44 protein-coding genes, 2 rRNA genes and 3 pseudogenes are annotated in these 49,063 nt (G+C 72.0%); 39 read left to right on the top strand and 10 right to left on the bottom strand.

Annotated features, from left to right (window positions below; all coding sequences use genetic code 11):
• The 4 genes and pseudogenes from ACFVH5_RS25100 to ACFVH5_RS25085 all read left to right on the top strand — a co-directional run.
• A 23S ribosomal RNA gene (locus ACFVH5_RS25100) occupies positions 1 to 74 on the top strand; the annotation flags it as partial.
• Between the two features lie 136 nt (positions 75 to 210).
• A 5S ribosomal RNA gene (gene rrf / locus ACFVH5_RS25095) occupies positions 211 to 327 on the top strand.
• Between the two features lie 124 nt (positions 328 to 451).
• A pseudogene (locus ACFVH5_RS25090) lies at positions 452 to 1,345 on the top strand (hypothetical protein); the annotation flags it as partial.
• Positions 1,346 to 1,594: 249 nt separating this feature from the next.
• Positions 1,595 to 2,437, top strand: a complete 843-nt coding sequence (locus ACFVH5_RS25085) for a hypothetical protein (protein WP_385835999.1) — start codon at positions 1,595 to 1,597, stop codon at positions 2,435 to 2,437.
• 76 nt (positions 2,438 to 2,513) lie between these two features.
• Here the strand turns inward: ACFVH5_RS25085 and ACFVH5_RS25080 are convergent, their stop codons facing one another.
• The gene (locus ACFVH5_RS25080; RefSeq protein ID WP_385835993.1) at positions 2,514 to 3,797 is read right to left on the bottom strand and encodes a DUF1015 domain-containing protein; all 1,284 of its coding nucleotides are present in this window, start codon (positions 3,795 to 3,797) and stop codon (positions 2,514 to 2,516) included.
• Between the two features lie 72 nt (positions 3,798 to 3,869).
• Between ACFVH5_RS25080 and ACFVH5_RS25075 the strand changes: the two genes are divergently transcribed.
• The 4 genes from ACFVH5_RS25075 (at position 3,870) to ACFVH5_RS25060 (ending at position 8,042) form a co-directional block, all read left to right on the top strand.
• Positions 3,870 to 4,898 carry an HAD hydrolase-like protein gene (locus ACFVH5_RS25075; protein ID WP_384811677.1) on the top strand — a complete coding sequence of 343 codons (1,029 nt, stop codon included), beginning with the start codon at positions 3,870 to 3,872 and terminating at the stop codon, positions 4,896 to 4,898.
• An 81-nt stretch (positions 4,899 to 4,979) separates the two neighbouring features.
• The gene (locus ACFVH5_RS25070) at positions 4,980 to 6,023 is read left to right on the top strand and encodes a FecCD family ABC transporter permease (RefSeq protein ID WP_384811675.1); all 1,044 of its coding nucleotides are present in this window, start codon (positions 4,980 to 4,982) and stop codon (positions 6,021 to 6,023) included.
• 98 nt (positions 6,024 to 6,121) lie between these two features.
• Positions 6,122 to 7,123 carry a FecCD family ABC transporter permease gene (locus ACFVH5_RS25065; protein ID WP_385835997.1) on the top strand — a complete coding sequence of 334 codons (1,002 nt, stop codon included), beginning with the start codon at positions 6,122 to 6,124 and terminating at the stop codon, positions 7,121 to 7,123.
• Between the two features lie 94 nt (positions 7,124 to 7,217).
• Positions 7,218 to 8,042, top strand: a complete 825-nt coding sequence (locus ACFVH5_RS25060; RefSeq protein ID WP_385835992.1) for an ABC transporter ATP-binding protein — start codon at positions 7,218 to 7,220, stop codon at positions 8,040 to 8,042.
• A 21-nt stretch (positions 8,043 to 8,063) separates the two neighbouring features.
• Here ACFVH5_RS25060 and ACFVH5_RS25055 read toward each other — a convergent pair whose 3' ends face one another.
• Complete coding sequence (locus ACFVH5_RS25055) at positions 8,064 to 8,411, bottom strand: sterol-binding protein (protein WP_385835990.1); 348 nt, start codon at positions 8,409 to 8,411, stop codon at positions 8,064 to 8,066.
• A gap of 207 nt (positions 8,412 to 8,618) precedes the next feature.
• Here ACFVH5_RS25055 and ACFVH5_RS25050 point away from each other — a divergent pair.
• The 5 genes and pseudogenes from ACFVH5_RS25050 to ACFVH5_RS25030 form a co-directional block, all read left to right on the top strand.
• A pseudogene (locus ACFVH5_RS25050) lies at positions 8,619 to 8,882 on the top strand (hypothetical protein); the annotation flags it as partial.
• A gap of 7 nt (positions 8,883 to 8,889) precedes the next feature.
• A complete protein-coding gene (locus ACFVH5_RS25045) occupies positions 8,890 to 9,705 on the top strand; it encodes a TlyA family RNA methyltransferase (protein WP_385835988.1) in 816 nt (271 codons plus the stop codon).
• Positions 9,702 to 10,607: an NAD kinase gene (locus tag ACFVH5_RS25040; protein ID WP_107021203.1), complete on the top strand. Its 906-nt coding sequence runs from the start codon at positions 9,702 to 9,704 to the stop codon at positions 10,605 to 10,607. The genes ACFVH5_RS25045 and ACFVH5_RS25040 overlap by 4 nt, the downstream gene beginning before the upstream one ends.
• A gap of 279 nt (positions 10,608 to 10,886) precedes the next feature.
• Positions 10,887 to 12,629, top strand: a complete 1,743-nt coding sequence (gene recN / locus ACFVH5_RS25035; protein ID WP_384811666.1) for a DNA repair protein RecN — start codon at positions 10,887 to 10,889, stop codon at positions 12,627 to 12,629.
• Between the two features lie 274 nt (positions 12,630 to 12,903).
• Complete coding sequence (locus ACFVH5_RS25030) at positions 12,904 to 14,049, top strand: glycosyltransferase family 4 protein (protein WP_385835985.1); 1,146 nt, start codon at positions 12,904 to 12,906, stop codon at positions 14,047 to 14,049.
• Positions 14,050 to 14,088: 39 nt separating this feature from the next.
• On the opposite strand, the gene ACFVH5_RS25025 is transcribed toward ACFVH5_RS25030, so the two are convergent.
• On the bottom strand, positions 14,089 to 15,765 hold the full coding sequence (locus ACFVH5_RS25025; protein WP_385835984.1) for a PucR family transcriptional regulator: 1,677 nt from the start codon (positions 15,763 to 15,765) through the stop codon (positions 14,089 to 14,091).
• Between the two features lie 62 nt (positions 15,766 to 15,827).
• On the bottom strand, positions 15,828 to 17,654 hold the full coding sequence (locus ACFVH5_RS25020; protein WP_385835983.1) for a glycoside hydrolase family 15 protein: 1,827 nt from the start codon (positions 17,652 to 17,654) through the stop codon (positions 15,828 to 15,830).
• 469 nt (positions 17,655 to 18,123) lie between these two features.
• On the opposite strand from ACFVH5_RS25020, the gene ACFVH5_RS25015 reads away from it, so the two are divergent.
• From ACFVH5_RS25015 to ACFVH5_RS24965, 11 genes are all read left to right on the top strand, one after another.
• Positions 18,124 to 19,791: a CTP synthase gene (locus tag ACFVH5_RS25015; RefSeq protein WP_384811659.1), complete on the top strand. Its 1,668-nt coding sequence runs from the start codon at positions 18,124 to 18,126 to the stop codon at positions 19,789 to 19,791.
• A gap of 117 nt (positions 19,792 to 19,908) precedes the next feature.
• Positions 19,909 to 20,535 carry an NUDIX hydrolase gene (locus tag ACFVH5_RS25010; RefSeq protein WP_107021199.1) on the top strand — a complete coding sequence of 209 codons (627 nt, stop codon included), beginning with the start codon at positions 19,909 to 19,911 and terminating at the stop codon, positions 20,533 to 20,535.
• Positions 20,536 to 20,707: 172 nt separating this feature from the next.
• The gene (locus ACFVH5_RS25005; protein WP_385835980.1) at positions 20,708 to 22,789 is read left to right on the top strand and encodes a tetratricopeptide repeat protein; all 2,082 of its coding nucleotides are present in this window, start codon (positions 20,708 to 20,710) and stop codon (positions 22,787 to 22,789) included.
• A gap of 166 nt (positions 22,790 to 22,955) precedes the next feature.
• Positions 22,956 to 24,080, top strand: a complete 1,125-nt coding sequence (gene ald, locus ACFVH5_RS25000; RefSeq protein WP_385835978.1) for an alanine dehydrogenase — start codon at positions 22,956 to 22,958, stop codon at positions 24,078 to 24,080.
• A gap of 446 nt (positions 24,081 to 24,526) precedes the next feature.
• Positions 24,527 to 25,654 carry a ParA family protein gene (locus tag ACFVH5_RS24995; protein ID WP_079053143.1) on the top strand — a complete coding sequence of 376 codons (1,128 nt, stop codon included), beginning with the start codon at positions 24,527 to 24,529 and terminating at the stop codon, positions 25,652 to 25,654.
• Entirely contained in the window at positions 25,639 to 26,211 is a 573-nt protein-coding gene (locus ACFVH5_RS24990; RefSeq protein ID WP_385835976.1) for a hypothetical protein, read from the top strand. Before ACFVH5_RS24995 ends, ACFVH5_RS24990 begins: the two co-directional genes overlap by 16 nt.
• Before the next feature lie 18 nt (positions 26,212 to 26,229).
• Positions 26,230 to 27,279: a segregation and condensation protein A gene (locus ACFVH5_RS24985; protein WP_385835975.1), complete on the top strand. Its 1,050-nt coding sequence runs from the start codon at positions 26,230 to 26,232 to the stop codon at positions 27,277 to 27,279.
• Between the two features lie 4 nt (positions 27,280 to 27,283).
• Positions 27,284 to 27,940 carry an SMC-Scp complex subunit ScpB gene (gene scpB / locus ACFVH5_RS24980; RefSeq protein WP_384811643.1) on the top strand — a complete coding sequence of 219 codons (657 nt, stop codon included), beginning with the start codon at positions 27,284 to 27,286 and terminating at the stop codon, positions 27,938 to 27,940.
• Positions 27,940 to 29,217 carry a pseudouridine synthase gene (locus ACFVH5_RS24975; RefSeq protein WP_385835974.1) on the top strand — a complete coding sequence of 426 codons (1,278 nt, stop codon included), beginning with the start codon at positions 27,940 to 27,942 and terminating at the stop codon, positions 29,215 to 29,217. Before scpB ends, ACFVH5_RS24975 begins: the two co-directional genes overlap by 1 nt.
• 275 nt (positions 29,218 to 29,492) lie before the next feature.
• Positions 29,493 to 30,323 (top strand): NUDIX domain-containing protein, encoded by an 831-nt coding sequence (locus ACFVH5_RS24970; protein WP_385835973.1) that lies wholly within the window; start codon positions 29,493 to 29,495, stop codon positions 30,321 to 30,323.
• The gene (locus ACFVH5_RS24965; RefSeq protein WP_385835972.1) at positions 30,320 to 31,339 is read left to right on the top strand and encodes an ADP-ribosylglycohydrolase family protein; all 1,020 of its coding nucleotides are present in this window, start codon (positions 30,320 to 30,322) and stop codon (positions 31,337 to 31,339) included. Before ACFVH5_RS24970 ends, ACFVH5_RS24965 begins: the two co-directional genes overlap by 4 nt.
• 72 nt (positions 31,340 to 31,411) lie before the next feature.
• Here ACFVH5_RS24965 and ACFVH5_RS24960 read toward each other — a convergent pair whose 3' ends face one another.
• The 3 genes from ACFVH5_RS24960 to ACFVH5_RS24950 all read right to left on the bottom strand — a co-directional run bounded on the left by ACFVH5_RS24960 (position 31,412) and on the right by ACFVH5_RS24950 (position 33,292).
• A complete protein-coding gene (locus ACFVH5_RS24960) occupies positions 31,412 to 31,897 on the bottom strand; it encodes a Rieske (2Fe-2S) protein (protein WP_385835970.1) in 486 nt (161 codons plus the stop codon).
• The gene (locus ACFVH5_RS24955; protein WP_385835996.1) at positions 31,894 to 32,478 is read right to left on the bottom strand and encodes a DUF6529 family protein; all 585 of its coding nucleotides are present in this window, start codon (positions 32,476 to 32,478) and stop codon (positions 31,894 to 31,896) included. Before ACFVH5_RS24955 ends, ACFVH5_RS24960 begins: the two co-directional genes overlap by 4 nt.
• Before the next feature lie 127 nt (positions 32,479 to 32,605).
• Complete coding sequence (locus ACFVH5_RS24950; protein WP_385835969.1) at positions 32,606 to 33,292, bottom strand: hypothetical protein; 687 nt, start codon at positions 33,290 to 33,292, stop codon at positions 32,606 to 32,608.
• A gap of 219 nt (positions 33,293 to 33,511) precedes the next feature.
• Here ACFVH5_RS24950 and aroH point away from each other — a divergent pair, with 219 nt between their 5' ends.
• From aroH to ACFVH5_RS24885, 13 genes and pseudogenes are all read left to right on the top strand, one after another.
• Positions 33,512 to 33,874 carry a chorismate mutase gene (gene aroH, locus ACFVH5_RS24945; RefSeq protein ID WP_107021188.1) on the top strand — a complete coding sequence of 121 codons (363 nt, stop codon included), beginning with the start codon at positions 33,512 to 33,514 and terminating at the stop codon, positions 33,872 to 33,874.
• A complete protein-coding gene (locus tag ACFVH5_RS24940; RefSeq protein ID WP_384811628.1) occupies positions 33,871 to 34,956 on the top strand; it encodes a prephenate dehydrogenase in 1,086 nt (361 codons plus the stop codon). Before aroH ends, ACFVH5_RS24940 begins: the two co-directional genes overlap by 4 nt.
• 103 nt (positions 34,957 to 35,059) lie before the next feature.
• Positions 35,060 to 35,179 (top strand): annotated as a pseudogene (locus tag ACFVH5_RS24935) (prephenate dehydrogenase); the annotation flags it as partial.
• A 167-nt stretch (positions 35,180 to 35,346) separates the two neighbouring features.
• Complete coding sequence (locus tag ACFVH5_RS24930) at positions 35,347 to 36,351, top strand: serine/threonine-protein kinase (RefSeq protein ID WP_385835968.1); 1,005 nt, start codon at positions 35,347 to 35,349, stop codon at positions 36,349 to 36,351.
• Positions 36,338 to 36,796, top strand: a complete 459-nt coding sequence (locus ACFVH5_RS24925; protein WP_385835967.1) for a hypothetical protein — start codon at positions 36,338 to 36,340, stop codon at positions 36,794 to 36,796. The genes ACFVH5_RS24930 and ACFVH5_RS24925 overlap by 14 nt, the downstream gene beginning before the upstream one ends.
• Positions 36,797 to 36,962: 166 nt before the next feature.
• Positions 36,963 to 37,466 carry a hypothetical protein gene (locus ACFVH5_RS24920; RefSeq protein WP_385835965.1) on the top strand — a complete coding sequence of 168 codons (504 nt, stop codon included), beginning with the start codon at positions 36,963 to 36,965 and terminating at the stop codon, positions 37,464 to 37,466.
• Between the two features lie 61 nt (positions 37,467 to 37,527).
• On the top strand, positions 37,528 to 38,292 hold the full coding sequence (locus ACFVH5_RS24915; RefSeq protein ID WP_385835964.1) for a VWA domain-containing protein: 765 nt from the start codon (positions 37,528 to 37,530) through the stop codon (positions 38,290 to 38,292).
• 44 nt (positions 38,293 to 38,336) lie between these two features.
• Complete coding sequence (locus tag ACFVH5_RS24910; RefSeq protein WP_385835963.1) at positions 38,337 to 39,140, top strand: PP2C family serine/threonine-protein phosphatase; 804 nt, start codon at positions 38,337 to 38,339, stop codon at positions 39,138 to 39,140.
• A 91-nt stretch (positions 39,141 to 39,231) separates the two neighbouring features.
• A complete protein-coding gene (locus tag ACFVH5_RS24905) occupies positions 39,232 to 40,572 on the top strand; it encodes a hypothetical protein (protein ID WP_385835960.1) in 1,341 nt (446 codons plus the stop codon).
• Between the two features lie 135 nt (positions 40,573 to 40,707).
• The gene (cmk, locus tag ACFVH5_RS24900) at positions 40,708 to 41,403 is read left to right on the top strand and encodes a (d)CMP kinase (RefSeq protein ID WP_385835959.1); all 696 of its coding nucleotides are present in this window, start codon (positions 40,708 to 40,710) and stop codon (positions 41,401 to 41,403) included.
• Positions 41,361 to 42,059 carry a lysophospholipid acyltransferase family protein gene (locus ACFVH5_RS24895; protein WP_384811608.1) on the top strand — a complete coding sequence of 233 codons (699 nt, stop codon included), beginning with the start codon at positions 41,361 to 41,363 and terminating at the stop codon, positions 42,057 to 42,059. The genes cmk and ACFVH5_RS24895 overlap by 43 nt, the downstream gene beginning before the upstream one ends.
• A gap of 81 nt (positions 42,060 to 42,140) precedes the next feature.
• Complete coding sequence (der, locus tag ACFVH5_RS24890) at positions 42,141 to 43,610, top strand: ribosome biogenesis GTPase Der (RefSeq protein ID WP_384811605.1); 1,470 nt, start codon at positions 42,141 to 42,143, stop codon at positions 43,608 to 43,610.
• A gap of 310 nt (positions 43,611 to 43,920) precedes the next feature.
• Complete coding sequence (locus ACFVH5_RS24885) at positions 43,921 to 44,025, top strand: pentapeptide repeat-containing protein (protein WP_385835994.1); 105 nt, start codon at positions 43,921 to 43,923, stop codon at positions 44,023 to 44,025.
• A 319-nt stretch (positions 44,026 to 44,344) separates the two neighbouring features.
• Here ACFVH5_RS24885 and ACFVH5_RS24880 read toward each other — a convergent pair whose 3' ends face one another.
• Positions 44,345 to 45,121, bottom strand: a complete 777-nt coding sequence (locus tag ACFVH5_RS24880) for a hypothetical protein (protein ID WP_384811599.1) — start codon at positions 45,119 to 45,121, stop codon at positions 44,345 to 44,347.
• A 534-nt stretch (positions 45,122 to 45,655) separates the two neighbouring features.
• Between ACFVH5_RS24880 and ACFVH5_RS24875 the strand changes: the two genes are divergently transcribed.
• Both ACFVH5_RS24875 and ACFVH5_RS24870 read left to right on the top strand, forming a co-directional pair.
• Positions 45,656 to 46,309, top strand: a complete 654-nt coding sequence (locus ACFVH5_RS24875; protein ID WP_385835958.1) for a transglycosylase family protein — start codon at positions 45,656 to 45,658, stop codon at positions 46,307 to 46,309.
• A gap of 212 nt (positions 46,310 to 46,521) precedes the next feature.
• The gene (locus ACFVH5_RS24870; protein WP_385835957.1) at positions 46,522 to 47,313 is read left to right on the top strand and encodes a transglycosylase family protein; all 792 of its coding nucleotides are present in this window, start codon (positions 46,522 to 46,524) and stop codon (positions 47,311 to 47,313) included.
• Here the strand turns inward: ACFVH5_RS24870 and ACFVH5_RS24865 are convergent.
• Together ACFVH5_RS24865 and ACFVH5_RS24860 are read right to left on the bottom strand one after the other, a co-directional pair.
• Positions 47,249 to 47,935, bottom strand: a complete 687-nt coding sequence (locus tag ACFVH5_RS24865; RefSeq protein WP_385835954.1) for an ATP-binding cassette domain-containing protein — start codon at positions 47,933 to 47,935, stop codon at positions 47,249 to 47,251. The two genes, ACFVH5_RS24870 and ACFVH5_RS24865, sit on opposite strands and share 65 nt — an antisense overlap.
• On the bottom strand, positions 47,932 to 49,063 hold a 1,132-nt coding region (locus ACFVH5_RS24860; RefSeq protein ID WP_385835953.1), incomplete at its 5' end, for an ATP-binding cassette domain-containing protein. The genes ACFVH5_RS24865 and ACFVH5_RS24860, both read right to left, overlap by 4 nt.

Below are 49,063 nucleotides of genomic sequence, written 5' to 3'. Positions count from 1 at the left end.
GGTTGATAGGCCGGATGTGGAAGCCCTGTAAGGGGTGAAGCTGACCGGTACTAATAGGCCGAGGGCTTGTCCTCAGTTGCTCGCGTCCACTGTGTAGTTCCCAGACAACGAACGGTTGTGCTGGCTGAACAGTTCCACTAGTCAATTAAATAGTGTGCTTGTTCGCTGCCCGTTCACAGCTCTGCCTCGTGGTGGAGTGTCTGAAAGGGTTTCGGTGGTCATAGCGTGAGGGAAACGCCCGGTTACATTCCGAACCCGGAAGCTAAGCCTTACAGCGCCGATGGTACTGCAGGGGGGACCCTGTGGGAGAGTAGGACGCCGCCGAACAATACTTGAGGACCTCTGGTCCCAGCGACTCGCTGGGACCAGAGGTCCTTTTTTGTTTTCCCGAAGCGCGCCGGGTACCCGGCTGCGCGAGAATGACTTGCGGTACCGATGACAGGAGTCACCCATGTCCACCAACTCTCCCGACGAGCGACCGGAGCGCGATCAGCGACGCCGGGACAGTGGTGACCGCGGCGGCTACCGCGGAGGCCCGAGCCGCGACAACGATCGTGGTGGGGCCGGCAGGCGTGACGACAACCGTGGGGGTGGCGCGCGTCCGCCGTTCCGTCGTGATGACGAGCGTGGTGCTCCGCGCCGTGACAACGACCGCCCGCCGTTCCGTCGCGACGACCGCCGTGACGACAACCGCGGTGGCGGTGAGCGTGGTGGCTTCCGTCGCGACGACAACCGTGGCGGAAGCAGCGGTGGCGGTGACCGCGGCGGTTTCCGTGGCCGTGACGACCGCAGCGGCGGCGGTGACCGCGGCGGTTTCCGTCGTGACAACAACCGTGGCGGAGAGCGTCCCGCGTTCCGTCGTGACGATGACCGTGGTGCTCCGCGCCGTGACAACGACCGTCCGGCCTTCCGTCGCGACGACCGCCGTGACGACAACCGCGGTGGCGGCGACCGCCCGGCTTTCCGGCGCGACGACGACCGGGGCGGCTACCGCGGGCGCGATGACCGCCGCGACGACCGTGACCGCGGTGCTCCGCGCCGTGACAACGACCGCCCGCCGTTCCGCCGCGACGACCGCCGTGACGACAACCGCGGCGGTGGCGACCGCGGTGGCTTCCGTCGTGACGACAACCGTGGCGGCGAGCGTCCCGCGTTCCGTCGTGATGACGACCGTGGTGCTCCGCGCCGTGACAACGACCGCCCGGCCTTCCGCCGCGACGATCGTCGCGATGACAACCGCGGTGGCGGCGACCGGCCCCCCTTCCGTCGTGACGACAACCGTGGCGGCGGCGACCGTGGCGGCTTCAACCGCGACGACAACCGTGGTGGCGGCGATCGCGGCGGATTCCGTGGGCGGGACGACCGCGGCGGGCGCGACGACCGTGGCCGTGGCGGACCCCGCCGTGACGACAGCCGTGGTGGCCGCCCCAGTGGTGGCGGCTTCCGTGGCCGCGACGACCGTGGCGGCGACCGCAGCGGCGGCGGTGGCCGCTTCCGCGACGAGCGGGACCGCGACCGCGAGCCCATCAAGCGGCTGCCGATCCCGGACGACGTCACGGGCGAGGAGATCGACAAGGACGTACGCCAGGAGCTCATGAGCCTGCCGAAGGGTCTCGCTGACGACGTCTCCAGGAACCTGGTCATGGTGGCCCGGCTCATCGACGAGGACCCCGAGGGCGCGTACGGCTACTCCAGGGTCGCGCTGCGGCTCGCCTCGCGCGTCGCCGCCGTGCGGGAGGCGGCCGGCTTCGCCGCGTACGCGAACCAGAAGTACAGCGAGGCGCTGGCCGAGTTCAGGGCCGCGCGGCGCATGACCGGCAGCGTCGACCTGTGGCCCGTCATGGCGGACTGCGAGCGCGGCCTGGGACGCCCCGAGAAGGCGCTCGACATGGCCGGCGCCCCCGAGGTGCAGAAGCTCGACAAGGCCGGACAGGTCGAGATGCGGCTCGTGGCGGCCGGTGCACGACGGGACATGGACCAGCTCGAAGCGGCCATCGTCACGCTCCAGAGCCCCGAGCTGGCCTCCAACTCCGTCCAGCCCTGGACCGCGCGGCTGCGTTACGCGTACGCCGACGCGCTTCTGGCCGCCGGGCGTGAGGGCGAGGCCCGTGAGTGGTTCGCCAAGGCCGTCGAGTCCGACAAGGACGGCAGCACGGACGCCTCGGACCGTCTCGCGGAGCTCGACGGCGTCGAGTTCGTGGACGCGCTCGTCGACGACCAGAACGACGAGAACGACGCGGAGGCCGCAGTCGAGGACGTAGAGGCGCAGGAGCTCGACAGCGACATCGACGATGACGTTGACGTCGACGACGACAGCGACCTCGATGACGACCTCAATGACGAGGTCGAGGTCGAGGGTGACGACGACAGCGCTCCCGCGGCCGTGACCTCCGAGGCGCCGGCGGCAGACAAGGCCAAGACCGACCAGACGGACTGAGGTCGACGCGTAACAACACGAACGGGCGGGATTCCCTCAGGGGAGTCCCGCCCGTTCGTGTATCCGGAGAGTCGTGTCAGAGAAGTGCGCGCAGGACCAGCCCCGACGCCGGCTTCGGGCCGAAGGACGTCGACTTGCGGGGCATCGTGACGCCCTGGCTCGCCAGATCGCGTACGACCTCCTCGCGGACCGGGTGCATCAGGACGGCCGTGCCGCCGTCGCGCTCCGCCTTGTCGACCGTGGCGGCCGTGTCGTGGATGTACGCGATGTGCTCGGGAACGTCCGGGATCCGCCAGACATGGTCGAGGAGCGTGGCGTGCAGGACCGTCGCGTCGAGGGCGCGCCAGGCCTCCGGACGGTCGGCCGGAACCGTACGGGCGAGCAGGTCGGGGGAGGGGCGGTCGACGAGGTGGAAGGTGCCGTCGCCCGCAAGGAGGAAGGCATTTCCCTCGGCGGTCGCTACGGAGAGGGCCGACAGGGCCTCGGAGAGGGGGCCGTCGACCTGGCGTACGCGGAAGGAGCCGTCCAGGGCCGCGAGGGCTTCCGGCACCGGGAGGCGGTGCAGGAGACGGTGGATCGCGCGGACGCGCAGGGGATGCCGCGCGGTGTCCACCAGGAGGACCAGGCCGTAGTCCCAGGGGCTGGGGGAGGGGTGCTCCCCGCGGACCCGCAGATAGGTCGCCCAGCGATGGTGGCCGTCCGCGATGAGCGCCTGGCGGTGGGCCAGGTCCGTGTGGATCTCGGCGAGGTCGGACGGATCGGTGACCGCCCACAGACGATGGCTGAAGCCGTCCTCCGTGGTGGTGGACAGCAGGGGCGGGTGTTTCGCGGTGCGCTCGATGACGGCCGTCGTACCGGACATGCCGTCGCCCCGGTAGGTCAGCAGCAGGGGTTCGAGGTTCGCGGAGGTGGCCCGCATGAGGGCCGCGCGGTCCGCGACGACGTGCGGCATGACGTCCTCGTGCGGCAGCACCACGCCCTCCGACGGCTCCGACAGCCGCAGGGCGCCGATGACGCCCCGCTGGAACATGCCCTCGTCGTCCCGCTGCTCGTAGACGTACAGGCCAGGCCTGGAGTCGGTTCTCAGGACGCCCTCGGACACCCACCGGTGCAGGGTGTCCGCCGCCTGTTCGTTGCGGATGCCGGGCGTGGGGGCCTGCGGCAGGATCAGACGGACGATGTTGTGCGGGTCCGCCGACTCCAGATGGTGCAGGCCGTCGGGCCGTACGACCACGTCGTACGGCGGGGATGTGACGGCGGACAGGCTGCCGACCCGGTCGGGGTCGTAGCGCAGGCCCCGGAACGGGGTGAGGTCAAGGCCCATGCGTGCCGGTACGTCCGCGGTACCTGCCGTGTTCATTGATGCATCGTAAGTGTGTCAGTGCCATGAGCGATGATCGGGGGAAAGAGACCGAACGAGGAGCGATGCGTAATGAGCCAGACCGCGAGGACGCGGCCCGAGGGCAGCGACAGGGCCCTGAGCGAGGCGTACGACACGGCGCTGCTCGACCTGGACGGCGTGGTGTACGCGGGTGGCAACGCCATCGCGCACGCGGTCGAGTCGCTCGGCACGGCCCACACGGGCGGGATGCGCCTCGCGTACGTCACGAACAACGCGCTGCGCACGCCCGACTCCGTCGCGGAACACCTCACGGAACTGGGGATAGCGACCGAGGCGTCGGACGTCATCACCTCGGCGCAGGCCGTGGCCCGGCTGATCAGCGAGCAGCTGCCCCAGGGCGCGCGCGTGCTGGTGATCGGCGGGGAGGGACTGCGCGTCGCGCTGCGCGAGCGCGGTCTTGAGCCCGTCGAGTCGGCCGACGACGACCCGGCGGCCGTGGTGCAGGGCTTCGGCGGCCCCGACCTGGCGTGGGGGCGCTTCGCGGAGGCCTGCTACGCCATCGCGCGCGGGGTGCCGTGGTTCGCGTCCAACACCGACCTGACGATCCCCGGGGCGCGGGGCATCGCGCCGGGCAACGGGGCGGCCGTGGAGGTCGTACGGATCGCCACGGGTGCCGAGCCGCAGGTGGCGGGCAAGCCGCTGCCCCCGATGCACCGCGAGACGATCCTGCGGACCGGGGCGAAGCGGCCGCTGGTCGTCGGGGACCGGCTCGACACGGACATCGAGGGCGCGTTCAACGGCGAGGTGGACTCGTTGCTCGTACTCACCGGAGTGACCGACGGCGCGCAGCTCCTCGCCGCGCCTCCGCAGCACCGGCCGACCTATGTGGACGCAGATCTGAGGGGGATGCTGACCGGGCAGCCCGAGGTGGTCGAGGCGGGTGACGGCTTCCGGTGCGGGGGTTACACGGCGACGGCAGGCGGCGAGAGGCTGGAACTGGACGGTGACGGCGAGCCCATGGACGGGCTGAGGGCGCTGTGCGCCGCCGCCTGGACGGCGGGCGGCGACGCGGCCTGCGAGCTGGACGGAGGCAAGGCGCTGGCCCGGCTCGGGCTCTGAGGGCGGCTCAAGGCCCTCACGGGGCCCGGTCACCGCGACCGCCGATCGAAGCACAATGCAAGTTAGGCTAACCTAACTGCCGTGTTGGTCGACAGTCCCCCCGAACAGAGCGCGGAGACCGCCCCCGCGCCCCCCAGGCGCCGGGCGGTCCGAGCCGCAGGGCTCCTCCTCTCCCTCGCCGTGCTGGTGCTCGTCGCCCTGGCGAGCATCGCCGTCGGCGCGAAAGAGCTGTCCCTGGAACAGGTCTGGCACGGCCTGTTCCAGGACTCCGGTACGTACGGCGACGTCGTGGTGGGGGAGCGGCTGTCGCGTACGGTCCTCGGGCTGCTCGTCGGCGCCGCGCTCGGCCTCGCCGGGGCCGTGCTCCAGGCGCTCACCCGCAACCCGCTCGCCGACCCCGGGCTCCTCGGCATCAACGCGGGCGCGTCCGCCGCGGTCGTCACGGCGATCACCTTCTTCGGCGTCACCTCGCTGAACGGCTATGTGTGGTTCGCCTTCGCGGGCGCGGCCGTGGTCGGAGTGCTCGTGTTCTTCCTCGGCGGCAGCCGGGGCGCCACGCCGGTGCGGCTCGCCCTCGCCGGCACCGCGATCAGCGCCGCGCTCTACGGCTATCTCCAGGCCGTGATGATCACGGACGAGGCGGCGCTCGGCAAGATGCGCTTCTGGACGGTCGGTTCGCTGGCCTCGGCCACCAACGACATCATCTGGCAGGTGCTGCCGTTCCTCGCGGCCGGTACGGTCCTCGCGCTGGCCCTCGCCCGGCCGCTGAACGCCATGGCCATGGGCGACGACACCGCCCGTGCGCTGGGCGCGCATCTGAACCGCACCCGCGCCCTGTCCATGGCCGCCGCCACCGTGCTGTGCGGGGCCGCGACCGCCGCCTGCGGGCCGATCGTCTTCGTGGGGCTGATGGTCCCGCACGTCGTGCGGTCCTTCACCGGCCCCGACCTGCGCTGGATCCTGCCGTACGCCACCGTGCTGTCGCCGGTGCTGCTGCTCGGCGCCGACGTGATCGGCCGGATCGTGGCGCGGCCCGCGGAACTCCAGGTCGGCATCGTCACCGCGATCCTCGGCGGCCCGGTCTTCATCTTTCTCGTACGACGGCGGAGGACGGCACAGCTGTGAAGGCCCCACGCAACCAGGCCCCACGCAACCAGGCCGAGACCACGCAGGCGCCGCCCGCCCGGGTCTCCCGCGGCCGTACGGTCCGTACCGTCGGCGGGCTGTCGGTCCGGGTCGACGTCCGCGCGTTCACGGTCGTCGTCCTGCTGCTGGTGGCGGCGCTCACCGCGAGCGTCGTACTCATCGGCACCGGCGACTTCCCGATATCCCCAGGCGACGTCGTCCGCACGCTGCTCGGCGACGGGAACGCGGGCCAGGAGTTCATCGTCAACGACCTGCGGCTGCCGCGCGTCCTGGTGGGGCTCCTGGTCGGCGCCTCGCTCGGACTCGGCGGCGCGCTCTTCCAGGCCATCTCCCGCAATCCGCTGGGCAGTCCGGACGTGCTCGGCCTCGGGCAGGGCTCGACGGCCGGCGCGCTCGTGATGATCGTGCTGTTCTCCGGGACCGCCAGGCAGGTCACCGTCGGCGCGCTGATCGGCGGTCTGGTGACCGGGCTCGCCATCTATCTGCTCGCCTGGAAGAGGGGCGTGCACGGCTACCGGCTCGTCCTGGTCGGTATCGGTGTCTCCGCGATCGTCACGGCCGTCAACGGCTATCTGATCACCAAGGCCGACCTCGTCGACGCGACCCGCGCGGTCGTCTGGATGACCGGCTCCCTCAACGGCCGCGACTGGGAACAGGTCTGGCCCCTGCTCGGCCTGTGCGCCGTACTCGTCCCGCTGGTCCTCGGCAACGCGCGCGCCCTGCGGATGCTGGAGATGGGCGACGACGTGGCGTACGCGCTCGGTGTGCGTGTGGAGCGGACGCGGCTGCTGCTGTTGCTCGCCGCCGTGCTGCTCACCGCGTCGGCCACCGCCGCCGCGGGCCCGGTCGGCTTCGTCGCGCTCACCGCGCCACAGCTCGCACGGCGCCTGACCCGCTCACCTGGACCTAATCTGGTACCCGCGATGTGCATGGGCGCCACCCTCCTGGTGGTCGCGGACTGGGCCTCGCAGCGGATCTTCGGAGCCGACCAGCTGCCCGTCGGCGTGGTGACCGGAATCCTCGGCGGTATCTATCTGCTGTGGCTCCTGGTCACCGAGCGCAAAGCGGGCCGCATATGAACCGGCCGCATATGAACGAGCCGCACAGGAACCCCGGCCCCGTTTCCCACCCGACGGCCGTGCCCGTGCCGACGGCCACCCCCGAAGGAGCACTGTGAACCGCCTGTCCGCCGAGGACGTCACCCTCGCCTATGACCAGCGCGTCATCGCCGAGCAGTTGTCGGTCGAGATACCGGACAACTCGTTCACGGTGATCGTCGGCCCCAACGCCTGCGGCAAGTCCACCCTGCTGCGTGCCCTGTCCCGCATGCTGAAGCCGTGCCAGGGCCGGGTCCTCCTCGACGGGCAGGCCATCCAGTCGATGCCCGCGAAGAGGGTGGCGAGGACGCTCGGACTGCTCCCGCAGTCGTCCATCGCGCCGGACGGCATCACCGTCGGCGACCTCGTGGGGCGCGGTCGCTACCCGCACCAGGGGCTGCTGCGCCAGTGGTCCACCGACGACGAGCGGATCGTACGGGAGTCCATGACGTCCACCGGGGTCGCCGAACTGGCCGACCGGTATGTCGACGAGCTCTCCGGAGGGCAGCGGCAGCGCGTGTGGATCGCCATGGCGCTCGCCCAGCAGACCCCGCTGCTGCTGCTCGACGAGCCGACCACCTTCCTCGACATCCAGCACCAGATCGACGTACTCGACCTGTGTGCCGAGCTCCACGAGGAGCAGGGCCGCACCCTGGTGGCCGTACTGCACGACCTCAACCACGCCGCCCGCTACGCCACCCATCTCATCGCCCTGCGCGACGGCGCGGTGATCGCGGAGGGCGCCCCGGCGGACATCGTCACGGCCGAACTGGTCGAGGAGGTCTTCGGACTGCGCTGCCAGGTCATCGACGACCCGGAGACGGGCACACCACTGGTGGTGCCGGCGGCGCGCAAAGCCCGTACGGCCGCCGTCCCGTCGGTCGGCGTCGGCAAGGGCTGAGCAGGGCGGGCCGGGTGGCGGTCAGAGCAGCTTTCTGAGCCGGATCAGGTCGCGCAGGCCCGCTTCGAGCTTGACGCGGCCCGAGCCCCAGGCCTTCGCGAAATGCAGCTCGCCGTCGACCATCGCGACCAGGTCGTCGCCGGTCATCGCGAGCCGGATCTCGGCCTTTTCGGGCGGCGGGCCCTCGACCGTGTCGAGCACCACGATCCGGCTGTCCCGCAGACGGCCCACGAAGGTGATGTCCAGGTCGGTGACACGGCAGCTCAGGGAGCGGTCCAACGCGACCGCGCTCTGTACGTCACCGTTCGCGCCGGCCATGTTGTCCGAGAGTTTGTCGAGTGCGCTGCGGCACTCCTCGATCGTCGCCATCGTGATCGACGGTACCTCAGCGCTTCGCGGTAGCGTCGGGGCATGAGCGAGTCCATGACCGGCCCGGAGACCGAGAGCCCCGGTACGGATCCCTTCGGTACGGATCACCTCGGTACGCAGCCTTTCGGTACGGAGCCGGAGACTGAGCCGCACGCCGAGTCCGATTCCGAGTCCGAGTCCGATGCCGGGCACGGTCCCGACGCCCGGCCCGAGTACGACCCCGCCGCCCCCGCCCCGCTGTACGTGCCGCGCACACCGACCGGTGACGCCGAGGTAGACGCCCTGCTCGACCGGCTGGCCGACGCGGACCACCTCGGCACGGACGGCCACGTGGAGGTGTACGAGGATGTGCACCGGGGGCTGCGCGACGCGCTCACCGCGCTCGACACCCGCCCGGGACCTCCGGCGCCCCCCGCGCCGGACAGCAGCAGTAACCACAGCGCTGGCAACAGCTACAGCAACAGGAGCTGAACCGAACGTGGCAGGAGTGGCACGACGCCGCCTCGACGCCGAGCTGGTCCGACGCAAACTCGCCCGCTCGCGCGAGCACGCCGGACAGCTGATCGCCGCCGGACGCGTCACCGTCGGCAAGAACCTCGCGACCAAACCCGCCACCCAGGTGGAGACCGCGGCCCCCATCCTGGTCAGCCAGGACGACAACGACCCGGACTACGTCTCGCGCGGCGGCCACAAGCTCGCGGGGGCCCTGGAGGCCTTCGTACCGCTGGGTCTTGAGGTCCAGGGGCGGCGGGCTCTCGACGCCGGAGCCTCGACCGGCGGGTTCACCGATGTGCTGCTCCGCGCGGGCGTCTCGCACGTCCTCGCCGTGGACGTCGGCTACGGGCAGTTGGCGTGGTCTCTCCGAAGTGATGAACGCGTCACCGTCAAGGACCGTACGAACGTACGCGAGTTGACGTTGGAGGCGATCGATGGGGAGCCGGTGGATCTTGTAGTCGGTGACTTGTCCTTCATCCCGCTCGGCCTGGTGCTGCCCGCCCTTGTGCGGTGCGCGGCACCCGATGCCGACCTGGTGATGATGGTCAAGCCGCAGTTCGAGGTGGGCAGGGAACGGCTCGGGAGCGGCGGCGTCGTCCGCAGCCCCGAACTGCGGGCGGACGCCGTGCGCGGTGTGGCCCGCCAGGCGGGGGACCTGGGACTCGGGGTGAAGGGTGTGACGGCCAGTCCGCTGCCCGGACCCTCGGGGAATGTCGAGTACTTTCTGTGGCTGCGTGCCGGGGCACCCGCACTGGACCCGGCCGACGTTGACCGTGCAGTGGCGGAGGGGCCGCGTTGACCGACACCCGATCTCGTACCGTTTTCCTGCTCGCCCACACCGGACGGCCCGCGGCCATCCGCAGTGCCGAGCTCGTCGTCGAGGGGCTGCTGCGCTCCGGCCTCGGCGTACGCGTCCTGGAGGCGGAGGCGGCCGATCTGCCGCTGCCGCCGACCGTGGAGCTCGTCAAGGAGGCGACTCCGGAGTGCCTCGACGGATGTGAACTGCTGATCGTCCTCGGCGGTGACGGCACGCTGCTGCGCGGCGCCGAGTTCGCCCGCGCGTCCGGCGTGCCGATGCTCGGCGTCAACCTGGGGCGCGTCGGCTTCCTCGCCGAAGCCGAGCGCGACGACCTCGACAAGGTCGTCGACCGGGTGGTGACGCGGGCGTACGAGGTCGAGGAGCGGATGACCGTCGACGTCGTCGTGCACAGCAACGGCGACGTCGTGCACACGGACTGGGCGCTCAACGAGGCCGCCGTGCAGAAGGCGGGCGCCGAGAAGCTGCTCGAAGTGGTCCTGGAGATCGACGGGCGGCCGGTGACCGGCTTCGGCTGCGACGGGATCGTCCTGTCGACGCCGACCGGGTCCACCGCGTACGCGTTCTCCGCGGGCGGGCCCGTGGTGTGGCCGGAGGTCGAGGCGCTGCTCATGGTGCCGATCAGTGCGCACGCGCTGTTCGCCAAGCCGTTGGTGACCTCGCCGAACTCGGTCCTCGCCGTGGAGATCCTGCCGCACATCCCGCCAGGGGTGCTGTGGTGTGACGGGCGGCGCACGATCGAGCTGCCGCCGGGTGCGCGGGTCGAGGTTCGGCGCGGGGCCGTGCCGGTGCGGCTGGCTCGGTTGCACCATGCGTCGTTCACCGACCGGCTGGTGGCCAAGTTCGCGCTGCCCGTCGCGGGGTGGCGGGGCGCGCCCCACTAGGCGCCGCCAGGCGCTCCGCTGCCGGGAGGGTGATGAACCTGCGGGTGCGTGGGGGCCGGCCGCGCAGTTCCCCGCGCCCCTCAAAAACGGGGCTGTGCCCCAGCTTTTGCCCCATTAGGGGCGCGGGGAACGGCGCAATCTTTTGTCTTTCAGGGGCGCGGGCAACTGCGCGGCGAGCCACAGGCGACCGTCAGCCGGGGCTCGGGCGGACCGGGTGGTCACACCTGGACGTTTGTGCAGGGAATGGGGCGGCGTCGCGCCGGGTGGGGGAAACCTCGTATGGTCATGTCCGTGTTGGAGGAGATGCGGATACGGTCGCTCGGAGTCATCGACGACGCGGTGGTCGAGCTGTCGCCCGGCTTCACCGCGGTCACCGGTGAGACCGGTGCGGGCAAGACGATGGTGGTCACCAGCCTGGGCCTGCTGATGGGCGGACGCGCCGACGCCGCCCTCGTGCGGATCGGGGCCAAGAGCGCGGTCGTGGAGGGACGGATCTCCGTCCCCGACGGCGCCTCTGCGGTCGTACGGGCCGAGGAGGCCGGCGCGGAACTCGACGACGGCATGCTGCTCATCAGCCGTACCGTTTCCGCCGAGGGCCGCTCGCGCGCGCATCTCGGCGGGCGTTCGGTGCCGGTGGGGCTGCTCGCCGAACTCGCCGACGACCTGGTGGCCGTGCACGGGCAGACCGACCAGCAGGGGCTGCTCAAACTGTCCCGGCAGCGGCAGGCCCTCGACCGGTACGCGGGCGACGCGGTCGCCGTGCCGCTGGCCAAGTACACGGGCGCCTACCGCCGGCTGCGTGCCATCACCACCGAACTGGACCAGATCACCACGCGCGCCCGTGAACGCGCCCAGGAAGCCGACATGCTGCGCTTCGGGCTCGACGAGATCGCCGGCGTGGAGCCCAGGGCGGGCGAGGACGTGGAGCTCGCCGCCGAGGCCGAGCGGCTCGGGCACGCGGAGGCGCTCGCGTCGGCCGCCACGGTCGCGCACGCCGCCCTCGCGGGTAACCCGGAGGACCCGGAGGGCATCGACGCCACGACACTCGTCGCGGGCGCCCACCGGGCCCTGGAGGCCGTACGGTCCCACGACGCGGCCCTGGGCGCCCTCGCGGGCCGTATCGGCGAGATCGGCATCCTGCTGGGCGACGTGGCGGGGGAGCTGGCGGGCTACGCCGACGACCTCGACGCGGATCCCCTGCGGCTCGCGGCGGTCGAGGAGCGGCGTGCCGCGCTCACCGCGCTGACCCGCAAGTACGGCGCGGACGTGGACGCGGTGCTGACCTACGCCGAGCAGAGCGCCGCGCGACTGCTGGAACTGGACGGCGACGACGACCGCATCGGCGAACTGACCGCCGAGCGGGACGCGCTGCGGGCCGAGCTGGGCGGACTGGCGCAGGCCCTCACCGACGCCCGTACGGAGGCCGCCGAGCGGTTCGCCGCCGCCGTGACCGCCGAACTGGCCTCGCTCGCCATGCCGCACGCGCGCGTGTCGTTCGAGATCCGGCAGACCGAGGACCCGGAGGGCGTCGAGGTCGGCGGACGTCCCGTCTCGTACGGGCCCGCCGGGTGCGACGAGGTCGAACTGCTCCTCGCCCCGCACCCGGGAGCACCGCCGCGGCCCATCGCCAAGGGCGCGTCCGGCGGTGAACTGTCCCGGGTCATGCTCGCGGTCGAGGTCGTGTTCGCCGGTACGGACCCGGTGCCCACGTATCTCTTCGACGAGGTCGACGCCGGTGTCGGCGGCAAGGCGGCCGTCGAGATCGGCAGGCGGCTCGCGAAGCTCGCCAGGAGCGCGCAGGTCGTCGTCGTCACCCACCTCCCGCAGGTGGCCGCGTTCGCCGACCGGCAACTGCTGGTCGAGAAGACCAACGACGGCTCGGTGACCCGCTCCGGCGTGAAGGTCCTGGAGGGCGAGGAGCGCATCCGTGAGCTCTCCCGGATGCTGGCCGGCCAGGAGGACTCGGAGACGGCACGGGCCCACGCGGAGGAACTGCTGGCGACGGCCCGGGCGGACGGATAGGAGCACGGGCAGGGGCGCGAAGGGGGTGTGAAGCGGGGCTTGTCAGGGACGATGTCCGCCCCTGACTGTCTTCGGACATCGCCCGGCCCTCACTCGTGTGAGTGAGGGCCCGCGTCCCGGCCACACCCCCTGTCCCGCACCGGCCCCGCGGTGGTCGGCAACTCGCCCCCGTCCTGGCATCCTTAGGAGCAGGACGAGCGGTACACCCCCATCGCCCGTTCCTTCGGTACTTTTCTTCGTGACCGCCCGACGCCGAACCAGGAGCCACGGCCACGTGACCCACGTGAGCAGCCACTCACCGCACGGACAGTCGCCGCTGCGTACCGTCCAGGTGCTCGGCGGCGGCAGCGCGGGCAGCTGCGCCCATGTGCGGTCGCTGACCTCGGGACTCGTCGCACGGGGCGTGCGGGTGACCGTGTGCGCCCCGGCCGAGGCGGATCACGCGTACGACTTCACCGGCGTCGGCGCCGACCACGTCCCGGTGCCCCGGCGCAACGACCCGGCCTCCGTGGCCGCGCTGCGGACGGCCTGCGGGGACGCCGACCTGGTCCACGCGCACGGGCTGCACGCCGCGCTGCGGGCCGCGCTCGCGCTCAGCGGACGGCGCGTCCCGCTCGTCGTCACCTGGCACACCCGCCCGTACGCCGAGGGCGCGCGGGCACATCTGCTGCGCGCCCTGGAGCGGCGGGTGGCGAAGGCCGCGTCGGTGGTCCTCGGATCCTCGTCCGACCTGGTGGACCGCGCCCGCAGCAGGGGCGCCCGGGACGCGCGGCTCGCCGCGGTCGCGCTGCCCGCCGGGCGACGGCCCGGCGCCGCGCACGAGAGGGCGGAGACCGACGGACTGCGGCACAAGACGCGCGCGGAACTCGGCACGACCGACCGGCCGTTGCTGATGGCCGTCGGTTCCCTCGACCGGCACCGGGGGTACGACACGCTGCTGGACGCCACGCGCGCGTGGCGACGGCTCGACCCCGTCCCGCTGCTCGTGATCGCCGGCGAGGGACCGCTGCGCGGCGCACTCCAGCGGCGCATCGAGAACGAAGGGCTCCCCGTACGTCTCATCGGCCGGCGGGACGACATCGGGGAACTCCTCGCCGCCGCCGACCTCGCCCTGCTGCCCGGCTGCCCGGAGTCGCGCTCCCTGCTCGCCCAGGAGGCCCTGCACGCGCGCGTGCCCCTGGTCGCGGCCACCACCGGGGGCATGCCCGAACTCGTCGGCGACGCGGCCGAACTCGTCCCGCACGGCGACTCGCGGGCGCTCGCCGAGGCCGTCGCCGCGCTGCTCGCCGACCCCGACCGGTGCGAGCGGCTGAAGGACAGGGGCACGCGCCAGGCGGCCACCTGGCCGACCGAGGACGAGACGGTGGCGCAGGTCCTCAGCGTCTACGACGAGCTGACCCGGCCCCTGCCGTTGCCTTAGCCCCGTCCGCGAACCCCCGGGCCGGGCGGTGGTCCGGACTCACGGGACGAGTCTGCGGGCCCGCAGCGCCAGGCTCAGGGCCAGTACCGTCTGCGGGTCGTCGAGGTCCGTCCCCAGCAACTCCCCGATCCGCGCGAGCCGGTTGTACAGCGTCTGCCGGTTGAGGTGCAGTTCGCGCGCGGTCTCCGCCTTGCGGCCCGCGTGCGCGAGATACGTCTCCAGAGTGGGCAGCAGCGGCGGCTTCGAGCGGTGGTCGTGCTCGCGCAGGGGGCCGATCGCGCGGTCCACGAAGGCCGCCAGGTCACGGTGGTCGCGCAGCCGCCACAGCAGCAGGTCGATGTCCAGGCGCCGGGCGTCGTACCAGGGCCGGTCGGACAGCCCCTGGGCGGCCGTGGCCGTCTCGGCCGCGTGCCGCAGCCCCGCCGACGCCGCCGCCCAGCCGCCCGCCACCCCGACCACCACGACCGGCGGCTGCGCTCCGGGCCGCTGCGTCCCCGCCCGCTCCACACCCGCCCGCAGCGCCGCGGCGACCCGGTCGGCGACCGCGGGCCGCTCGGACTCCGCGCGCAGCCCCACCAGGAGCGGCACGCGGCCCTCCACGGGCCGCACGCCCAGCAGGACCGGTACGCCCACCGAGGCCAGCTCCTCGGCGACCGCCCGTGCCAGCACGGCCCAGCCGCCACCGGGGGACAGCCCGTCGGCGAGGCGCATGACGACCGGCAGCAGCGGGTTCGCGCCGGGCTTGAATCCGAGGACGCGGGCCTGCGCGGGCGCGTCCTCGGCGGCGATCCGGCCCTCGGCGAGGTCGGTGAGGAAGTCGCCGCGCCCGCGGGCCGCCAGCTCCTCCTCCTGGCGGGCCTGCATCAGGACCACGGCGAGGACGGCCGCCGCCCGTTCCGTCGCGATCCGGTGCACGGGCGCGAGCGGGGTGTTCACGGGCAGGAGGACCAGCCGGGCCCGGACGGACCCGGGGCCGCCGCCCTGTCCGCCGCCGGGCACGTCCACGAGGACCGTCCCGGCGGGCGGCCCGGCCCGGTGCCGGTCCGGGCCGTGCGGATCGGCCTTGTGCGGGCCGCGCAGCCCCTCCCACACCTGGAGCGGGTCGGCGTTCGCGGGGCCGGCCCCGGCGGCGTACAGGAGCTGGCCGTCGGGGGTCTCCAGGAAGACCGGGTTGCCGGCGAAGTCGGCGAGGATGCCGAGGACCTGCGGGATGCCGCCCCCGCCGAGCAGGGCCTCGGTGCAGCGCCGGTGGACCTCCTCGGCGCGCTGGAGCAGGGCGTAGTGGCCGTTGACGATCTCGGTGTGGATCTCCTCCGTGACCGTCACGAACGCCACCTCGCGGTGCAGTTGCACCAGGGGGAGACCGGCCGCGCGTGCCGTCTCCACGAGCGCGGCGGGCAGTCTCGTGAAGCGCGGCCCCAGCTCGACGACGAGGGCCGCGATGCCGCGCTCGGCCAGCGTACGGACGAACGCGCGCTGGTCGGCGGGGCGGGTGCCGAGCCCGTAACCGGTGGTCAGGAGCAGTTCGCCGCCCTTGAGGAGCGAGGCGATGTTCGGTACCTCGCCCGCGTGCACCCAGCGCACGGTGCGGCCCAGCCGGTCGGCGCCCGCCAGGATCTCCGGCAGGCCACCGCGCAGTCCGGGCAGCTCCAGGGCCCGCCGCACGGTGATCCCGCCACTGTGCGGGCTGTCCGGCGTGTCGATGCGGCTGTCCATGACCGGACGCTACCCCGTCCGCCACCTGGTGTGACGCGTCGGACGGGGCTCAGCCGGGCCGGTCAGCCGCCGTACGCCCCGGAGGCCGTCAGACGCAGGGCCGTGTCGATCAGCGGGACATGGCTGAACGCCTGCGGGAAGTTGCCCACCTGGCGCTGCAGGACCGGGTCCCACTCCTCCGCGAGGAGACCCAGGTCGTTGCGCAGGGCCAGCAGCTTCTCGAAGAGTTTGCGGGCCTCGTCCACGCGGCCGATCATCGCGAGGTCGTCGGCCATCCAGAACGAGCAGGCCAGGAACGCGCCCTCGTCGCCCTCCAGACCGTCCACGCCCGCGTCCTCCCCGGAGGTGGGGTAGCGCAGGATGAAGCCGTCCGAGGTGGACAGCTCGCGCTGGATGGCCTCGATCGTGCCGATCACGCGCTTGTCGTCCGGGGGCAGGAAGCCCATCTGCGGGATCAGCAGCAGGGAGGCGTCCAGCTCCTTGGAGCCGTACGACTGCGTGAACGTGTTGCGTTCCTTGTCGTAGCCCTTCTCGCACACGTCCCGGTGGATGTCGTCGCGCAGTTCACGCCACTTCTCCAGGGGCCCGTCCGCGTCCCCGGACTCGATGAGCTTGATCGTGCGGTCCACGGCGACCCACGCCATCACCTTCGAGTGGACGAAGTGGCGGCGCGGCCCGCGGACCTCCCAGATGCCCTCGTCGGGCTCGTCCCAGTGGTCCTCCAGGTAGCGGATCAGCTTGAGCTGGAGGAGCGAGGCGTAGTCGTTGCGGGCCAGGCCCGTCATGTGGGCCAGGTGCAGGGCTTCCGTCACCTCGCCGTAGACGTCCAGCTGGAGCTGGTGGGCGGCGCCGTTCCCGACGCGTACGGGACCGGAGTTCTCGTATCCCGGCAGCCAGTCCAGTTCCGCCTCGCCCAGTTCCCGCTCGCCCGCGATGCCGTACATGATCTGCAGGTTCTCGGGGTCGCCCGCCACCGCGCGCAGCAGCCACTCGCGCCAGGCGCGTGCCTCCTCGCGGTAGCCGGTGCGCAGCAGCGACGACAGGGTGATCGCCGCGTCGCGCAGCCACGTGTAGCGGTAGTCCCAGTTGCGGACCCCGCCGATCTCCTCCGGGAGGGAGGTCGTGGGGGCGGCGACGATCCCGCCCGTCGGCGCGTACGTCAGTGCCTTCAGGGTGATCAGCGAGCGGACCACGGCCTCGCGGTAGGGCCCGTGGTACGTGCACTGGGCCACCCAGTCGCGCCAGAACTCCTCGGTGGCCTCCAGGGCCTGCTCCGGCTCGGGCAGCGCGGGCGGCTGCTTGTGCGAGGGCTCCCAGGAGATGGTGAATGCGATCCGGTCGCCCGGTGCCACCGTGAAGTCCGAGTACGTCGTCAGCGCCTTGCCGTACGTCTCGCACTCCGTGTCGAACCACACGGAGTCGGGTCCGGCGACGGCCACCGTGCGTCCCTCGTGCTTGTGCACCCACGGCACCACACGCCCGTACGAGAAGCGCATCCGCAGGGCGGAGCGCATCGGGACGCGGCCCGTGACGCCCTCGACGATGCGGATGAGCTGCGGGGCGCCGTCACGCGGGGGCATGAAATCGGTCACGCGGACCGTGCCTCGTGAGGTGTCCCACTCGGATTCGAGGATCAGCGAGTCGCCGCGGTAGTGGCGGCGGACCGCTCTCGGCGGTTCGGCGTCGGCGGCGTGCGCGGGGCCCAGCCGCCAGAAGCCGTGCTCCTCCGTGCCGAGCAGTCCCGCGAAGACGGCGTGGGAGTCGAAGCGGGGGAGGCACAGCCAGTCCACCGTGCCGTCCCTGCAGACCAGCGCGGCCGTCTGCATGTCTCCGATAAGTGCGTAGTCTTCGATGCGCCCGGCCACGTGCAACTCCAGTCGAACGGCCACGTCGCCCCGATGGGGCGGTGTTCTTGCGGTCAGAGGATCATTGGTAAAGCGTCGTTGCGGAACGTCAGTTGTCGCGTGTCACGCATGTCAATGGTTGCAGCGATTGTCTTCGCGAGGCGAACCGACGAGCTCTTGGCCCAGGAATACCGGCGGGGTGGTGCCGTTTGCCGGCCTGGCTCGGCAGCAAGTGTCCGAGCAGGATACGACGCACGATGATGTTCCGCGCGCCCCTCCCGACAACCCGCCTGGTCCGAACGAGTGAGCACGAGTATGGCGTGTGTCGGCCCGTGCGCGGAGCGTGGCCGGAAGCGACCTCCTCGCGTCGCTGATACCCTGGTAGCCCGTGGACCGGTGGACGCCCGAGCAGGAAAAGGGACCCCCGAACCGCAGCGACGGCACCGCCGGAAACCTCCGGGCCGGGCAGCCGTACCGCAACCGAAACCGCGACCACGGGAGCCCCCTCTTGGCCATGCCGCCCGCTGCTTTCCGAAGCAGCACAGCCACGACGACCAAGCACATCTTCGTCACCGGGGGTGTCGCCTCCTCCCTCGGCAAGGGCCTGACCGCCTCCAGCCTGGGCGCGCTGCTCAAGGCTCGGGGTCTGCGGGTCACCATGCAGAAGCTCGACCCGTATCTGAACGTCGACCCCGGCACGATGAACCCGTTCCAGCACGGTGAGGTGTTCGTCACCAACGACGGGGCCGAGACGGACCTCGACATCGGGCACTACGAGCGTTTCCTCGACGTCGACCTGGACGGCTCCGCCAACGTCACGACCGGGCAGGTGTACTCCACGGTCATCGCCAAGGAACGGCGCGGCGAGTACCTCGGCGACACCGTGCAGGTCATCCCGCACATCACGAACGAGATCAAGCACCGCATCCGCCGGATGGCCACCGACGACGTCGACGTCGTCATCACGGAGGTCGGCGGCACGGTCGGCGACATCGAGTCGCTGCCCTTCCTGGAGACGGTCCGTCAGGTCCGTCACGAGGTCGGCCGCGACAACGTGTTCGTGGTGCACATCTCGCTCCTCCCGTACATCGGCCCCTCCGGGGAGCTGAAGACGAAGCCGACCCAGCACTCGGTTGCGGCCCTGCGCAACATCGGTATCCAGCCGGACGCGATCGTCCTGCGGGCCGACCGCGAGGTGCCCACCGCGATCAAGCGCAAGATCTCGCTGATGTGCGACGTCGACGAGGCGGCCGTGGTCGCCTGTCCCGACGCCCGCTCGATCTACGACATCCCGAAGGTCCTGCACACCGAGGGCCTGGACGCGTACGTCGTGCGCAAGCTGGACCTGCCCTTCCGTGACGTGGACTGGTCGACCTGGGGCGACCTGCTCGACCGCGTCCACAACCCGCTGCACGAGATCCACATGGCGCTCGTCGGCAAGTACATCGACCTGCCCGACGCCTACCTCTCGGTCACCGAGGCACTGCGCGCGGGCGGCTTCGCCAACAAGGCCCGCGTGAAGATCAAGTGGGTCGCCTCGGACGACTGCAAGACCCCCGCGGGCGCCGCCAAGCAGCTCGGTGACGTCGACGCGATCTGCATCCCCGGCGGCTTCGGCGACCGCGGTGTGGCCGGCAAGGTCGGCGCGATCCAGTACGCCCGCGAGAACAAGATCCCGCTGCTGGGCCTGTGCCTGGGCCTGCAGTGCATCGTGATCGAGGCCGCGCGCAACCTCGCCGGCATCGCGGACGCCAACTCCACCGAGTTCGACTCCGCCACCGGCCACCCGGTCATCTCGACCATGGCCGAGCAGCTGGACATCGTCGCGGGCGACGGCGACATGGGCGGCACGATGCGCCTGGGCATGTACCCCGCCAAGCTCGCCGAGGGCTCCCTCGTGCGCGAGGTCTACGACGGCAAGGAGTACGTCGAGGAGCGCCACCGTCACCGCTACGAGGTGAACAACTCCTACCGCGCCGAGCTGGAGAAGAAGGCCGGTCTGCAGTTCTCCGGCACCTCCCCGGACGGCAAGCTGGTGGAGTTCCTGGAGTACCCGCGCGAGATTCACCCCTACCTGGTCGCGACCCAGGCTCACCCCGAGCTGCGCTCGCGTCCGACCCGGCCGCACCCGCTGTTCGCGGGCCTGGTCAAGGCCGCGGTGGAGCGCAAGACGGCCAAGTAGGCCGAGGGTTGTACGGTTGCCGGGACACGCGTCTTTTGGGGCGCGTGCCCCGGTTTTCGCCGTGTGTACATCTCTGGTGCGGCACAGGATTTCGTGCGTGTGGGAGGGCAAGTCGACATGACCATCAAGGACACCGCCGAGGAGTGGGAGGTCAGGGCGACCGAGACCCCGTTCACGGGCAAGAAGACCTCCGTGCGCACCGACGACGTGGTCATGCCCGACGGAACGGTCGCCCGGCGCGACTACCAGGTCCACCCCGGTTCGGTGGCCGTCCTCGCCCTCGACGACCAGGGCCGCGCCCTGGTCATCCGCCAGTACCGGCACCCCGTGCGCCACAAGCTCTGGGAGATCCCGGCCGGTCTGCTCGACGTCCCGGGCGAGAACCCCCTGCACGCCGCGCAGCGCGAGCTGTACGAGGAGGCGCACGTCAAGGCCGAGGACTGGCGGGTGCTCACCGACGTGTACACCACGCCCGGCGGCTGCGACGAGGCCGTCCGGATCTTCCTGGCCCGCGATCTCTCCGAGGCCGAGGGGCAGCGCTTCGAGGTCGAGGACGAGGAGGCCGACATGGAGCTCTCCCGGGTCCCGGTCGACGAGCTGGTCCGCGGGGTCCTCGCCGGTGAGCTGCACAACAACTGTCTCGTCGTGGGCGTCCTCGCGCTGACCGCCGCCCGGGCCGGTGAGGGTCTGGACGCGCTGCGCCCCGCCGAGGCCCCGTGGCCCGCACGCCCGTTCGAGGCATGATCCACTTCGGTACACGCAATCGGCCCACCGATGTGACGATCGCCTGATCCGATCGGGGGATCTGCCCGCCGCGCTCCGCACGGATCGTCGCAGAGCGTGAACTAGGCTCTCAAAAACGCCCCGTCCGGAGTCCCGGCGGGCTTGCGCGCGCAGTGGGACGGGAGTGTGGCCCGTGACGGATCAGGCGGTGGATGCCGGCGGCACGACGGTGTCGGAGAAGGGGCGGCGCCCGGCTGCCGTGTCCGCCCTCACGGGGAGTCAGTTCCTCGGCCGTACAAGAGAGTTGAAGGAACTCCGGGCGGACATCGACCGCGCGGGGCTCGACACCCTCGCCGGCCGCAAGGCGCCCCGCGCGCGCGTGCTGCTCATCGCCGGCAGACCCGGATCCGGCCGCACCGCGCTCGCCGAGGAGCTCGTACGCAAGGTCGCGGACAGTTACCCGGACGGTGTCCTGCGGGCCCGGCTCACCGAGCCCGACGGCACCCCTGTACCGACCGAACGAACCGCCCGCGACCTGCTCACCGCGCTCGAACTGTCCGCCCCGGCCGGAGCGGACGAGGACGACCTCTCCGAGCGGCTGCGCGAGGCGCTCGCCACCCGCAGGACCGTGCTCCTGCTCGACGACGCGGCCGACGCGCAGCAGGTGGACTCGCTCCTTCCGGAGACCCCCGACTGTCTCGTCGTCGCCGTCTCCGGCGGGCCCCTGACCGGGATCACGGACGTCCGCCCCTGCACCCTCGGCGGCATGGACACCAAGTCCGCCCTCGAACTCCTGGACCGGTTCACCGGCTCCGTACGCATCACCGTGGACCCGCGCGCCGCCGAAGGACTCGTGGAGATCTGCGCGGCCCAGCCCGCCGCGCTCGTCCTCGCCGGGGCCTGGCTCGCCCACCGTCCCAAGTCGGCCGTCGCCGATCTCGCCAAGCAGTTGCACACCGACGGTGACGACGGCCCGGTCCTCGAACGGATCTTCCGGCTCACCTACGCGGCCCTGCCGTCGGCCGCCGCGCGGATACTGCGTCTTCTCTCGCTCGCCCCCGCCGGTCTCGTCGACCCGCACACCGCGTCCGCGCTCGCCGGCTGCTCGGTCGGCGCCGCCCGCACCACGCTCGACGACTTCACCGAACTCGGTCTCGTGAGAGCCGTGGAGTCGCCGCTGCCGCAGTACGAGGTGCCCGGCTGCCTGCTGCCGCTGCTGCGCTCGCTCACCGAGACCGATGACCGCGTCGCCGAGCTGCAGCTGGCCCGCGCCCGCATGCTGGAGCGGACCGTACGGCTGCTGGTGTCCTGCCGGGCGATCACCGAGACCGACAGCTCGCCCGCCCGCGAGAAACTCGCCGGGATGCCCCGCGCGCTGCGCTTCCCCAACCCCCGCGCGGCCGCCGACTGGCTGAGCATCCGCCGGCCCGCGCTGCTGGCCGCCGCCCGCCTCGCGGTCTCCGACGGCGAGCTGGACACCCTCGCCCGCCGGCTGATGGCCGCCCTGGTCAGAGCGCTGGTCGCCCATGTCGGTACGCAGGCCGCGGCGCCCGAGCTGTACGGCATCCACCGGCTCGTCCTGGACGTCGCCGAACGCCGTGACCTGCCCCGCGAGAAGGCCGCGGCGCTCCTGAACCTCGCCGACCTCGACGCCCAGACCGGCCGTACGGCGGACGCGCTGGCCCGCTACCGGGCCGCTCTGGACGCCGGACGCGAGGCGAACGACCCCTACGCGACCGGCCGCGCGATGGAATCCGTAGGCGGCGCCCACCAGGAGCTCGGCGACTACGACCGGGCCGCCGACTGGTACGGGCGCGCCCTCGCCCAGCGGCTCGCCCGCGACGAGCGCGCCGACGCGGCCAGACTGCACGGCCGGATCGCCACCGTGCACACCTACGCGGGCCGCTACGGCGAGGCGCTGCGCAACTGGCGATCCGCGGTCACCGGACACCGCAGGACCGGCGATGTGGCGGGCCAGGCAAGGGCGTTGAGCGAGATGGCCCGGGTCCAGGAGTACGCGGGCCGGCCCGAGGAATCCCTCGTCACCTGCCAGGAGGCGGTCGAGTGGGCGCGCCGCGCCGACGACGTCCGGCTGCAGGCCGCGCTGCAGCTGCGGCTGGCCGACACGCTCGACCGGCTGGGCGACCCCACGGCCGCCCGGCTGCACCGCACCGCCGCCGAACGAATGCTCGGCGATGAGCTCCCGGAGAGCGCATCAACCAGGGAACACGACCGCAACGCCTGCGAAATCCGTAGCGCAGCCGAAGAAGATTGATGCATTGAAAGGCTAGACAGAGAGAATCCCTTCATTAGACTGGCTCCGCCGCGTCAATTCGTGGTGTTCCCCGGTGTGCTCCCGTGCATCCGGGTATGTCAGGCATCGTCATGTCTTGCGCTGCCTGGCCCAGATCCCTGCTGCATCCCTTCTGAGCCAAGGAACCGTGATCGACGTGAAGGTCGGCATCCCCCGCGAGGTCAAGAACAACGAGTTCCGGGTGGCCATCACCCCCGCCGGTGTGCACGAGCTGGTGCGCCACGGCCACCAGGTCCTGATCGAGCGGCACGCCGGTGTCGGCTCCTCGATCACGGACGACGAGTTCGTCGCCGCCGGCGCGCGGATCGTCGCCACCGCCGACGAGGTCTGGACCGCCGCCGACCTGCTGCTGAAGGTCAAGGAGCCCATCGCCGAGGAGTACCACCGCCTCCGCAAGGACCAGACGCTCTTCACCTACCTGCACCTGGCCGCGTCCAAGGAGTGCACGGACGCGCTCCTGGAGTCCGGCACCACGGCGATCGCATACGAAACGGTCGAGCTGCCCAGCCGCGCGCTCCCGCTGCTCGCCCCGATGTCCGAGGTCGCCGGCCGCCTCGCCCCGCAGGTCGGCGCCTACCACCTGATGCGCGCCAACGGCGGCCGCGGCGTCCTGCCCGGCGGTGTCCCGGGCGTGCTGGCCGCCCGCGCCGTGGTCATCGGCGGCGGGGTCTCCGGCTGGAACGCGGCGCAGATCGCCATCGGCATGGGCTTCCACGTGACCCTGCTCGACCGCGACATCAACAAGCTCAAGGAAGCCGACAAGATCTTCGGTACGAAGATCCAGACGGTCGTCTCGAACGCCTTCGAGCTGGAGAAGGCCTGCCTCGAGGCGGACCTCGTCATCGGCGCGGTGCTCATCCCCGGCGCGAAGGCCCCGAAGCTGGTCACCAACGAGCTCGTGTCCCGGATGAAGCCCGGAAGTGTCCTTGTCGACATCGCCATCGACCAGGGCGGCTGCTTCGAGGACTCGCGCCCGACCACCCACGCCGAGCCGACCTTCCCGATCCACGACTCGGTCTTCTACTGCGTCGCCAACATGCCGGGCGCGGTGCCCAACACCTCGACGTACGCGCTCACCAATGCGACGCTTCCGTACATCGTGGAGCTCGCGAACCGCGGCTGGGTCGAGGCGCTGCGCCGTGACCCCGCGCTGGCCCGGGGTCTCAACACGCATGACGGCAAGGTCGTTTACCGTGAGGTCGCCGAGGCCCACGGCCTGGAGCACGCCGAGCTGGAGAGCCTGCTCGGCTGACCTTCGGCCTGTCCTCGCGGGTGACCTTCCGGGTGGTTTCGTCCCGGTTCTGCGCCGACTTCTCCGTCGGCAAAAGGCGATTCGTCAACAGAGGTCGTCAACCTCGCACGTACGGCCGGACCTTGTCCCACAGGGCCCGGCCGGATGTGTGTCGAGTCACTTTGCGAGACTCGCTCAACTCGCCTCGAACGTAACCCTTGAACCGTTTCGCACACCCCTGGAACCTGCCGTGCGACGCCCTTACGCCCTTGACAGAGGGATGTTCCGTTGCCGACACATCGGGCCGGGTCCGGCGGATTGTGTTGCTGCGAAGCGGTGACACGCCATAGAGTCGCCAACCGTCGGCATGGTGCCACGCTGACCTATCGAGAAGTTTCCTGGTCACCAAGGAGGTAAGACGACTTGTGAATGAGTCGACATTTACTCCCGGGGGTGGTCAACCAGGAATGCCTGCGCAGGGCTCAAGGCCAACGGGGCTCGAAGCTGTCGGCTCCGTTGCGGTGCGCACGTTCGCAGCCCACCAGAGTCCGAAGATGACTCAGACAGCACACCAGAGCATGGATGGCCATCACGTGAACGCCATGGCCGGCAACGGAAGTGGCGAGAACCGCACCCACTTCGCCGACTACGACGACCTGCCCGAGGGGCATTTCTACGACCCCGACGCCGAGTACGAGCCCGATCCGGAGTACGCGGCCACGCTCGCGCCCGACGCGGCGCGCCAGCGGCGCGAGCGCATCGGCCCGACCGGGCGCCCGCTGCCGTACTTCCCGATCCCGGGCCCGCTGACCGACCACGGCCCCGCGAAGATCATCGCGATGTGCAACCAGAAGGGCGGCGTGGGCAAGACGACGTCGACCATCAACCTGGGTGCCGCCCTCGCGGAGTACGGACGCCGGGTCCTGCTCGTCGACTTCGACCCGCAGGGCGCACTGTCCGTGGGCCTCGGGGTCAACCCGATGGAGCTCGACCTCACGGTCTACAACCTGCTCATGGAGCGGGGCATGGCGGCCGACGAGGTGCTCCTGAAGACCGCGGTTCCGAACATGGACCTGCTGCCCAGCAACATCGACCTGTCCGCCGCCGAGGTTCAGCTGGTGAGCGAGGTCGCCCGCGAGTCCACGCTGCAGCGCGCCCTGAAGCCGCTGATGGCCGACTACGACTACATCGTGATCGACTGTCAGCCCTCGCTGGGCCTGCTCACCGTGAACGCGCTGACGGCCGCTCACAAGGTGATAGTGCCACTGGAGTGCGAGTTCTTCGCGTTGCGCGGGGTCGCGCTGCTCACCGAGACCATCGAGAAGGTCCAGGAGCGGCTCAACCCCGAGCTGGAGCTCGACGGCATCCTCGCCACGATGTACGACTCGCGGACCGTGCACAGCCGTGAGGTGCTCGCCCGCGTGGTCGAGGCGTTCGACGATCACGTGTACCACACGGTGATCGGCCGGACCGTCCGCTTCCCGGAGACCACGGTCGCCGGTGAGCCGATCACGACGTACGCCTCCAACTCCGTCGGTGCCGCCGCCTACCGTCAGCTCGCCAGGGAGGTGCTCGCCCGGTGTCACGCCGAGTGAGTCTGCCGGGGGCCGACGAACTGTTCCGTACGACCGGGGGGATGGCGCTTCAGTCCTCCAGCCCGCGGCGTCCGGCCAACGGCGAGGCGCGGGTGCCCGCTCCGGCGGGCGAGAGCGACGCCACGGCCGGTGAGGACGGACCGCAGTCGGTGCCCGTGCGGGGTGGTGACGGCGAGGGCGACGAACATGTCGCGGCCGACGCCGACTCCGCCGACGGGGAGTCCCGGAGCCGTGGCGCCGCCACGGTGGACCGTTCCGGGCGGCGTCCCGGGCCGCCGGAAGGTTCCGCCGGGGTCCAGCCGGCCCAGTCCCGCAAGCGCGGGCGGGGCTCCGGGCGGCGGCCCAGCGGGCGCGAGCGGCACGACGAGAAGATCACGGTGTACGTGTCCGCCGAGGAACTCATGGACCTCGAACACGCCCGCCTGGTGCTCCGCGGGGAGCACGGGCTCGCGGTCGACCGCGGCCGGATCGTGCGGGAGGCCGTCGCGGTGGTCCTCGCGGATCTCGAATCGCGTGGCGACGCGAGCATTCTCGTACGACGGTTGCGTGGGCGGTAGCGGTAGCCTGCGACGGCTATGACCTCGAACGACGGCCCTCCTCCCGCTGCCTCCGCCTCCGGTGGGCGGCGGCGCGCGCTGGGGCGGGGGCCCGGGGGTGGGCCCCCTGCCGAACCGCCTGCGGCGGACCGCCCGTCCGGGGTGGCGGATGATCCCGCGTCTGCGGACCGTGGGGCGTTGTGCCCACCCGTTCCGCCCTGCGGAACGCCTGCCCACAACGCGGCGGGTGAGCCCGAAGAGCCTGGGAACGACGGGGTCTTCAAGGTTCGGCTGGTCAACTTCGAAGGGCCCTTCGACCTGCTGCTCCAGTTGATCTCCAAGCACAAGATGGATGTCACCGAAGTCGCGTTGTCCAAGGTCACCGATGAGTTCATGGCGCACATCCGGGCGATGGGGCCGGACTGGGACCTCGATCAGACCACCGAGTTCCTGGTCGTCGCGGCGACCCTGCTCGATCTGAAGGCCGCCCGGCTGCTGCCCTCCGCCGAGGTCGAGGACGAGGGCGACCTGGCGCTCCTCGAAGCCCGCGACCTCCTCTTCGCCCGGCTGCTGCAGTACCGCGCGTACAAACAGATCGCCGACATCTTCAACCACCGCCTCGACGAGGAGGCGCGCCGCTACCCCCGTACCGTCGGGCTTGAGGCGCACCACGCCGAGCTGCTGCCCGAGGTGGTCATCAGCATCGGGGCGGAAGGATTCGCCAAGCTCGCCGTGAAGGCGATGCAGCCCCGGGCCAGGCCCCAGGTGTACGTCGACCACATCCACGCGCCGCTCGTGAGCGTGCAGGAGCAGGCCGCGATCGTGGTGGCACGGCTGCGGGAGCTCGGCGAGACCAGTTTCCGCTCGCTCGTCGAGGACGTCGACGACACCCTCACCGTCGTGGCGCGTTTCCTGGCCCTTCTGGAGCTCTATCGGGAGAAGGCGGTCTCCCTGGACCAGGAGGAGGCTCTGGGGGACCTGGTGGTGCGCTGGACGGGCGGGGAGGGGGATGCGCAGCCGACGGTGACGGACGAGTTCGACCGGCCGCCGGATCCTGTCCCGGATCCGGTCGAGGAGAAGAAGGTGTGAAGGTGTGAGCGAGGACACCACCGGAGCCCCCGAGGGGGCCCGCAGCGTCGCGGATCTCGACCTCCGGCCCGCGCTGGAGGCCGTCCTCATGGTCGTGGACGAACCCGCCACCGAGGAGCACCTCGCGAAGATCCTGGAGCGGCCCAGGCGGCAGATCGCGGACGCGCTGCGCGCGCTGGCCGACGAGTACAGCCTCCAAAGACGCGGCTTCGAGCTGCGGATCGTCGCCGGCGGCTGGCGGTTCTACAGCCGCCCGGAGTACGCGGCGGCCGTCGAGCGCTTCGTCCTGGACGGGCAGCACGCCCGGCTCACCCAGGCGGCGCTGGAGACCCTCGCGGTGGTCGCGTACCGGCAGCCGGTCAGCCGATCGAGGGTCTCGGCGGTCCGCGGAGTGAACTGCGACGGCGTGATGCGCACCCTCCTTCAGAGGGGTCTGGTCCAGGAGGCGGGCGCGGAACCCGAAACAGGTGCGATCCTGTACAGGACGACGAACTACTTCCTGGAGCGAATGGGCCTGCGCGGCCTGTACGAGCTCCCGGAGCTCGCGCCCTTCCTTCCGGAGGCGGACGCGATCGAAGCAGAGACGCTGGAAGGGGTCCCGTCGTTCGATCCGGATGCGCCGGACGCAGATGCAGACGACACGACGACGACGGAACTTTGATGCGAAGCAGTGGCAGTGGCAGCGGCAGGAACAGCGGCGGGCGCGGCAACCCCCGCGGGAGCGGCGGGAGCGGTGGCTCTCGTGGTTCCGGCGGTGGGGGCGGCAACCCCCGCGGGTCCGGCGGTGGTGGTGGCTCTCGTGGCTCCGGTGGCGGTGGACCCCGCGGCTCCGGCGGCGGCGGTCCCCGCGGCTCCGGCAGCGGTGGCCCCCGTACCTCCGGCAGCGGATTCGGCTCCCGGGGGCCCGCGGGCAGCGGCTCCCAGCAGAACGGCGCGGGAGGCTCAGACGACAGGCCGAAGCGCCCCAGCAAGCCCCGTCCGGAGGAGCGCCGCTACGACGTAGGCCCCGGCGCCACCCACGAGGGTGCGAAGTCGGGGCGCGGCAACGCGGCCCGCGGCGGCGCCAAGGGCGGCCCCAAGCAGGGCCAGCAGCGCGGCGGCCGTACGGAGAACGCGCGCTCGCGTGAGTACGAGACGCGTACCGAGGAGCGCAACAGGGACCGGTACGCGGGCAAGCCCGACGTCAAGACGGTCAGGACCTTCCCGGGCGCCGAGCAGGAGGGCGAGCGCCTGCAGAAGGTGCTCGCGCGCGCGGGCTACGGTTCGCGCCGTTCCTGCGAGGAACTGGTCGAGCAGGCCCGCGTCGAGGTCAACGGCGAGATCGTCCTTGAGCAGGGCATGCGCGTCGACCCCGAGAACGACGAGATCAAGGTCGACGGGCTGACCGTCGCCACGCAGTCGTACCAGTTCTTCGTGCTCAACAAGCCCGCAGGCGTCGTGTCCACCATGGAGGACAACGAGGGCCGTCAGTGCCTCGGCGACTACGTGACGAACCGCGAGACGCGGCTCTTCCACGTGGGACGGCTCGACACCGAGACCGAGGGCCTCATCCTGCTCACCAACCACGGTGAGCTCGCGCACCGCCTGACGCACCCCAAGTACGGCGTGAAGAAGGTCTACCTCGCGCACATCGTGGGCCCGATCCCGCGCGACCTGGGCAAGCAGCTCAAGGACGGCATCCAGCTGGAGGACGGTTACGCGAAGGCGGACCACTTCAGGGTCGTCGAGCAGACCGGCAAGAACTACATGGTCGAGGTGACCCTGCACGAGGGCCGCAAGCACATCGTGCGGCGCATGCTCGCCGAGGCCGGGTTCCCGGTCGACAAGCTCGTGCGCGTGTCCTTCGGACCGATCGCCCTCGGGGACCAGAAGTCGGGCTGGCTGCGACGCCTGTCCAACACCGAGGTCGGCATGCTGATGCAGGAAGTCGGCCTCTAGGAGCCTCCGCCTTTCTAGGCTCTTCTCGGCCTCACTCAGCTTTTGGCTGCTCTCGTAGTACGGCATCGGCCGGTTCCGGGTTCTCCCGGGACCGGCCGCTCCGCGTTCGGGGGCTTGTGGGGATGCGGTCCACGATTTATAGTCGTGATGACCATTAAGAAAACGCCCGTGCCGGGCGCGACCGGAGGAGCAGGGCCCACGGGGGTGGTCCCGGTCCGTCGGCCGTCGCCCGGCACGGTGCACCGACGGCCGCCGAGGCCACACGAGGAGGGGGCATGGAGGGCTACGACAAGCACGCCTTCGAGCCCTTCGCCGTCACCGTCGATCTCGCGGTGTTCACGGTCCGGGCGGGCGCGCTCCAGGTACTGCTGATCGAGCGCGGACAGGAGCCGTACGCGGGGTGCCGGGCGCTGCCCGGGGGATTCGTGCTGCCGAAGGAGTCCGCCGGGACGGCAGCCCGGCGCGAACTCGCCGAGGAGACCGGTCTGACGGACGTCTCCGGGCTGCACCTGGAGCAACTGCGCACGTACAGCGAGCCGGACCGCGATCCCCGGATGCGGGTGGTCTCGGTGGCGTACGCCGCGCTGCTGCCGGACGCTCCCGAGCCGCGCGGCGGCGGCGACGCGGCCAGCGCGCACTGGCTGCCGTACGACGGACTCGGGCCGCTCGCCTTCGACCACGACCAGATCCTCGCCGACGCCCGGGAACGGATCGGCGCGAAGCTGGAGTACACCTGCCTCGCCACCGCGTTCTGCCCGCCGGAGTTCACCCTGGGGGAGCTGCAGCAGGTCTACGAGACGGTGTGGGGGGCCGCGCTCGACCGCCCGAACTTCCGGCGCAAGGTCCTCGCCACACCCGGGTTCGTCGAACCGGTTCCGGGGGCGGCGCGGCTGACCGGGGGGCGGGGGAAGCCTGCCGCGCTGTATCGGGCGGGGGGCGCGACGGCGTTGCATCCGCCGCTGTTGCGGGCGGCGGCGGCCGGGTCGTCCCCGTCGGCCTCATCGACTTCGCCGTCCACTTCTGTCTCGCCTTCGTCCTCGTCTTCGGCTTCGTCTTCGGCTTCGGCTTCGGCTTCGGCTTCGGCTTCGAAAGGATCGTCCTCATGACCACGACCGTCAGGAAGCAGGCCGCCACCGGGGCGCTGGTGGGGCTCGCCCTCGGGGACGCGCTCGGCTACCCGACCGAGTTCAAGGACGTGCCGTCGATCCTTGCCGCGTACGGGCCCTGGCGGGAGCTGGAGCTGCCGGATCCCGCGTGGATCACCGACGACACGCAGATGACGCTGTCGGTGGCGCGGGGGCTGCGCGCCGCGATGGACAGAGGGCTGCTCGGGCCGCGGGAACTCGCCGAGTCGGTGCGCAAGGAGTTCATCGCCTGGAACCGGTCACCTGAGAACAACCGCGCACCGGGCAACACCTGCATCACGGCCTGCGAGTTGCTGGAGCGTGAGGACCTGCCCTGGCAGGACGCCAGCCAGGTGGGTTCGAAGGGCTGCGGTGCCAACATGCGCGTGGCACCCCTCGGTCTCGCCCCGGGGCTCAGTGACGAACAGCGCGCCGGCGCCGCCCAGTTGCAGGCCGCCCTCACGCACGGCCACCCGACGGCGCTGGCCGCCGCCGACCTCACCGCGCACGCGATACGGCTCCTCGCGCAGGGCGCCCAACCGACCGGCCTGGTCGGACAGCTCCGGTCGTACGCGTACGAGAACCGGACGCACTACCACGAGCGCTGGCTCGGTGATCTGTGGACCCGCGCCCAGGACCCGACGCCCACGCACTTCATCGCGCGGGGCTGGGACGAGTGCCTGGAGGCTCTGGAGCGGCTTCGGCAGGCCCTGCGGTCGCCGTCGCCCGAGACGGACCCGTGCCTGGCCACCGGCGCCGGGTGGGTCGCCGAGGAGGCCCTCGCGACCGGTCTGCTGAGTTTCCTGCTCTTCGTGGACGAGCCGGTGACGGCCCTGCGCCGGGCCGCCTGCACCTCGGGGGACTCGGACTCGATCGCGTGTCTCGCCGGTGCCTTCGCGGGGGCGTACCTCGGTGCCGACGCCTGGCCCACGGAGTGGGCCGACAGGATCGAGCACCAGGGTGACCTGGTGGCACTGGGCGCGCTCTGGGACGCCTGAGCTGCCTCCTCGGCCCCTCTGCGGCCGCTCTTTCGCCCTTGCGGGTCACGCGAGTCACGCGGATCACGCGGGTCACGCGAGGCCGATCGCGTCTCCCTCGACCGTGATCTGCCTCGCGGGAAGCGGTTTCGGTGCCGGGCCGCCGGCCACCGAGCCGTCGGCGATTTTGAACTTGCTGCCGTGGCACGTGCAGTTGATCGTGCCGTCCGAGACGTTGGCGACGATGCAGCCCTGGTGGGTGCAGACCGCCGAGAAGGCCTTGAAGCCGCCCTTCTCCGGCTGGGTGACGACGACCTTCTCGTCCTTGAAGATCTTCCCGCCGCCGACCGGGATGTCGGCGGTCTTGGTGAGTTTCTTGCCGCCACCGCCACCGCCACCGCCACCGCCACCGCCGGGTGCCTCACCGCCCGCGGTGCCCGAGGGGGCCGCGGAGGACGCTTCCTCCGTGTCACCCCCGCTGTTCTCGTCCCCGTACTTGCTGCAGCCCGGGAGCAGCGCGCTCGCCGCGCCCGCCGCGCCTGTCGCGAGCACCGTGCGCCGCGTCGAGGGATGGGTCATGTCGTCACTCCGAAGGTGCGGAAGAACCAGAGGGCGGAGGTCAGCCAGATCACCGTGAGCACGGAGAAGACGAGCCCGCCGACGATGGGCAGCAGCCAGCCGGGCAGTCGCTCCGCGCGGAGCAGCAGCATCTTGGCGCTGAAGGCACCGAAGAAGAAGCACCCCAGGAGCGAGTGCCACAGGACGCGCGGTTCATAGGTCTGGTAGCCCAGCGCGTACAGGCAGTGCACCGCCACCGGTACCGCGACCAGGAACGCGATCCGGCCCGACCAGCGGTGCAGTACGCCTGACCAGCTCGGGCCCGGCAGTCGCCCGTACAGCATGAGTGCCGAGACGAGCTGGACGACCGCGAAGCCCACCGCGACCGTGGCCAGCCAGGACTTCACGGCGCTCGTGCTGCTGAAGCCCGCGAGGTTGAAGGCGGTGCCCTCCGGGTCGTGCACGTTCCCGTAGACGCCGAGGCCGACCGCGACCGCGCTCGCGACCAGGGCGGGTACGAGGTAGCGGGCGGCTCCCGGGCCCCGGCGGGCCGGGTCGGGTGCGGGGAAACCCTGGGTTGCTGCGTTCGGGTCCACTGTCATGGTCGGCTCCCAGCGGTCACGCGATCTCGCGGTCATGGGGCGGAGCGGAGGTGGCACGAAGAGCGAAGGGCGGAACGGAGGGCGAAGAGCGAAGGGTGGAGCCCGGGGATCAAGGGGCTCCACGGGATCAAGGGGTTACGGGGCGGGCGGTGAGCTGCTCCCCGTCGACCGTCACCGTGCCGGTCGCCGGGTCGATACGGGGCGCGGGGCTCGCCTTGCCGTCCCGCTTGAGGATGCCGACCTGGCTGTCGTCCTGCAGCACGATCCAGCCGCCGTCGATCTTGGTGTCGGACACGGTGTCGGTGGCGCGGTACAGCGCGTTGGGCTTCAGGGACTTGGCGGCCGTGAAGCCGTACTTCCGCTGCCCCATGTCGACCGTGCCGGTGATCCGCTTCCCCGCCAGCTTGCCGGTGAGGACCTGGGTCCTGTCCTGCTCGTTCGTGAGCCGCATGCTGCCGTCGGCCTCGACGTCACCCTTCAGCCACGACTCCTGGTCCCGGCCGTCGCAGAAGTACGCCACCGCCTTGCCGTCGCGCAGGGTCACCGCGACCGCGGAGGAGTCGTCGTCGGTGCGGCCCGCGTAGTCGGCGTTCGGCACGGTGGATTTGGGCTTGGACGGGCTGGGCGACGGCGACCGCTTGCCCGGCGTGACCGTGGCCGTCGCCACGGGTGCCGGGCTCGCCGACACGGCATCGGCGGGCGCGTCGCTCCCGGTCGTCGTGCTGCGCGTCCCGGTCGTCGCGTTGAGCGACAGCATGAACAGGGCGAGCAGCAGTCCCGCGAGGAGCGTGAAAAGTGGTCCGGAACGCTTCATCGTGCCTCCCCCGAGGCGTGGCGCGGACAGCCTCACCATGCAAGCGGACCGTGGCTCCCGCGTCCAGAGGCGCACAGGAGCCACTTGGCGGAGATTGGGAGAGCGAGAAGCGAAAAAGGGGCGGCCGTCTCGGCAGACGGGCGCCGCGCGTCGAGCCGTCGAGGGCTGACTAGGCTGGATGAGGTAGAGCCGATCCGTACATGAACGAGGAGTGTCACCGTGGCGGTACGAGCGGTCCGGGGCGCCGTCCAGCTGGAGCGGGACGAAGCCGGTCACATGGACGAGCAGGTCAGCGAGCTGCTCACCGCCATCCTGGAGCGGAACGGGCTGACCGCCGACGAGCTGATCAGCATCTGGTTCACGGCGACGCCCGACCTGCACAGCGACTTCCCGGCGGCGGCGGCGCGCAAGCTCGGCATCGTCGACGTGCCGCTGATCTGCGCGCAGGAACTGGACATCGAAGGGGCGATGCCCCGGGTCGTACGGGTCCTCGCGCACATCGAGTCCGACCTGCCGCGTGCCGAGATCGCGCACGTCTACCTGGGCTCCGCGGGCGCGCTGCGCAAGGACATCGCCCAGTGAGAACCGCACTCGTCATCGGCACCGGGCTCATCGGGACGTCGGCCGCGCTGGCCCTGACCGGGCGGGGCGTCGTCGTGCACCTCGCCGACCACGACCCGGGGCAGGCCCGTACCGCGGCGGCGCTCGGCGCCGGCACGGACGAGGAGCCCGCGGGGCCCGTCGACCTGGCGATCGTCGCGGCGCCGCCCGCGCACGTCGCCGGGGCGCTCGCCGACGCGATGCGGGGCGGGGTCGCGCGCGCCTACCTCGACGTGGCCAGCGTCAAGGGCGGGCCGCGCCGCGAACTGGAGGCGCTGGGCCTCGACCTGTCCGCGTACATCGGGTCGCACCCCATGTCGGGCCGTGAGAAGTCGGGCCCCCTCGCCGCCACGGCCGACCTCTTCGAGGGGCGGCCCTGGGTGCTGACGCCGACCCGGGACACCGACACCGAGGTGCTCAACCTCGCGCTGGAACTCGTCTCGTTCTGCCGGGCCGTTCCCGTGGTGATGGACGCCGACGCCCACGACCGTGCGGTCGCGCTCGTCTCGCACATGCCCCACCTGGTGTCCAGCATGGTCGCCGCACGGCTGGAGAACGCCGAGGAGGCCGCCGTACGCCTCTGTGGGCAGGGTATCCGTGACGTGACGCGGATCGCCGCGTCCGACCCGCGGATGTGGATCGACATCCTCTCCGCGAATCCCGGCCCGGTCGCCGACCTCCTCGCGGACGTCTCCGCCGACCTGGACGAGACCGTGCAGGCCCTGCGCGCCCTCCAGTCCTCCGACGAGGCCAAGCGCCGCGCCGGCACCGACGGCATCCAGGACGTCCTGCGCCGCGGCAACGCCGGCCAGATCCGCGTCCCGGGCAAGCACGGCACGGCTCCCGCCACGTACGAGAGCGTCGTCGTCCTCATCGACGACCAGCCGGGCCAGCTGGCCCGCATCTTCGCCGACGCGGGCCGCGCGGGCGTCAACATCGAGGATGTACGCATCGAGCACGCGACCGGTCAGCAGGTGGGGTTGATCGAGTTGTCCGTGCAGCCGTCGGCGGCGCCGGTGTTGACCGCGGCGTTGCGGGAGCGGGGTTGGGCTATCCGGCAGTAGGGGCGGGTTCCCGGTGTCGGCGGTCGGAGGCCGCCGCAGCCGCCCGAAGCCCGGGAGGCGCCCCGGGCGCCGAGCGGTGCGAGGGGGGCGTTGGGGATAGGCCGTCCGTATCGAGCACGCGACCGGTCAGCAGGTGGGGTTGATCGAGTTGTCGGTGCAGCCGTCGGCGGCGGCGGTGCTGACCGCGGCGCTGCGGGAGCGGGGTTGGGCTATCCGGCAGTAGGGGGCGGCAGCAGGGGCGCGGCCCGGGTGGCTGGTGCGTGGTTCGGCCGTAGATGTGGGCCGACCGGGCTTCCCCGTGGGGAGGTTCGGGGCACACTCGGTATCGCTGCGTTTCTCTACGTTGCTCTACGTGTCTCCGCGTAACTCCGCGCGAATGAGGTGGGCCGTGTGCGGACGCCGGTCAGTGATCCCCTGCGGGTGGGGGTGTACCGCATCGTGGGGCGGCTCGGATCGGGTGGCATGGGGTGGGTGTATCTCGCCCGGTCGCCCGGCGGGCGGGCCGTCGCCGTCAAGGTGGTGCGGCCGGAGTACGCGGCCGACCCGGAGTTCCGGCAGCGGTTCGCGCGCGAGGTGACGGCCGCACGGGCCGTCGGCGGCGCCTTCACCGCGGCCGTCGTCGACGCGGACCCCGAGGGCGACCCGCCCTGGCTGGCCACCGTGTACGTACCCGGCCCCGCCCTCTCGGAGGCCGTCCGCGCCGCGGGCCCCTTCACCGAGACCCAGGTACGCGTCCTGGGCGCGGGCCTGGTCGAGGCGCTCCAGGCCATCCACGCGGGCCGGCTCGTGCACCGGGACCTCAAGCCCGCCAACGTCCTGCTGGCCGCCGACGGACCCCGCGTCATCGACTTCGGCATCTCCCTGCTGTCCGGGGCGCCCAAACTCACCCAGCCCGGCATCACCATGGGCACCCCCCACTACATGTCGCCGGAGCAGCTGATGGCCCGGCCGGTCGGCCCGCCGAGCGACGTCTTCTCGCTGGCGGGCGTGCTCGTCCACGCGGCGACCGGCCACCCGCCCTTCGGGGACGCCGCCGATGTGATCTACCGGGTCGTCGACGGCTCACCCGACCTGGACGACGTACCGGACGCACTGCACGCCATCCTCACCCGCTGCTTCGCCCGGCAGCCCGAGGAGCGGCCCGGCCTCGACGTCCTGCTGGGCGAGTTCCTCACCGGTGTGGGGGACGCCGCGGACTGGCCGCCGCCCGCCGTCGCCGAGGCCGTACGGGATCGCGTCAAGGACCTCGCCGCCCGCGTCGAGCCGGGGCAGGGCCGGGACCGCGGGCTCACCCCGAGCGTCCCCTCCTGTCTGCTGCTGCACGCGCAGGCGCTGCTCGACGCCGGGCTGACCGCCACCATGGTCAGGGAGGCGGCACGTCGTGGCGCACGCTGACGCCGCCTTCGGCCCCCTCCCCGAAGTGGGCGCCCACTGGCGGCGGCTGGTGGAGAACTGGGCCGGCCGCAGCAACGCCGGATCGGCCGTATCGGATTCCACTTCCGTCACTCTGGAATTCGCCGTTCCCGAAACGGGCGGCGTGGTCACCATTCGTTTCATGACCACCAGAAAACTGCTCGTCGCCTTCATGACGGACGGTCATGTCCTACGGGAGGATCAGTTGGCTCCGGCCGCCGCCGCGGCGAATGCGTGGAATACCGAACAGCTGATCCCCATGCTCTCAGTCTGGGACGTCCGCGGCCCCCGCCCCTGCCTCGCCGGAGTCTGCGTCCTCCCGCTCACCAGCCGTATGACCCCCCACGACTTCGAGCAACTGGCCGGTGACTGGACGGAACACGCGCGGCAGATGTTCACCAGGTGCCAGGAGATGTTCCACCTCTAGGAAAAGGGGTCCATAAGACGGCTGCGAAATGTCCCGACGGCTATCCGGCGGGCCGATGTTCGCCTCTAATATGCGATGTGCTTTCCCGCTCCCGAACGGGGTGTCAAACGGGATGACGGACGGGACGGCGGACGGGGGTGCCATGAGTCGCGGAATCATGCTGTCGATGTCTGCCGACGTGGCCGCCGGGCATGCGGTGACCGCCGCGGCGGGCGAGCGGCGCACGCTCGTCTGGCTCGCCGTCGGAGCGGCCACCGCTCTCGCCCTCCTTCTCTCCCTGCTCGTCCTCGCCGTACGCCGCACCCGGGTGAACCCCGTCCCCGCCGCGGCCGGACCCGACCCCGCCCGGGGCCCCCGCCACCGCGGCGCGCCCCGGCCCTTGCCGCTCCTGCGCAGGCACCGGCACCGGCCTCGGCACCGCGAAGCCGAGGCACCGCGCCGGACGGCCACCGTGCGCACCGGGCTGCACCCGCAGGGGTACGTCGAGCTGGACCACTGTCTCCACCGGGCCGAGTGGACCGACTCCGGCAGCCCGCCGCCCGCACCCGGCAGCCCGGTCGACGTGACGGACCCCGCGCGGGCGGGTCCCGAGGAGGCCTCCGGACCCGCGGAGGTCCTGCTCGCCGTCCCGTGCCACCACCGGCCGCCGGCCACGGACGAGCACGACTGACCGCCCGAACCGCCCGAACCGCCCGACCCACCTGCCTCGCGGAGAGACCAGCGGAGAGACCATGCGCAACGAACGGCAGCCCCGGACGCTCCCGGCGTCGTACGCGGACATCGAGTTCGAGAACAACGCACAGCGCCTGCCGCTGGTGCTCTGCCTCGACACCTCCAGCTCCATGACGGGCCCGCCCATCCAGACCCTCAACGACGCGCTGCACTCCTGGACCCGCGAACTCCACGACGACGTGAGTCTCAGCTACAGCGTCGAGGTCGCCGTCGTCACCTTCGGCGGACAGGGCGTGTGCGCCTGGAGAGGGGCGCAGCCGCTGCCCCCGCAGATCCCCGTGAGCCCCTTCGTACCGGCGCACGCGTTCCAGGCCCCGGTCCTGGCCGCCGCCGGGGTCACCCTGCTCACCGAGGCCCTCGAACTGGCCGTACGGATCGTCGCCGACCGCAAGGCCGAACTGCGCGCGGGCGGGCTGCAGTACTACCGCCCGCAGATCTGCCTGGTCACGGACGGCCTGCCCACCGACGGCACCGGCCGCTGGACCAACGCCTGGCAGCGCCTCGTACCGATGCTCACGGACGACCAGCGGGCCCGGAAGTACCGGCTGTACGCGATCGGCGTCGGCGACATCTCCGACATGGGCGAGCAGGTGCTCAAAGCCCTCGCGCCCGCCTTCAACGCCCGGCTGCACGGTTTCCCGTTCCGCGAGCTGCTCCAGATGATGTCGGCCAGCGCCAACGCCGAGCAGCGCGGCGCCGGGGACGAGGTCTTCGAGAAGATCTTCGCCCAGTTCAGGACGCAGCGCCCGGCCTGGGAGGCGTGAATGGGAGGCACGAGCGGGGTGGGAGACGCGAGCGGGGTGGCGGTGTGAGTGAGCGCTGGCGGGTCCACGGGCTGAGTGTCGAGGGGTACCGGCACCGGCAGAGCGGTCTGCCCTGCCAGGACGCCTGGGGGCATGCCGACGCGGGGACCGCCACCGTCCTCGCCGTCGCGGACGGGGCGGGCAGCCGCAGCCGGTCCGGCGAGGGGGCCCGGCTGGCGGTCGACCTGGCGACCGAGCGCTTCGCCCGCCGGGCCGCCCGGCACTGCCCGCCCGGCGAGGCCGTCCACACCCTGCTCACGGACGCCTTCCGCGAGGTCTGCGAGGAGTTCCTGCTCCGCACCGGGGGAGAGGCGTACGACTTCGCCACCACCCTCACCGTGGTGGTCCTCACCCCCGCCTGGCTCGGCCATCTCTCGGTCGGCGACGGGTTCGTCGTCCTGCGGGCGGGCCGCACCGGTGACGGGGAGCGGCAGTTCCATCTGCTGCCGCGGCCCGCCGCCGTCAGCGAGTACAGCAACGAGACCGTCTTCCTCACCTCGCCCGGGGCCGAGGACCGGCTGAGCACCGCCTGCGTACGCGACGACGGTGTCGACGGGGTCCTCCTGTCCACCGACGGGCTCGCCCAGGCCGCGCTCGGCGGCCGGCCGCCGGTGCCCAACGCCTCCTTCACCTCGGCCGTCCTGCGGTCCCTGGACACACCGGGCGACGACCCCGAGGGGGACGAGGACGACCTGGCGGCCCTGCTGCGCTCCGACCGGCTGACCGCCCTCAACGCCGACGACAAGACACTGCTCCGGGCGGTCAGAACGGCCATGACCGCCAGGACCGCCAGGACGGCCGGCGCATGAGCCGGGGCGGCGGCCGGGACTTTGGTCATCGGGGCGGCGGTCAGGGTTCCGGTCGTCGGGGTGCCGGCCGGGACTCGACGGGGCCCGGCCCATGACCGCCCCGACAGGACAGCGAGTCCTCCTCGACGGACGGCGGGTGACGCTCGGCCCGCAACCCCTCAAAGGAGGCGGACAGGCGGCCGTCTACCCCGTCGCCGACCACGGGCAGATCGTGGTGAAGCTCTACCGCGAGCCGCCCGGCGCGGAACAGGAGCGCCGCCTGGAACGCATGCTGACCCTGACCCCGCTCGGCGGTCGCCCCATCGGTCCCGGCCAGCCGCCGGAACTGGCCTGGCCCACGGCGGTGGCCCGGGGCACCGAGGGCGAGTTCCTCGGCTACGCGATGCGCCGGTTCGGCGAGCCGGGGCACGTCCAGCTCGTCGGCCTCTTCACCCGCGCCCAGCGACTGCGGCTCTTCCCCGAGCGCACCGACTGGCGGTTCATGCTCGGCGTCGGCTGGAACCTCGCCTTCATGACCGCCCGGATGCACTACGAGGGTCTGGTCGTCGGCGACTTCTCCAGCAACAACGTGGTCGTCGACGCCAACGGCTTCGTCACCTTCCTCGACTGCGACTCCATCGCCTTCACCGACCCGGCGACGCACGAGGAGTTCCCCTGTCTGATGCAGACCGCCGACTACGCCGCCCCGGAACGGCTGGCGGGCGGCCCCGCGACCCGGCAGAGCGACGACTTCGCCCTCGCCGTGCTGATCTACCAGCTCCTGACCGCCGGGAACCACCCCTTCGGAGGCGTGCCGCGGGACAGCGAGTCCGAGACGACGGTCAAGGACAACATCGCGGCCAGCCGCTCCTACGTCGCCGCACCCGGCTGCGTGATCGTCCCGCGCGGTGTCGTCGACCCGACGATCCTGCCGCCCGCGCTGCTCGCCCTCGCCCGCCGCGCCTTCGGGCCCGGGGTCACCGACCCGGCCGTCCGGCCCCAGGCCCAGGAATGGCTGCGCGCCCTGGACGAGGAACGCCGCCTGGCCCGGGTCTGCCCGGACCGGCCGCGGCACAGCCACGGCTCCCATCTGACCGCCTGCCCCTGGTGCGCGCGGGCCGCGGTCACGGGGCACGACGTGTTCAACGACACCCCGCCGACCGCACCGACCGCACCGACCACACCGACCGCGCCGGACCCGTCGGCAGCCTCGGCCGTCTCGGGGCAGACGAAACAGATGCAACTGATGCAGCCGACGGGGCAGCAGCCGGGGCAGCCGACGGGTCCGGCGCGGCAGAGGCGGCAGAGGCGGCGGAGGGAACAGGCCGGGCCGCCGCCGCACCAGGCGCCGACCTGGCTGCCGGACACCGCACGGCCTCTCGCCGTGGGGCTGACGATCCTGGTGGCGGTCCTGATCCTGGTGATCGTCGTGAACCTGGCGCAGGGACGGTGACGGAGGCGGCGGTGGGGGCGTGGGCCGGGGCGCCGCGGGGTCCGTAAGCCGGGGCCCGGGGAGCCAGTAACCTTGTTCGGGGCGCGCTCGTGCCCGAACCAGCCAGTACCCCGTACCAGGAAGGTGTCCGCACCCGTGGAATCCACCGACGCCCGGACCACCCCGGCCGTGATTGTCGCCATCGACGGTCCCTCCGGCACCGGCAAGTCGAGCACCTCGAAGGCCGTCGCGGCGCAGCTCGGCCTGAGCTACCTGGACACGGGCGCCCAGTACCGGGCGATCACCTGGTGGATGGTGGACAACGGCATCGACATCGCCGACCCCGCCTCCATCGCGGACGCGGCCGGCAAGCCCGACATCGTGTCCGGTACGGACCCCGCGGCGCCCGCCATCACGGTCGACGGCACGGATGTCGCGGGCCCCATCCGGACCCAGGAGGTCACCTCGAAGGTCAGCGCGGTCAGCGCCGTCCCCGAGGTGCGCGCCCGGATCACCGAGCTGCAGCGCTCGATCGCCTCGGCGGCCGGACAGGGCATCGTCGTCGAGGGCCGGGACATCGGTACGACCGTGCTGCCCGACGCCGACCTCAAGATCTTCCTCACCGCCTCGCCGGAGGCCCGCGCGGCCCGCCGCAGCGGTGAGCTGAAGGGCGCCGACGTCGCCGCCACCCGCGAGGCCCTCATCAAGCGGGACACCGCCGACTCCACCCGTAAGACCTCCCCGCTCGCGAAGGCGGACGACGCGGTCGAGGTGGACACCTCCGACCTCACGCTCCAGCAGGTCATCGAGTGCGTCGTCACCCTCGTCGAGGAGAAGCGGGCCGCGAAGTGAGCGAAGCCCCGAACACAGCCCCGACGGCCCGGCGGGCCGACGTCGGCCGCCGTATCGGCGTCGGCCTGATGTACGGACTGTGGAAGCCGCGCGTCCTGGGGGCCTGGCGGGTTCCGGCGACCGGCCCGGCGATCCTCGCCGTCAACCACTCCCACATGATCGACGGCCCGATGGTCATGGGTGTGGCACCCCGGCCCACGCACTTCCTGATCAAGAAAGAGGCGTTCGTCGGCCCGCTGGACCCCTTCCTGCTCGCCATCGGGCAGGTCAAGGTGGACCGCACGGTCGCCGACCGCACCGCGATCACCCGGGCGCTGGGCGTCCTGGACGACGGCGGCGTCCTCGGGATCTTCCCCGAGGGCACCCGTGGCGAGGGAGACTTCGCCTCGCTGCGCGCCGGGCTCTCCTACTTCGCTGTCCGCAGCGGGGCCCCGATCGTGCCGGTCGCCGTCCTGGGGAGCACCGATCGCAGCGGACGGCTGATAAAGCAGCTGCCCCCGCTGCGCAGCCGGGTCGACGTCGTCTTCGGCGACCCCTTCGAGGCGGGCGACGGCAGCGGACGGCGTACGCGCAAGGCGCTCGACGAGGCGACCGTGCGCATCCAGAAGCAGCTCTCCGCGCACCTGGAAAACGCCAGGCGTCTCACCGGGCGCTGAGTAACACTTGAGTACTTGAGTAGTGGATCGTCCGATACGGGCGGTTCCACCGATCACCACGATGAACGAGGTACGGACTTCATGAACGACCAGATCCAGCCCGACGGCTCGGAGCACGAGCACGGGGCGCTTGGCGATGCCGAGTACGCGGAGTTCATGGAGCTCGCCGCGGAAGAGGGCTTCGACGCCGAGGACATCGAGGGCGCGATCGAGGCGGCGGGCCACGGCCCGCTCCCGGTCCTCGCCGTCGTCGGCCGGCCGAACGTCGGCAAGTCGACCCTGGTGAACCGCATCATCGGCCGCCGCGAGGCCGTCGTCGAGGACAAGCCGGGCGTCACCCGCGACCGCGTCACCTACGACGCGGAGTGGGCGGGCCGCCGCTTCAAGCTCGTCGACACCGGCGGCTGGGAGCAGGACGTCCTCGGCATCGACGCGTCCGTGGCCGCGCAGGCCGAGTTCGCCATCGAGGCGGCCGACGCGGTCGTCTTCGTCGTCGACGCCAAGGTCGGCGCCACCGACACCGACGAGGCCGTCGTGCGGCTGCTGCGCAAGGCGGGCAAGCCCGTCGTGCTCTGCGCCAACAAGGTCGACGGCCTGAGCGGCGAGGCCGACGCCTCGTACCTCTGGTCGCTGGGTCTCGGCGAGCCGCACCCCGTCTCGGCGCTGCACGGCCGCGGCACCGGCGACATGCTCGACGCCGTCCTGGAGGCGCTGCCCGAGGCCCCGGCGCAGACCTTCGGCATCGCGGTCGGCGGGCCCCGCCGCATCGCGCTCATCGGCCGCCCGAACGTCGGCAAGTCGTCGCTGCTGAACAAGGTGGCCGGCGAGGACCGCGTGGTCGTCAACGAGGTCGCCGGCACCACCCGCGACCCGGTCGACGAGCTGATCGAGCTGGGCGGTGTCACCTGGAAGTTCGTCGACACGGCCGGTATCCGCAAGCGCGTCCACCTCCAGCAGGGCGCCGACTACTACGCCTCGCTGCGTACCGCCGCCGCCGTCGAGAAGGCGGAGGTCTCGGTCATCCTGCTGGACGCCAGCGAGAACATCAGCGTCCAGGACCAGCGCATCGTGACGATGGCCGTCGAGGCGGGCCGCGCGATCGTCCTGGCCTTCAACAAGTGGGACACCCTCGACGAGGAGCGCCGCTACTACCTGGAGCGGGAGATCGAGACCGAGCTCCTCCAGGTGGCGTGGGCGCCGCGGGTCAACGTCTCGGCGCGTACGGGCCGTCACATGGAGAAGCTGGTCCCGGCGATCGAGGCCGCGCTGGCGGGCTGGGAGGCGCGTGTCCCGACGGGCCGCCTGAACGCCTTCCTGGGCGAGCTGGTCGCCGCCCACCCGCACCCGATCCGGGGCGGCAAGCAGCCGCGCATCCTCTTCGGCACGCAGGCGGGCACCAAGCCGCCGCGGTTCGTGCTCTTCTCCTCGGGCTTCATCGAGCACGGCTACCGCCGGTTCGTGGAGCGCCGCCTGCGTGAGGAGTTCGGCTTCGAGGGCACGCCGATCCACATCTCGGTGCGGGTGCGCGAGAAGCGCGGCAAGAAGAAGTAGCCGCCGCCGCGCGAGCGGTGTGCGTGAACAGGGGAGAGGGCCCCCGCGTGAAGCAGGGGCCCTCTCCCGTTCCTGTTCAGCTCACGTCAGCGTTCCCTGCGCGGGCCGGGCGGCAGTGCCGCCGGGGTCAGGCCCGTGGAGTGCTGCCGTGCCGCCGGCTGCCAGACGGAGGTGACCGTCTGGCTCTGGTGCGTGGCCGCGTACCCCGTCTGGTGCTGCCCGGCGACCTGCCGCATGCCGTACACGGTCGGGGTGTACGCGCCTGAGCCGTACGAGCCGCTGCTGAGCAGACCGGCGTTGTGCAGGCCCGATCCGGGCAGACCTGAGCCGGGCAGACCTGAGCCGGGCAGACCTGACCCGGGCAGGCCCGATCCGGGCAGCCCCGGTGCGTGGGGGCCGATCCCGAAAGCCGTGAAGCCCAGCTCCTCCTCGCCCATGCGGTCACCCGGCAGGGCCCGGAAGGTCCTGAGGTACTCCGCGTAGAGCGCGTCGTAGATCGGGGTGGCCGAAGAGCTGCCCGTGGCGTCCCGGGCCGGCCGCATGGCCGGGATCGGTGACGAGTGGGGCAGGCGGCGGGGGGTGTCGTAGGTGTACACGTACGTGCCAACGACCCCGCCGCCCTTCGGATGCGGCCGACCGCCCGCTTTCGCAGGTCACAGCGCTGCCGGTCGCATACCGGTCCGCTACCCGTCCGCTACCCGTCCGGTGCGGGTCCGCTGCCGGTGCGGTGTCGGTCAGGTGCCGGCCAGGGGCATCGCGCTCGCCACCAGCCGGCCGCCCACCGCGGCCTTGTCGAGCGCGTCGCGCAGCAGGTCCTCGCGGGGCTGCCGGCCGATCGAGCCGACCGGGGCCGCGAACAGCAGCACCTGCTGGTGCTTGTTGGCGGCCGCCCGCCAGCTGTCGGTGACCTGGAGCGGCTGATGGGCCTGCCACCAGGCGACGGGCGAGCCGCCACTGCTGCTGGGCTGCAGGACCGCGTGCAGCTGGCCCACGGCGAGCAGCACGGACCAGCCGTGCAGCACGGGCGGCACCTCGGTGAGCCGGCTCACCGGCATGAAGCCCTGCTCGATGAGGAGCGGCAGGAAGTCGTCGCCGTCTCCTCCCGTCGTGCCGGGCCGGGCGATGCGCCCGGTCGGTTCGACGACGAGCGCGGGGTGCAGTTCGCCGCCGAGCAGGATCAGTCCGCTGGTGACGCCGAGGACGGCCTGCTCGGGCAGGGCCTCGGAGGGGCGCTCGTCCCCGGTGATGGACCGGACGGCGCCCTGCAACTGCTCCTCGGTCACCTGGACGACCTGCGAGGGCAGGCAGGTGGAGTGGGCGAACGCCAGTACGGCCGTCTCGTCGCCGATGAACAGGACGGTGCTGGTGCGCTCCTGTTCGGAGTCGCCCTGGGTGCGGCAGGACGTGCAGTCGTAACTGCCCGGGGCGTTCTCTCCGGCGAGCAGCCGGTCGGCTTCTTCGTCGCCGATCTCGGCGCGTACGTCGTCGCTGACGTCGAGCATGCGCGGCACGGGGGGCTCCTCGGGTGCGGTGCGTGTTGTGGCCGGGGGCTCCCGGTCCGTGAACCGGAAGGGTTCCCGGCTCATGAAGAAGACAACGGAGGATCTGTGGCGGGGGTCACGCCCCAGAGCGAACGGAATCGAACCATCCTGCGCGCAGGGTGAACCCGGCGGCGGAATCCATCACTCCACGCCAACTCCCGTGATCAGTAGGGAAGTTGGTCCGGTGACGTGAGTCACAGATCACCGGGGTCGATGGTCGACAAATCAGGAAATCCACGAATGAAGTGGGTGGCTCAAAATCGACGATACCTATGGTAACGGCGAACTGGCCTGGAATGACAAGGAGTTGGTTGAAATCGGGCCTCTCCACTCTCTACATTGCTCCGCCGTGTGCAGCGAGCACCGCTCGGGTACGTCCGCCACCCGCACCACCGCAGCACTTCGCACCACCTCCGGCGGACGGGGCGGGTCGGGGCGACCGCGTCGAGACGCGGCGGTCCCGTGCCGCCTCGGGGGACCCCGGGTCCTTCGAGAGGGAAATACATGTCCGAATGTGCCGACAACACCCGTAAGGCTCGTACGACCGCGGTTCTCGCCGGGGCGGCCCTGCTCGCCCCGCTCGGACTGCTCGCCGCGAACGGCAACGCCGCCGCGGCGGACGGTGGGGTGTGGGACCGCATCGCCCAGTGCGAGAGCGGCGGCAACTGGCACATCAACACCGGGAACGGCTACTACGGAGGGCTCCAGTTCTCCGCCGGCTCCTGGCGCGCGTACGGCGGCACGGCGTACGCGTCCACGGCCGACAAGGCCTCCAGGGCGCAGCAGATCGCTGTCGCCACGAAGGTGCAGCGTGCGCAGGGGTGGGGCGCGTGGCCCACCTGCGCGGCGCGCGCTGGTGCGTCCGAGAGTGCTCCGGCGGGGGGCGCGACCGGGAAGGCCGCGCCTTCGAAGCCGTCGAAGTCGCCGAAGTCGTCGAAACCGTCGGCATCGTCGAAGTCGGCGAAGGCGGTGGAGCGATCTGTGGGGCATACCGGGCGCGGCTCGGCTCGTGGTGGGTACACCGTTCGCAGCGGTGACACGTTGAGCGGGATCGCGGCGCGGCACGGGACGACGTGGCAGCGCGTCTATGCCGCGAACCGGGCCGTCATCGGCGGGGATCCCGATGTCATCGTTCCCGGACAGCGGCTGAGGATCTGAGGGACTGGGCTCGGCTGCGGGTCCGGTGGGGGCGGGCCGCGCAGTTCCTCGCGGCCCCTCGAAAGCCAGGGGCTGCGCCCCTGCTTTCGCCCTTCAGGGGCGCGGGGAACCGCGCGTTCAGCCCCCACCGGCCCGCAGCCGACCGGGTGGGTGCTCTGCGACCGTCCGCGCGGCTCGTGGAAGGCCGTCGCGGCCCCACCTAGCGTGGCCCGATGTCGATCAAGCGCATGCGGTACGCGGCCGTCGTCGCCGCGGTTCTGGCCCTGCCGGTCCCCGCGGAGGCGGCGGCACCACCGACCCCGGCGCCCGGCCCCGCGAGGGCGGACCGGGCGCCGTACGCCTGTGCGAAGGACGGGTGGCCGTGGAGCTGCGTCGCGAAGTGCGAGAGCTCCGGCCGCTGGAACGCGAACACCGGGAACGGCTTCTACGGAGGGCTGCAGTTCTGGCAGCCCACCTGGCGGACGTTCGGCGGCCTCGCCTACGCCCGGCGGGCCGATCTGGCCACGCGCGACGAGCAGATCAAGGTCGCGGAGGAAGTACTGCGCGTCCAGGGCTGGAAGGCGTGGCCCGTCTGTTCCAAGAGGTACGGGCTCACGGGCCGCGCGCACGTGGTGAGGCCGGGGGAGAGCCTTTCGTCGATCGCCCGGTCGTACCGCGTCAAGGGCGGGTGGAAGGCGCTCTACAAGCTCAACCGGCGGATGGTCGGCGCGCGTCCGGACCGCCTGAACGTCGGCACGATGCTGCGGCTTCCGAAGAGCGCGGGCCCTGGGCGGCGGCCCACTTCCCAGGCCGGGGGAGGGAGTGCACCCACGCCCGCCCCGAGCCGCCCGAGCCGCCCGAGCACTCCGACTCCGCCGATTCCCTCGACGCAGCCGACGCAGCCGACCCGGCCGACCCCGCCGGTCCTTTCGGTTCCCTCGGCCGTCCCCTCCGCGCCGGTCACCTCGGCTTCGCCGACCCTGGAGGACCCGTTGCCGTTGCCGTCTCCGTCGCCTCGCCGCTGAACACGACCGCGCCGCGCCGGAGTTCGTACACGATCGTCGTGCCGGCGCACAGGCCGGGCGGCAGCCGCTGTTCGGCCACGACCACGCAGGCGTCGAGGCCGCGCAGCAGCTCGTACGTGCGGGCCGCGACCGTCGGGGACATGCCCTGCGCGGGCTCGTCGACGAGGACCACGCGCGCGCGTGCCAGCAGGGCGCGGGAGAGGGCGAGCATGCGCTGCTCGCCCCCGGAGAGCGTGCCCGCTCTCCGGGGCAGCAGGGTGTCGAGGCGGGGGTAGGCGTCGAGGGCGGGCGAGAGGGGGCGCCCGGCGGCGGCCAGTTCGAGGTTCTCGCGGACCGTGAGCGAGGCGAACACCGCACGGCGGTCCGGGACGAGGCACAGGCCCCGGCGGGCCCGTTCGTACGCGGGCAGGCGCGTCACGTCGGCGCCGTCCCAGACCACGGCGCCGTGGGACAGGGACAGGGAGCCGGCCAGGGCGCGGAGCGCGGTCGTACGGCCCGAGCCGTTGCGGCCCAGCAGGACGGTGACGCCGGGGGCGGGCGCGTGCAGGGTGACGCCGTGCAGGGCCTCCAGCGGGCCGTAGCGTACGCGCGCGTGGCGCAGCGAGATCCCGGCCGCGCTCATCCGTCGAACCCGTCGAACCCGGCGGACCCGGCGTGCTCGTCCAGCCCGTCGAGTACGTGGTCGGCGGGGCCGGAGGCGACGACGCGGCCCGCGCTCATGACGTGCACGGTGTCGGCGAGGTCGGCCACCAGGTCGAGGTCGTGCTCGACGACGAGCAGGGTCGTTCCGTCGGCGGCGAGCGCGCGCAGCACGCGGGCCAGTGCCGTCACTTCGCGCGTGTCGAGCCCGGCGGCGGGTTCGTCGAGCAGCAGGACGCGGGGGCTTCCGGCGAGGGCGCGGGCGAGTTCGACGCGTCGCAGGGTTCCGGTGGGCAGGTCCGCGGCCGGCAGCGTCCGTACGGCCCCGTCGAGCCCGAGCAGCCGCAGGGACCGTTCCACCGCTCCCGGGTCCACGACACGCCCCTGCTCGGCGCCCACGCGGACGTTCTCGGCCACGGTCAGGGTCGGGAAGAGGGCCAGTTGCTGGAACGTGCGGGCGATGCCGAGCCGTGTCCGCGCGTGGGCGGGCAGCCGGGTGATGTCCCGTTCGCCGAGCACGACCCTGCCCGACACCGGTCGGACGGTTCCGGCGAGACAGTGGAACAGCGTGCTCTTCCCGGCCCCGTTGGGCCCGACGACCGCGGTGACCCGACCGGCCGGAAGATCGAGGTCGACCCCGTCCAGAGCGGCGAACCCGCCGTAGGAAACGCGCAGTTCCCGAACCCGCAGAACGGGGAGACCGGGCGCCACGAGTCCGCCCCGGAGGTGCATGGGCCCCGCGCCACGGACACGGCCGCGCCTCTCCGCACCGGCCCTCGCGGTGCCACCGGAGCCGCCCGCGCCACCCGAGGGCGCCATCGCGGGCGGCCCCGAGGGCGTGCGCGGACCAGGGACCCGGCCGGGCCCGGCCCGCTCCGCCGTGCGGGCGGTACGGGGATCGGCCCCGGGGCGGGCTGGCCTCGGGGCGGGCTCGCCCCGGGCAGGGCCGGGCGCCGCACCGTCGCCGCGCCCGTCGGGGCGGGCATCGACGGTTCCTCCGGAGGCTTCCGTGTCCGGTGCGGGCGGCCCCGATGGCGTGCGCCGGCCGGGGCCGGGCCGCTCCGCCGCAGGGCCGGCCGGTGGGGCCGCCCCGCCCCGGGGCGTCCCCGGT

This window comes from Streptomyces sp. NPDC127119 (assembly GCF_042677425.1).
Lineage (GTDB): Bacteria > Actinomycetota > Actinomycetes > Streptomycetales > Streptomycetaceae > Streptomyces.
This window is presented reverse-complemented; position numbering and strand designations above follow the sequence as displayed.

What these genes read in the sequence shown, in the direction of transcription:
- ACFVH5_RS25085 (WP_385835999.1), top strand. Translation starts at nt 1,595, where the DNA reads ATGAGCCTGCCGAAGGGTCTCGCTGACGACGTCTCCAGGAACCTGGTC.
- ACFVH5_RS25080 (WP_385835993.1), bottom strand. Translation starts at nt 3,797, where the DNA reads ATGAACACGGCAGGTACCGCGGACGTACCGGCACGCATGGGCCTTGAC.
- ACFVH5_RS25075 (WP_384811677.1), top strand. Translation starts at nt 3,870, where the DNA reads ATGAGCCAGACCGCGAGGACGCGGCCCGAGGGCAGCGACAGGGCCCTG.
- ACFVH5_RS25055 (WP_385835990.1), bottom strand. Translation starts at nt 8,411, where the DNA reads ATGGCGACGATCGAGGAGTGCCGCAGCGCACTCGACAAACTCTCGGAC.
- recN (WP_384811666.1), top strand. Translation starts at nt 10,887, where the DNA reads ATGGTCATGTCCGTGTTGGAGGAGATGCGGATACGGTCGCTCGGAGTC.
- ACFVH5_RS25025 (WP_385835984.1), bottom strand. Translation starts at nt 15,765, where the DNA reads ATGGACAGCCGCATCGACACGCCGGACAGCCCGCACAGTGGCGGGATC.
- ACFVH5_RS25015 (WP_384811659.1), top strand. Translation starts at nt 18,124, where the DNA reads ATGCCGCCCGCTGCTTTCCGAAGCAGCACAGCCACGACGACCAAGCAC.
- ACFVH5_RS25010 (WP_107021199.1), top strand. Translation starts at nt 19,909, where the DNA reads ATGACCATCAAGGACACCGCCGAGGAGTGGGAGGTCAGGGCGACCGAG.
- ACFVH5_RS24995 (WP_079053143.1), top strand. Translation starts at nt 24,527, where the DNA reads ATGCCTGCGCAGGGCTCAAGGCCAACGGGGCTCGAAGCTGTCGGCTCC.
- ACFVH5_RS24985 (WP_385835975.1), top strand. Translation starts at nt 26,230, where the DNA reads ATGACCTCGAACGACGGCCCTCCTCCCGCTGCCTCCGCCTCCGGTGGG.
- ACFVH5_RS24975 (WP_385835974.1), top strand. Translation starts at nt 27,940, where the DNA reads ATGCGAAGCAGTGGCAGTGGCAGCGGCAGGAACAGCGGCGGGCGCGGC.
- ACFVH5_RS24970 (WP_385835973.1), top strand. Translation starts at nt 29,493, where the DNA reads ATGGAGGGCTACGACAAGCACGCCTTCGAGCCCTTCGCCGTCACCGTC.
- ACFVH5_RS24965 (WP_385835972.1), top strand. Translation starts at nt 30,320, where the DNA reads ATGACCACGACCGTCAGGAAGCAGGCCGCCACCGGGGCGCTGGTGGGG.
- ACFVH5_RS24960 (WP_385835970.1), bottom strand. Translation starts at nt 31,897, where the DNA reads ATGACCCATCCCTCGACGCGGCGCACGGTGCTCGCGACAGGCGCGGCG.
- ACFVH5_RS24955 (WP_385835996.1), bottom strand. Translation starts at nt 32,478, where the DNA reads ATGACAGTGGACCCGAACGCAGCAACCCAGGGTTTCCCCGCACCCGAC.
- ACFVH5_RS24950 (WP_385835969.1), bottom strand. Translation starts at nt 33,292, where the DNA reads ATGAAGCGTTCCGGACCACTTTTCACGCTCCTCGCGGGACTGCTGCTC.
- ACFVH5_RS24920 (WP_385835965.1), top strand. Translation starts at nt 36,963, where the DNA reads ATGTCTGCCGACGTGGCCGCCGGGCATGCGGTGACCGCCGCGGCGGGC.
- ACFVH5_RS24915 (WP_385835964.1), top strand. Translation starts at nt 37,528, where the DNA reads ATGCGCAACGAACGGCAGCCCCGGACGCTCCCGGCGTCGTACGCGGAC.
- ACFVH5_RS24905 (WP_385835960.1), top strand. Translation starts at nt 39,232, where the DNA reads ATGACCGCCCCGACAGGACAGCGAGTCCTCCTCGACGGACGGCGGGTG.
- der (WP_384811605.1), top strand. Translation starts at nt 42,141, where the DNA reads ATGAACGACCAGATCCAGCCCGACGGCTCGGAGCACGAGCACGGGGCG.
- ACFVH5_RS24875 (WP_385835958.1), top strand. Translation starts at nt 45,656, where the DNA reads ATGTCCGAATGTGCCGACAACACCCGTAAGGCTCGTACGACCGCGGTT.
- ACFVH5_RS24870 (WP_385835957.1), top strand. Translation starts at nt 46,522, where the DNA reads ATGTCGATCAAGCGCATGCGGTACGCGGCCGTCGTCGCCGCGGTTCTG.
- ACFVH5_RS24865 (WP_385835954.1), bottom strand. Translation starts at nt 47,935, where the DNA reads ATGAGCGCGGCCGGGATCTCGCTGCGCCACGCGCGCGTACGCTACGGC.